Source organism: Clostridium zeae (assembly GCF_017312485.1).
Lineage (GTDB): Bacteria > Bacillota > Clostridia > Clostridiales > Clostridiaceae > Clostridium_AR > Clostridium_AR zeae.
Window position 1 is genome coordinate 1 of sequence record NZ_BMBA01000006.1, and the last position, 57,671, is coordinate 57,671.

At 30.8% G+C, this 57,671-nt stretch carries 48 protein-coding genes, 1 rRNA gene and 1 riboswitch (1 of these 50 running past the window's edge); of the genes, 15 read left to right on the forward strand and 34 right to left on the reverse strand.

Annotated elements, in window-relative coordinates; translation table 11 throughout:
* Positions 1-185, reverse strand: a 16S ribosomal RNA gene (locus J3477_RS20315); the annotation flags it as partial.
* 749 nt (positions 186-934) lie between these two features.
* Here J3477_RS20315 and J3477_RS20320 point away from each other — a divergent pair.
* The 4 genes from J3477_RS20320 to J3477_RS20335 all read left to right on the forward strand — a co-directional run bounded on the left by J3477_RS20320 (position 935) and on the right by J3477_RS20335 (position 4,506).
* Positions 935-1,273, forward strand: a complete 339-nt coding sequence (locus J3477_RS20320) for a PadR family transcriptional regulator (RefSeq protein WP_206871868.1) — start codon at positions 935-937, stop codon at positions 1,271-1,273.
* Entirely contained in the window at positions 1,251-1,856 is a 606-nt protein-coding gene (locus tag J3477_RS20325) for a DUF1700 domain-containing protein (RefSeq protein WP_206871870.1), read from the forward strand. The genes J3477_RS20320 and J3477_RS20325 overlap by 23 nt, the downstream gene beginning before the upstream one ends.
* A 13-nt stretch (positions 1,857-1,869) precedes the next feature.
* On the forward strand, positions 1,870-2,844 hold the full coding sequence (locus tag J3477_RS20330) for a DUF4097 family beta strand repeat-containing protein (protein WP_206871872.1): 975 nt from the start codon (positions 1,870-1,872) through the stop codon (positions 2,842-2,844).
* 333 nt (positions 2,845-3,177) lie between these two features.
* Positions 3,178-4,506, forward strand: coding sequence for an FAD-dependent oxidoreductase (locus J3477_RS20335; protein ID WP_206871874.1), 1,329 nt, complete (start codon positions 3,178-3,180; stop codon positions 4,504-4,506).
* A 154-nt stretch (positions 4,507-4,660) separates the two neighbouring features.
* On the opposite strand, the gene J3477_RS20340 is transcribed toward J3477_RS20335, so the two are convergent.
* Entirely contained in the window at positions 4,661-9,811 is a 5,151-nt protein-coding gene (locus tag J3477_RS20340) for a S8 family serine peptidase (RefSeq protein WP_206871875.1), read from the reverse strand.
* 331 nt (positions 9,812-10,142) lie between these two features.
* A complete protein-coding gene (locus tag J3477_RS20345) occupies positions 10,143-11,099 on the reverse strand; it encodes a carbohydrate kinase family protein (protein WP_206871877.1) in 957 nt (318 codons plus the stop codon).
* Positions 11,100-11,683: 584 nt separating this feature from the next.
* Between J3477_RS20345 and J3477_RS20350 the strand changes: the two genes are divergently transcribed.
* Positions 11,684-12,970, forward strand: coding sequence for an alkaline phosphatase family protein (locus J3477_RS20350; protein WP_206871879.1), 1,287 nt, complete (start codon positions 11,684-11,686; stop codon positions 12,968-12,970).
* Positions 12,971-13,298: 328 nt separating this feature from the next.
* Here J3477_RS20350 and J3477_RS20355 read toward each other — a convergent pair whose 3' ends face one another.
* The 12 genes from J3477_RS20355 to J3477_RS20410 all read right to left on the reverse strand — a co-directional run bounded on the left by J3477_RS20355 (position 13,299) and on the right by J3477_RS20410 (position 23,828).
* Positions 13,299-14,069 (reverse strand): ABC transporter ATP-binding protein, encoded by a 771-nt coding sequence (locus J3477_RS20355; protein ID WP_206871881.1) that lies wholly within the window; start codon positions 14,067-14,069, stop codon positions 13,299-13,301.
* A gap of 2 nt (positions 14,070-14,071) precedes the next feature.
* Complete coding sequence (locus J3477_RS20360) at positions 14,072-15,070, reverse strand: FecCD family ABC transporter permease (RefSeq protein WP_206871884.1); 999 nt, start codon at positions 15,068-15,070, stop codon at positions 14,072-14,074.
* An 11-nt stretch (positions 15,071-15,081) separates the two neighbouring features.
* Positions 15,082-15,990, reverse strand: a complete 909-nt coding sequence (locus J3477_RS20365) for an ABC transporter substrate-binding protein (protein WP_206871887.1) — start codon at positions 15,988-15,990, stop codon at positions 15,082-15,084.
* 35 nt (positions 15,991-16,025) lie between these two features.
* Positions 16,026-16,622 (reverse strand): alpha-ribazole phosphatase, encoded by a 597-nt coding sequence (cobC, locus tag J3477_RS20370; protein ID WP_206871889.1) that lies wholly within the window; start codon positions 16,620-16,622, stop codon positions 16,026-16,028.
* 166 nt (positions 16,623-16,788) lie between these two features.
* On the reverse strand, positions 16,789-17,535 hold the full coding sequence (cobS, locus tag J3477_RS20375) for an adenosylcobinamide-GDP ribazoletransferase (RefSeq protein WP_206871891.1): 747 nt from the start codon (positions 17,533-17,535) through the stop codon (positions 16,789-16,791).
* A gap of 1 nt (position 17,536) precedes the next feature.
* A complete protein-coding gene (cobU, locus tag J3477_RS20380; protein ID WP_206871893.1) occupies positions 17,537-18,091 on the reverse strand; it encodes a bifunctional adenosylcobinamide kinase/adenosylcobinamide-phosphate guanylyltransferase in 555 nt (184 codons plus the stop codon).
* A complete protein-coding gene (cobT, locus tag J3477_RS20385) occupies positions 18,088-19,164 on the reverse strand; it encodes a nicotinate-nucleotide--dimethylbenzimidazole phosphoribosyltransferase (RefSeq protein ID WP_206871895.1) in 1,077 nt (358 codons plus the stop codon). The genes cobU and cobT overlap by 4 nt, the downstream gene beginning before the upstream one ends.
* Before the next feature lie 285 nt (positions 19,165-19,449).
* Positions 19,450-19,764: riboswitch (cobalamin riboswitch) on the reverse strand.
* A gap of 41 nt (positions 19,765-19,805) precedes the next feature.
* On the reverse strand, positions 19,806-20,213 hold the full coding sequence (locus J3477_RS20390; protein WP_206871896.1) for a hypothetical protein: 408 nt from the start codon (positions 20,211-20,213) through the stop codon (positions 19,806-19,808).
* Positions 20,214-20,295: 82 nt separating this feature from the next.
* Complete coding sequence (locus J3477_RS20395) at positions 20,296-21,144, reverse strand: GNAT family N-acetyltransferase (protein WP_206871898.1); 849 nt, start codon at positions 21,142-21,144, stop codon at positions 20,296-20,298.
* A gap of 210 nt (positions 21,145-21,354) precedes the next feature.
* A complete protein-coding gene (locus J3477_RS20400; protein WP_206871900.1) occupies positions 21,355-22,152 on the reverse strand; it encodes a Cof-type HAD-IIB family hydrolase in 798 nt (265 codons plus the stop codon).
* Between the two features lie 306 nt (positions 22,153-22,458).
* Entirely contained in the window at positions 22,459-23,079 is a 621-nt protein-coding gene (locus J3477_RS20405) for a TetR/AcrR family transcriptional regulator (protein ID WP_206871902.1), read from the reverse strand.
* Positions 23,076-23,828 carry a 4Fe-4S binding protein gene (locus J3477_RS20410; RefSeq protein WP_206871904.1) on the reverse strand — a complete coding sequence of 251 codons (753 nt, stop codon included), beginning with the start codon at positions 23,826-23,828 and terminating at the stop codon, positions 23,076-23,078. Before J3477_RS20410 ends, J3477_RS20405 begins: the two co-directional genes overlap by 4 nt.
* Positions 23,829-24,027: 199 nt before the next feature.
* On the opposite strand from J3477_RS20410, the gene J3477_RS20415 reads away from it, so the two are divergent.
* On the forward strand, positions 24,028-24,417 hold the full coding sequence (locus tag J3477_RS20415; protein WP_206871906.1) for a VOC family protein: 390 nt from the start codon (positions 24,028-24,030) through the stop codon (positions 24,415-24,417).
* Between the two features lie 358 nt (positions 24,418-24,775).
* On the opposite strand, the gene J3477_RS20420 is transcribed toward J3477_RS20415, so the two are convergent.
* Positions 24,776-26,554, reverse strand: a complete 1,779-nt coding sequence (locus J3477_RS20420; protein WP_206871908.1) for a M3 family oligoendopeptidase — start codon at positions 26,552-26,554, stop codon at positions 24,776-24,778.
* Between the two features lie 421 nt (positions 26,555-26,975).
* On the opposite strand from J3477_RS20420, the gene J3477_RS20425 reads away from it, so the two are divergent.
* From J3477_RS20425 to J3477_RS20435, 3 genes are all read left to right on the forward strand, one after another.
* On the forward strand, positions 26,976-27,353 hold the full coding sequence (locus J3477_RS20425; protein WP_206871910.1) for a GntR family transcriptional regulator: 378 nt from the start codon (positions 26,976-26,978) through the stop codon (positions 27,351-27,353).
* Between the two features lie 126 nt (positions 27,354-27,479).
* The gene (locus tag J3477_RS20430) at positions 27,480-28,346 is read left to right on the forward strand and encodes an ABC transporter ATP-binding protein (protein ID WP_206871912.1); all 867 of its coding nucleotides are present in this window, start codon (positions 27,480-27,482) and stop codon (positions 28,344-28,346) included.
* Positions 28,339-28,992, forward strand: a complete 654-nt coding sequence (locus tag J3477_RS20435) for an ABC-2 transporter permease (RefSeq protein ID WP_206871914.1) — start codon at positions 28,339-28,341, stop codon at positions 28,990-28,992. The genes J3477_RS20430 and J3477_RS20435 overlap by 8 nt, the downstream gene beginning before the upstream one ends.
* A 79-nt stretch (positions 28,993-29,071) precedes the next feature.
* Here the strand turns inward: J3477_RS20435 and J3477_RS20440 are convergent, their stop codons facing one another.
* The 5 genes from J3477_RS20440 to J3477_RS20460 form a co-directional block, all read right to left on the reverse strand.
* Positions 29,072-29,746: an HAD family hydrolase gene (locus J3477_RS20440; protein WP_206871916.1), complete on the reverse strand. Its 675-nt coding sequence runs from the start codon at positions 29,744-29,746 to the stop codon at positions 29,072-29,074.
* Between the two features lie 539 nt (positions 29,747-30,285).
* Complete coding sequence (ilvA, locus tag J3477_RS20445; RefSeq protein ID WP_206871918.1) at positions 30,286-31,503, reverse strand: threonine ammonia-lyase; 1,218 nt, start codon at positions 31,501-31,503, stop codon at positions 30,286-30,288.
* Positions 31,504-31,895: 392 nt separating this feature from the next.
* Positions 31,896-32,462 (reverse strand): AAA family ATPase, encoded by a 567-nt coding sequence (locus tag J3477_RS20450; RefSeq protein ID WP_206871919.1) that lies wholly within the window; start codon positions 32,460-32,462, stop codon positions 31,896-31,898.
* 192 nt (positions 32,463-32,654) lie between these two features.
* Entirely contained in the window at positions 32,655-33,239 is a 585-nt protein-coding gene (locus J3477_RS20455; protein WP_206871921.1) for a hypothetical protein, read from the reverse strand.
* A gap of 176 nt (positions 33,240-33,415) precedes the next feature.
* On the reverse strand, positions 33,416-34,426 hold the full coding sequence (locus tag J3477_RS20460; RefSeq protein WP_371876611.1) for a C1 family peptidase: 1,011 nt from the start codon (positions 34,424-34,426) through the stop codon (positions 33,416-33,418).
* 348 nt (positions 34,427-34,774) lie between these two features.
* On the opposite strand from J3477_RS20460, the gene J3477_RS20470 reads away from it, so the two are divergent.
* Positions 34,775-34,969, forward strand: coding sequence for an alpha/beta-type small acid-soluble spore protein (locus tag J3477_RS20470; RefSeq protein WP_206871923.1), 195 nt, complete (start codon positions 34,775-34,777; stop codon positions 34,967-34,969).
* A 152-nt stretch (positions 34,970-35,121) separates the two neighbouring features.
* Here the strand turns inward: J3477_RS20470 and J3477_RS20475 are convergent, their stop codons facing one another.
* From J3477_RS20475 to J3477_RS20485, 3 genes are all read right to left on the reverse strand, one after another.
* Entirely contained in the window at positions 35,122-37,368 is a 2,247-nt protein-coding gene (locus J3477_RS20475; protein ID WP_206871925.1) for an MASE3 domain-containing protein, read from the reverse strand.
* 93 nt (positions 37,369-37,461) lie between these two features.
* Positions 37,462-37,614 carry a hypothetical protein gene (locus tag J3477_RS20480; RefSeq protein WP_206871926.1) on the reverse strand — a complete coding sequence of 51 codons (153 nt, stop codon included), beginning with the start codon at positions 37,612-37,614 and terminating at the stop codon, positions 37,462-37,464.
* Between the two features lie 103 nt (positions 37,615-37,717).
* Positions 37,718-40,150 (reverse strand): HD domain-containing phosphohydrolase, encoded by a 2,433-nt coding sequence (locus J3477_RS20485; RefSeq protein ID WP_228731330.1) that lies wholly within the window; start codon positions 40,148-40,150, stop codon positions 37,718-37,720.
* Between the two features lie 315 nt (positions 40,151-40,465).
* Here J3477_RS20485 and J3477_RS20490 point away from each other — a divergent pair, with 315 nt between their 5' ends.
* Complete coding sequence (locus J3477_RS20490) at positions 40,466-40,870, forward strand: DUF1284 domain-containing protein (protein WP_206871928.1); 405 nt, start codon at positions 40,466-40,468, stop codon at positions 40,868-40,870.
* A gap of 135 nt (positions 40,871-41,005) precedes the next feature.
* Here the strand turns inward: J3477_RS20490 and J3477_RS20495 are convergent, their stop codons facing one another.
* Complete coding sequence (locus J3477_RS20495) at positions 41,006-41,929, reverse strand: DMT family transporter (protein WP_206871929.1); 924 nt, start codon at positions 41,927-41,929, stop codon at positions 41,006-41,008.
* 260 nt (positions 41,930-42,189) lie between these two features.
* Here J3477_RS20495 and dhaS point away from each other — a divergent pair, with 260 nt between their 5' ends.
* Positions 42,190-42,744, forward strand: a complete 555-nt coding sequence (gene dhaS, locus J3477_RS20500; protein WP_206871931.1) for a dihydroxyacetone kinase transcriptional activator DhaS — start codon at positions 42,190-42,192, stop codon at positions 42,742-42,744.
* 138 nt (positions 42,745-42,882) lie between these two features.
* Here the strand turns inward: dhaS and J3477_RS20505 are convergent, their stop codons facing one another.
* Positions 42,883-44,541 (reverse strand): oleate hydratase, encoded by a 1,659-nt coding sequence (locus J3477_RS20505; protein ID WP_206871933.1) that lies wholly within the window; start codon positions 44,539-44,541, stop codon positions 42,883-42,885.
* A 485-nt stretch (positions 44,542-45,026) separates the two neighbouring features.
* Here J3477_RS20505 and J3477_RS20510 point away from each other — a divergent pair, with 485 nt between their 5' ends.
* Positions 45,027-45,446, forward strand: a complete 420-nt coding sequence (locus J3477_RS20510; protein ID WP_206871935.1) for a hypothetical protein — start codon at positions 45,027-45,029, stop codon at positions 45,444-45,446.
* A gap of 258 nt (positions 45,447-45,704) precedes the next feature.
* On the opposite strand, the gene J3477_RS20515 is transcribed toward J3477_RS20510, so the two are convergent.
* From J3477_RS20515 to J3477_RS20525, 3 genes are all read right to left on the reverse strand, one after another.
* Complete coding sequence (locus tag J3477_RS20515; RefSeq protein ID WP_206871936.1) at positions 45,705-46,622, reverse strand: CPBP family intramembrane glutamic endopeptidase; 918 nt, start codon at positions 46,620-46,622, stop codon at positions 45,705-45,707.
* Positions 46,623-46,707: 85 nt separating this feature from the next.
* Entirely contained in the window at positions 46,708-47,352 is a 645-nt protein-coding gene (locus J3477_RS20520; RefSeq protein WP_206871937.1) for a response regulator, read from the reverse strand.
* Positions 47,352-48,524 carry a sensor histidine kinase gene (locus J3477_RS20525; RefSeq protein WP_206871939.1) on the reverse strand — a complete coding sequence of 391 codons (1,173 nt, stop codon included), beginning with the start codon at positions 48,522-48,524 and terminating at the stop codon, positions 47,352-47,354. The genes J3477_RS20520 and J3477_RS20525 overlap by 1 nt, the downstream gene beginning before the upstream one ends.
* Positions 48,525-48,788: 264 nt before the next feature.
* On the opposite strand from J3477_RS20525, the gene J3477_RS20530 reads away from it, so the two are divergent.
* On the forward strand, positions 48,789-49,394 hold the full coding sequence (locus tag J3477_RS20530; RefSeq protein WP_206871940.1) for an HAD family hydrolase: 606 nt from the start codon (positions 48,789-48,791) through the stop codon (positions 49,392-49,394).
* 190 nt (positions 49,395-49,584) lie between these two features.
* Here the strand turns inward: J3477_RS20530 and J3477_RS20535 are convergent, their stop codons facing one another.
* Complete coding sequence (locus tag J3477_RS20535; RefSeq protein WP_206871942.1) at positions 49,585-50,055, reverse strand: metal-dependent transcriptional regulator; 471 nt, start codon at positions 50,053-50,055, stop codon at positions 49,585-49,587.
* Between the two features lie 202 nt (positions 50,056-50,257).
* Between J3477_RS20535 and J3477_RS20540 the strand changes: the two genes are divergently transcribed.
* Complete coding sequence (locus J3477_RS20540; RefSeq protein ID WP_206871944.1) at positions 50,258-51,541, forward strand: Nramp family divalent metal transporter; 1,284 nt, start codon at positions 50,258-50,260, stop codon at positions 51,539-51,541.
* A gap of 74 nt (positions 51,542-51,615) precedes the next feature.
* Here J3477_RS20540 and J3477_RS20545 read toward each other — a convergent pair whose 3' ends face one another.
* From J3477_RS20545 to J3477_RS20560, 4 genes are all read right to left on the reverse strand, one after another.
* Positions 51,616-53,037, reverse strand: coding sequence for a glycoside hydrolase family 1 protein (locus J3477_RS20545; protein WP_206871945.1), 1,422 nt, complete (start codon positions 53,035-53,037; stop codon positions 51,616-51,618).
* A gap of 341 nt (positions 53,038-53,378) precedes the next feature.
* Positions 53,379-54,359: an alpha/beta hydrolase gene (locus J3477_RS20550; protein WP_206871947.1), complete on the reverse strand. Its 981-nt coding sequence runs from the start codon at positions 54,357-54,359 to the stop codon at positions 53,379-53,381.
* Positions 54,360-54,973: 614 nt separating this feature from the next.
* A complete protein-coding gene (locus J3477_RS20555; protein ID WP_206871949.1) occupies positions 54,974-56,839 on the reverse strand; it encodes an ABC transporter ATP-binding protein in 1,866 nt (621 codons plus the stop codon).
* 3 nt (positions 56,840-56,842) lie between these two features.
* On the reverse strand, positions 56,843-57,671 hold the end of the coding sequence (locus J3477_RS20560) for an ABC transporter ATP-binding protein (RefSeq protein WP_206871950.1). It continues 890 nt past the right edge of the window; only the last 829 of its 1,719 coding nucleotides appear in the window; the start codon falls outside the window, past its right edge — the gene reads right to left on this strand; it ends in the stop codon at positions 56,843-56,845.

Below are 57,671 nucleotides of genomic sequence, written 5' to 3' on the forward strand. Positions count from 1 at the left end.
AACGAAAATGTTATGCGGTATTAATCTTCCTTTCGGAAGGCTATCCCCCTCTATAAGGCAGGTTACCCACGTGTTACTCACCCGTCCGCCGCTGAGAAAGTTCCGAAGAACTTTCTCCGCTCGACTTGCATGTGTTAGGCACGCCGCCAGCGTTCGTCCTGAGCCAGGATCAAACTCTCAATTTAAAGTTTAATCATAGCTTACTTACTTAGTAAGTCTTTTTTTCAAAAAAATTGCTGGTTTAGTTTAAGTCTAGTTTTAGACTTTGTTTATCTTCTCTGTTTAATTTTCAAAGACCAAGTTTGTTTCGCTGTTTTTCTGACAGCTTTTATATCTTACCATCGTAAGATTTCTTTGTCAACACTTTTTTTGAACTTTTTTAATTTACTTAAAATTCTTTGTTCAAAACTTTGTGTTCATCACTACAACCTTGTCGCAGCGACGTGTTTTATAATATCATGTGTCTTATATTGTTCTAATCTCAATTTTAGTGAAATAGATAAATTAGGTTTAATTTTCTATATAATACTTTAAATTAATAAGTATTTATTATATTGATACACCAGGAACTGTTTCTAGATACATATAATAAATTTCAGCCAATGTACTGACAGTTCATGTAAATACTCCATAATAATTTGTACTAAAGCTTTACTTTAAGCATTTAATATATTTCATATTTGAAGAATCATCTATAGAAAAACTACTTCATATTAGAATTTATATTTTTGACTGCTTATCCAATTCTTAAGATTTTCTTAAACATTGTTTAGTACCTTGCATTATATAATACCGTTTCATATACTATAGATATAGAGAAGCTATCCAGTAATTAGAAAATAAACTTCTTAATGAATATAGACTCTTCAATAAAGACATTAGATAAAAAAAAAGTCGTTTTTAAGATATTTAAAATTAATAAAGAGGTGATTTAGTGAATATACAGTTAAAGAAAGGTGTTTTAGAACTATGCGTGCTTTCTGTATTGGCTAGAAAAGATTGTTATGGATATGAGTTAGTAAACGAAATATCAAAAAACATCCAAATTTCGGATGGAACCATATATCCAATATTAAGAAGACTTACTGAAGAAGGTTACTTTACAACCTATCTACAAGAATCTCAAGAAGGTCCGCCAAGAAAATACTATAGACTAACAGAACTCGGATACAAAACAAAGTTAGAATTAGAAACAGAATGGTTTAGCTTCTCAAAAAATGTAAATATGATTATTAAGGGGGAAAATCCTGATGAACAAACATCAATTTCTTAATATACTTTCAAATGGATTACTTGATTTTCCTGATAAGGAACGCAAGGACATACTTTATGACTACGAAGAACATTTTGACGTAGGCTTAGCACAAGGAAAAACTGAAGAGCAAATAATAAACGAATTAGGAGATCCTCATGTTATTGTAAACCAGTATAGAAATAGTGCAAACAGAATCTATTACAACGATGCTCCAAGCAGTCAACCTTACAATAGCAACAATGTTAATTCTAATAACAAAGCCTTAGCTATAATATTGATAGTATTATTATTACTTTTTAGTCCAGGAATACTAGGATTAATAATTGGGATCCTTGGAGGTATGATTGGTTTAGTAGCTGGAGCTTTTGGCATAGCTATAGCTGGTCTTGCTGTAGCACTCGGCACTACATTTGGTTCAGTTTTCGGTATATTTACCATTCCTACAGGTATTGCAGCTTTACCTGCAACTGCCTCTCTGTTAATCGGTATAGGAACTTTAGCTCTAGGCATATTGTGCTCTATAGGATGCTTCTACATGATCAAAGCATTTGTAATGCTCATAATTAAATTTGTAAAATGGATAATATCCGTTTTCAGATAGGGATGGTGATAAAATGAAAAACACATTTATGAAAAGATTTTGTATAATCCTAGCAGCTATAATATTAATATGCTACGGTTCTGCAGCTATAATACTGAAGTTATCTAATTTTAGTTTTTCACAATTTATTAATAGCAATAATGACTTTTCATTTAATATAAACAAAGATTTCAACTTTAATACTGGTTTCAATAAATATAATTATGATCTTAATGACGAAATCAGCGAAAGTTTAGATGGCGTAGACAACATCCAATTATCTTTTGTAAGTGGTGACATAGTATTTCATGAAAATAATGAAAATAAGATTAAAGTTACTTTATCAGGTAGTCTAAGAAGTAGTTCTGAATTAACTGCCCCAAAACTTCAATATTCTAAAAATGGATCTACTATGAAAGTTTATATTCAAAAAAATTCTTTCTTTGGAAGCTACTCACTGAATTCAAAGGTAGATATATATCTTCCTAAAGATTACTCAAAAAATCTGTCTGTATCATCAGTATCTGCAGATATACTTCTGTCTGATAAAAAATTTATCAATCTCGAAGCTGTTACTACATCAGGAGATGTTAAACTTTCGAATATTACAGCAGATTCTCTTAATATAAAAACTGTTTCTGGTGATATGTCAGGATCTAGTATAACGAGCAACAAGTTTGTAGCAGATGCTGTTTCAGGAAAAATCGATTTTGATAATTTTGAGGGAGTTACTAAAGCTACAACTATATCAGGTGATATATCTATGAAATATACTAATTTAATTGGTGACATAGATGTTCATTCAACCTCTGGAGATGTAAAATTAGGTTTACCAAATAACTGCTCGTTTACTCTTGAGTCCTCTTCTACTTCAGGTGATATAAATAGCAGATTCTCTCTAAACAATACCTCTTCCGGTAAGAGAAGCCTGAGCGGTTCCTACGGAAATGGAACTAATAAGCTATCTATTCATACAACTTCTGGAGATATAACCTTAAACAAAAATTAATATTTATATAAGTTTTAAAGATTGCCTATATGGATGTACCATTTCGGATCGAAGTGGTACATCTTTATTTATGCAGTCTTTTTTATTGTCTAGAAAAGCATAAAAGTTTCAAGCTAGTTAAACCTACATACTTAAATGATTTTAGAAGTTTTTTATATCTATACAATAAAAAAACAAAACTTGTTCGCCAGTTAGAATTTCCTTGCATATAATTATTTTTTTAGAAGAAAAATAAAAAATATATAGATTTTTTAACAAACTCTTGTTAAAATATACACAAACAACAATTATTATTTGTAGATAATTTATATTTATTATATGGAGGAAAATTAAATGAAGGTTGCAGTTATAGGTTGTACTCATGCAGGTACCGCAGCAATAGTAAATACAGCAAAGAAATACCCTGATGCACAAATAACAGTATATGAAAGAAATGATAATATATCATTCTTATCTTGCGGAATTGCATTGTATGTTGGAGGAGTAGTTAAAGATCCTCAAGGATTATTCTATAGTTCTCCTGAAGCATTAGCAGAATTGGGAGTAAAAACAAAGATGTCCCATGATGTTTTAGATATTGATTTTGATGCTAAGATATTAAAAGTTAAAGATTTAAATTCCAATGAAGAATTTGAAGATTCTTTTGATAAACTAATCATTACTTCTGGTTCATGGCCAATAGTTCCTAAAATTGAAGGCATTAACTTAGATAATATACTTCTTTCAAAAAACTTCTATCATTCAAATACAATTATAGAGAAAGCTAAGGAAGCGAATAAAATCGTAGTTGTTGGAGCTGGTTACATAGGTGTTGAACTTGTTGAAGCTTTTGAAGCTAATGGAAAGAAAGTTACTTTAATAGATAGTATGGATAGAATTTTAAGTAAATATTTAGATAAAGAATTTACTGATACCGCTGAGATGGCTTTTGCAAATCGTGGAGTTAAGCTTGCTTTAGGTGAAACTGTAAGTAAATTTGAAGGTAAAGATAGAAAAGTTACTAAGGTTGTAACAAATAAGGGTGAATATGAAGCCGATCTTGTTATTTTATGCATAGGCTTTAGACCAAGTACTGATTTATTCAAAGGAAAATTAGATATGCTTCCAAATGGAGCAATTATAGTAGACGAATATATGAGAACAAGCAAAGAAGATGTTTTTGCTGCTGGTGACTGCTGCTCAGTAATCTATAATCCAACTGGTAAAAAAGAATATATCCCTCTAGCTACAAATGCAGTTAGAATGGGTACATTAATTGGAAGAAACTTAGTTAAGCCAACAACTAAATACCTTGGAACTCAAGGAACTTCAGGTATAAAAATTTATGAATACAATATTGCCTCAACTGGTCTTACAGAAGAATCTGCCAAGGCTGCAGGCTTTAATATAAAAACAACATCAGTTACTGATAATTACAGACCTGAATTTATGCCAACCTTTGATTCTGTAACTATAAAGGTTGTTTATGAAGCTGATTCAGAAGTAATACTCGGAGCTCAACTTATTTCAAAAACAGACTTAACTCAACTAATGAATACTATGTCTGTTGTAATTCAAAATAAAATGACTATTGATGAACTTGCATTCGTAGATTTCTTCTTCCAACCACACTTTAACAAGCCTTGGAGTTTATTAAACATAGTAGCATTAAATGCTAAATAACCATTAAATACTTTTGCCTAATTAATAAGTTGAAATTAAGTGGTCACGCATCTCCTGCATAACCACTTAATTTCATCAATATTTAAAAATATAACCTAATTTAATACTAAGAACAGGAAAACAGGTATCTCATTTCTGAGATACCTGCTTTTTATTAGTTTAATCTTTTTCTTCTTATTATTACAGCACCACCAGCTATTGCTAAAATTCCAAATACTATAAGTATATTAGAATCAATAACGGAACCAGTCTTTACTATTGTTGCTGGTGTACTGGTTGAAGTTGTTGTACTTCCACTATTAGTAGTTGAACCACTTGTAGTTCCAGTATTAGTTGACCCTGTATTGGTATTTCCAGTGTTTGAAGCTACTTGTTTCTCTGCTAATATATACTCACTAAAATGAGGAGTCTTAAAGGTGACTTTGTTTCCATCTACCTTTGTGTCCATTTCTTCAAACTTCTTAGTTTCTTCATTATAGTAGAATATTGCAAGCTTACTCTTATCTAAGCCTTTTAATTCTTCATCAGATAATGTTATTGTTATTGTTGCTTCTGCCTCGTTACTAAATTTGTGAACAGCAGTTTTATTTCCATTACCCTCTACTATAGCTTCAAATTTAAATATTTTACTAACGGCCTTTAAGCCTTTAGTTAAAGAACTTCCATCTTCAATAGTCGCATTAATAGTAACCTTTGAACTATTTTTTATAAGTGTAGGATCAAAAGCTGAAAATGGTAAATTAATAGTGTTTGCACCAACATTTAATATTAATGATCCTTTACCTTCTTTCATAGCTTCTGTGTTTTCAATTACAATGCTTGCAGCGTTAGATGCATCAGTAGTAATTACATTATTACCATCCTTATCAAGAGGCTTTCTTACTGAAACATTTACTGATCCATCATCATTCTTATCAATTTTAACAGATTTCTTTATTGTAAATTTGATTTCTAAACTTGCTTTATTACCTGCTTTATCTAAGGAAGTACCAGCTATAACATGGTCACCTTCAACATCAATAGCAGTTTTTCCATCATAAGCTTTTCCATCTAATAATAGATTAACTGTTGCATCTTTATCATCCACTGTTATTTTTGGATTAACAGTATCAAAATAGATCTTTCCAGACTCTACATCTTTTACTGTAAATATTGGTGCTGTTTTATCAATTTCAAAACTTACCTTTGCAATTGATTGATTTCCAGCCTTATCTACTGAAGTTACCTCAAGAACATGTTTGCCTTCAGTTGTAACTGGCTTAAAGTCATAGTCTTTTCCATCTAATAATGCTTTTACAGTTGTTCCCTCTTCAGTATCAAGAGTTGGAGTAACATCTACATTATATAGCTTTCCATCTTCTAATCCCTTAATGTTTAACTTTGGAGCTGTTTTATCAATTTCAAACGAAATTGCAGCTTCAGAAACATTTCCAGCTTCATCAACAGCCTTAACCTTAAGAACATGTTTTCCTTCAGCTTCAATTGCTGCTCCGTTATATTCTTTATCATCTAAAAGAACTGTTAGATTAACTTTCTTATCTGAATTTACTTTTGGTGTTACTGCTTTATTGTACAATCCGCCATCAGTTACCCCTGATATAGTTAAGCTAGGAGCTACTTTATCTAGCTTTACTGTTATCTTATTTTCAGTTACATTGCCTAAGGTATCTGTTGCTTTAAGTGATATGATATCACCATCTTTCACTGCAAGATCCTTCGTGAATTCTTTTTTATTAACTTCTGGACCTGTTGCACCATCAACATTAACATTTAAAACAGGTTCTCCATTAATTTGGAATTTATATCCCCAGCCATTATCCTCAACAGTACCCTTTAATGCTATTGAATCTTGATTAGTAATAATTACCCCATCACCATTTACAGCTGGGCTTTGAAGATTGATTACTGGAGCCACTGAATCACAATTTATCTTAGTAGAGTAATTTATTATTACTTTTCCACTTCCATCTTCCGCGTATATAGGAATAACATTAACACCTTGATTTAGCTTAAGATCTATAGCAAAAGATCCATCTTCTGCTTTTTGAACATCCTTGCCAGCTATCTTAAAGCTCTTAAGTTCTGCATTAACTTGACCAGTTACTGTATATGTGTTTAAGTTAGTATCAAAGCCTTTAGTAAATCTATTATCATAGAAGGTTACTGGTCCTGCATCACCAACTGTAACTTTAAACTCATTCATTCCAACATTATAAACAAAGTCAGGAATAGCAACAAAAATATCATTCACATTATTAGTATTAAGCGAAATATCAAAATCATATTTTCCATCTTTAATTTGAAGATTTCCTGCATCAACTAACTTTCCATTTACAACAAGAGCTGGTGCCTCAGAAGATAATAACATATCCTGAACATTTAAAGTTATATGATATGGAACTTTACCATCTTTGGCCTCTCCATTTTGCTTAGCTGAAGAAAGCTCTATAACTGGAGCAGTGGTATCAACTTTTATAGGCACCTTATAATCTTGTGGTTTAGCACCTTCAAAATCAACCACTGATTTTATATTTAAATAATATTGTCCATCTGGAGCTGCTTTCCTTTCACCAGATGTAGCATCATAAAGCTTTCCATCCCAAGACAACTGATCGTATATCTCTCCCATTTGTCCAACAGGTTGGTTCTTAGCATCTGTTTCATTGAATACTTTCCTAGTTATATCCTTTTGATTTGCAAGTTTACCTAAGGTATCCCCACTGGCATTCTCTAACTCAACATCTACATTTTTGGCATTTCTTAAGAAATATAAATATGGTACAAAATTATCAAACTTCATATCATCATTAGGAGATATTGCGATAAAATTCTTGTCAAATATAGGATTTTTATCCTCATCTATTCCCACTTGTCCTAAAATGCCATAATCAGCTCCTATATTAGTAAGTGGATATGATTGTTCTGATGGAAGTTGAGAAGCTTTAGTGTCGTAGATCATATTTTCTATAATCTTCTCTGCGCCCCAATCTCCGTAATATCCCATGAATGGTATAACTAGTGCTGGAACATCGGAGGAATTTAGTTTTATAAAACCTTCAACAAATCTGTTAGTTGAAATTGCTTTAGGTATAGAAAGCTTTGCTTTAACCACTGCAGTCCCATTTGCTGGCACAGTTACTGAATTCTTATCAAAAGTTACTGCTGCACCATCCACTTTTACATCATAAGACATACTAGTAGTTAATTTACCTTGTTCAGTTAAAACTCCACCATAGTTCTCTAAGTTATACGTAGTTTCTTTATCTCCATAGTTTTTAAGAGTTAATTCAAATTCTACTTCATTTCCTATTTGCTTTAAAGCTACATAAGAATTACCTTCATTTGTAACTGTAACCTTATTATTTATAGCTTTTTCTGTTTGAATCATACCTGCACCCTGTCTTCTTGGTGAATACGGTATTGTAGGATGCTGTTTGTCCATTTCAATAGTGGCTGTATTTACTGCAGTATTTTTAGCTAAATCGACTAAATCCCTGCCTTTTAAATTAGGATTAGCTTTCTTAAGCGCTTCCACAATTAGCGCTTCACTACCAGCTACATGAGGTGACGCCATTGAAGTACCACTCATAACTTCATAATCATTGTTATTTACTGTTGAAAATATATTCCCACCTGGTGCAGAAATCTGAGGTTTAAAATCTAAATTTGGTGTTGGTCCCCAGGATGTAAAATCTGAGAAATCTCCTGAATTTACATTTGAAGTTATAATTCTGTCATTACCAAATTTAATTTTTCCACCACTTTTAGCTAGATCCGCAAGTTTTTTGCCATCTGTTAAAGTTACAAATACACCTGGTATTGTAATGGATGGATCCGTTGCCATATTTATATATGAATCACCACCAGCCACACTATTATAGACTATAGCTGCTATTGCTCCATTTTTTTGTGCATTCAATTTCTTATCAACAAAAGAAATACTTCCTCTTTGTATAAGAGCAACTTTTCCTTTTACATCTTTGCCTTGGAAATCGCTTTCTTGCCCAAGTCCACAATCTACTAATTCAAATTGCTTTGTTGAATCTAACGCTTTACTTGGAATCACATCTGAAGTTGTATATCCAGCCTTCGAATCACTTCTATCCAGCAAGCTTATAGCCGAAAGTGTTACAGTTGTATTTTCATAACTAGCAACCTGAAGTGCATCTTTTGCAAGTCCAGGTGAGCCTACAAGTCCTGTATCTGTCATTTCAGGCACTTTATATGGAGCAGTTGAATACTGTGAGTTACCTGCAGATACCACTACTACTGTTCCTGCATCAACAGCTTTTTTTATAGCTACTTGCTCTGGATCATCATCTTCTTGGAAGCTTGCAGTTGATCCTAAGCTCATGTTTATTACATCTGCACCTTGATTAACTGATTCTTCTATTGCTGCTACTATATCATCTGAGTAGGCTCCTTTTATTTCTGAGTTATTTGAAAACACCTTCATTGCTAGAAGCTGTGCTTCTGGCGCTACTCCTTTTACACCATTATTAACTTTTATGTCTTCATCACTACCATTAGCTCCTACTATTCCCGCAACATGCATTCCATGCATGCTAGATGTAGTATCCCTAACTTCATCATTCTTATCTGCAAAATTATATCCATATGGAACCTTATCAGTATAGAATTTACCTATACCTGGTTTTATACTATTCTTTGTAAGTTTCTCCTTGCTTGTATCCGTAAGCTTCATATCTTTATGATTATAATCTATACCAGTATCAATAATTGATACTACCATACCTTCGCCTTTTAACCCCAAATCCTGCCAAACCTTAGTTGCTTCAGTTAATTCCTTAGCTGAATTCATATCAGGGTAATAAATATTTACTACCTTTACGTCCTTAACACCTTTTAATTTTTTAATAGTGTCGATATCTTTAACCTTAGTATCGATACTAAATCCATTTACTACTGTACCAAATGTATTTCTTATCTTATTACCTGTAATTGCTTTCACTTTGTCTTGAACGGTTTTTTGCTCATCTTTAACAGCTTGTATGTCTGATTTGACCGCTGTCTTTAAACCTTTCTTCTGAGCTTTGTCTAATGCAGGTTCACCAGTAAGCTCAACTACAACTCTTACTGATTCATCTGTTTTTTTATTTTTTAGCTTGTCCACCCTCTCTGAAAGTTTCTTTTCTAATGCTTCTGTTGCAATTGCTTTGGCATCTTTAGTTCCAGTATTCTTGCTATCTAATGCTTTGGCTTCTCGAGAAAACCCACTGGGAACTACTAAAGCTAGTGCAACAAGCATGCTTATGGTTTTAGATAAAACTTTTCTCCTTATCAAATAATTACCCCCTTTTATAAATAAACTTTACTTTTATGGTACATTATAACATTTTATTCCATGTTATACCAATTATCAATAGTTATTTTATTCCCTATGTATTTTTATGACCTTATTAAAAAATCTATGTATTTTTTGAACAAATATTACAAATATTCTATTTTTATTAAAACAGCTGGTATTAATCCTGTAAATTATTCAAAAAAAAATCCTATAAAGTAACCATTCCTGGTTAACTCTATAGGATAAATATTAATTAATCATTTCTTAATGATTAATTTAATTCTAACTAAAAATTAATTCTTTACACTAATATTATATATAACCTACATTACTTAAAACTATTGACTTCCTCTAAAGTAGGAAGTGCTGCAATTGCTCCCATTTTAGTGCAGACTATTGCTCCCACTTTATTAGCAAAGGCTACTATAGCTTTCATTGAGTCCATATCTCTTACATTTAGCTTAGGTGATTCACTCTTAGCTAAATCATAGAGAACCGCACCAACAAAGGCATCACCTGCACCAGTTGAATCTATAGATGTAATACTTATACTTTTTACCACTTCAACGGATTTTCCATCAGTTATCATTGTGCCCTCTTTGCCAAGGGTTACTGCAACTATGCTTCCTCCTCTTTCAGCGATATATTTTGCTGCAGACTCAATATTTTCTTTTCCTGATATTAAAAGAGCTTCCTCATCACTAACCTTCACAAAGTCACAATGCTTTAAGCATAATCTAGAAACTTCTATAAATTCTTCTTTTCTTCCTTTCCAAAGATCTTCTCTATAGTTTGGATCGAAAGATATAAATATGCCAGCATTTCTTGCTTTATTTATTAAATCAAAATATGTTTTTCTTAAATTACCTCCAAGAAGTGCGGTAGCTGATCCAAAATGAATTATCTTACTTTTCTTTATATCTTCTATCTCTGCTTCTGATAGTTCATAATTTTCGTCTGCACCTCTATTGAATATAAAATCTCTTTCTCCATTGTCTTTTAAAGATACAAAAGCTAAAATAGTATTTTGTTTTTCAAGCAGCTTCATGTAAGTTGTATCTACTCCTACATCTTCTAAGGTCTTCTTTAAAAACAAACCAAAAGCATCCGCTCCTACACTTCCACCGAAGGAAGCATCTCCCCCTAACCTAGAGATTGCTGCTGTGACATTGGCCGGAGCACCTCCTGCTTTCTTTATGAAGTTGCTTCCTTCCACTAAACTGCTGTTAACATCTGAACATATAAAATCAATCAATAACTCTCCAACACAAAAAATTTTATCCATAAATCCTCTCTCCTTCCTCATTATAACTATAAATTTATAAATTCTTAAATTCTTAAATTCTTATATTCGTATATTGTTATATTTAAAAATTGTTTTATTTTTGTCTTTATTAAAGAATGTTGCTGAAATTAAGAGGTTGCACAAGATAGGCAATATGATTGAGTTATTATTATTACTTTATTTTTACACATTGTAACCCACATAATTCCAATTTTATATAGTTTTATTGTACTTTATGTAGACTTATCTCGCATTATAAATATTAAATATTAGTGAATGTAACACGCTAAGGGTTTAAATTTTTGTTGTACAAGCCTATACTGGAATTAGGAAACATATTATAAGATGTTAGTTATATAGTTCATAACTCTATCATTAAGTTACATATGTTCAATAATCACCAAGAGCCGTGATTATCGAGCAGGTATAACTTAAGTTAAAGCATAATGACTCTCTAAGCCTTAACTATATTCAAAATTAACAATAGTTTAAGACTACGCTAATGCATCTTTATATATAAAAAAACAATGTTACTAATAATTCTACCATTCACTGGTATAACAAGTAACGAGGAGGTCTATTAAATGAAATCTAATCCTATTATAATAATATCTTTAGATGGTCTTGGAAGAAAGGATTTTGAGTTTTTGAAAACTCTTCCGAACTTTAGCAAATTACTTAACACTAGTTCTTATTCCTATAAGGTTAATAGTATATATCCATCACTAACTTATCCAGCCCATGTGTCAATTGTAACAGGTAAAAAACCTGCTAATCATGGTGTAATTAACAATATATTATTACAACCCGGTGTGGATTCCCCTGATTGGTTTTGGTTTAAATCTCAGGTTAACTGTGACACAATTTATGATTTAGCTAAAAAGGAAGGCTATACTACTGGCGCAATTTTATGGCCTGTAACTGGTAAGGCTGCAATAGATTATAATATGCCTGAAATCTTTGCAAATCGTTGGTGGTTAACACAGCCTATGATATCCTTATACAGTGGAACGCCTTCTTATCAGCTTTTGATGAATTTTAAATATGGTTATCTCAGAGAAGGGAAGAAACAGCCTCACCTAGATAATTTCTCTACTGAGTGCGCACTTTACCTATTACAAAAAGAGAAAGTTGATTTTCTAATGCTTCATCTTACTGATGTTGATACTAATAAACATCAGTATGGTACAGAAAATGATGAGATTACTAATGCCTTAAGAAGACATGATGTAAGACTTGGAAAAATTATGGATGTCTTAAACAGCCATGTTTGCTATAAAGACTCTACTATCGTGGTATTAGGCGATCACTCTCTTATGGATACAAATAAGGTCATAAAGCTAAACACCTTATTTGTTAAAGAAGGTTATATAACTAAAGATGAAAAGGGAAAGCTTCAAGAGCCTAAAGTTTATCTAAATAACTGTGATGGTTCAGCCTATATCTATATAAAGGATAATGACGCAGAATTGAAGGATAAAGTAATTAAGTTACTAAAAGACTATTCAAATAACAACGATAATTGCTTGGAAGAAATTCTAAGCGGTGACGATTTGAAAAACTTAGGAATAGACCACAACTGTGCAATTATGTTAGAAGCTAAAAATGGATATTATTTTTCAAATGATTTAGATGGTGAAACTATAGAAGAAGTTGGAGAAAAGTACGACAAAGCAACTCACGGTTACTCACCATTTAAAGAGGATTATCAAACTTTCTTCCTAATAAGCGGAAATAATATTAAAAAGAATTTTGATATCGGAGAAATGAGCTTACTAGATGAGGCTCCAACTTTAGCAAAGATAATGGGCACCGAACTTCCTTCTCCTGACGGAAGGACTCTCAGTAACATTTTTAAGTCTAAAAAATAATTTAATTACACGATGTTAAAGCACTGTGCTAAAATTAAGTGGTTATTCATCCAATACTTTAATTTCAACAATATTGTTAAACATAGCTTTAAATTAAAAAGCACCACTGCAAAGCCTTCCGCTAAGTAGTGGTACCTTTTTTATAAATAATAATAATTCATGTGTGTCATAAAATTAAGTAAAATAACGATTTTATGACACGTATAAATTATTATAATCTCAAGTTTATCTAAAGATGAAACACTTCAATCTGAAAACTATTTTCAAAGCTCCTCTGGGTTCTGAGAGGAGATTTTGAAAATATAAATTTAATTAAGAAATGGTACATCTATATTCTAGTAAATATTATATGCCTTACCTCTTCAATTGATACTATTTTACAACTTACTCCATAAACTTCTTCTATATTCTTAACATTTATAACATCTTCCGTCTTTCCATAATCAAATACTTTTCCGTCTTTCATTATCACTGTGTTATCAGTGTAAGTCAAAGCCAAGTTTATATCATGAAGTACAGCAATTATAGTTTTTCCTAAATTCCTAAGCTTATTTAGAATATCAATAATCTCTAGTTGATATTTTATATCTAAATTAGATAGTGGCTCATCAAGTATTATGCATCTACTATCCTGTGCTATGGCTCTAGCAAGCAAAACCCTTTGTCTTTCTCCTCCACTTATTTCTGTAATCAGCTTATCTTTTAATTGAAGTATTTCAGTTGCTTTCATCGCCTCTTCAACCTTTTTTATATCCTCATTTGTCTCGACTCCAAGAAAGTTTATCTTATTGTTTCTTCCCATCATTACTACATCATAACAAGAAAACTCCATTTCAAGCGCTGTATCTTGAGGAACATAACTTATTATATTAGCAAATTCTTTAGCTCTTATCTTATTAATATCCTTGTTTTCAATAATAACCTTTCCTTCAGAAGGATTAAGATATTTTATAATATTTTTTATTAAGGTTGTTTTACCACTTCCATTTGGTCCAACAATGGAATAGAACTTTCCTGCTTCAAAGGTTAAATCTATATCTTTCAATATAGTCACCTTATTCACATCATATTGTAATTGTATGACATCTATTATAGACATATTTACGCCCTCTTTCTTTTCCAAAGAAGATATATAAAAAATGGAGCTCCAAAAAGGCTTGTTATTGCCCCAACAGGTAATTCTGTAGGAGATAGTAATATTCTAGCCAAAGTATCACACCCCAGTGAAAATATAGCTCCTAAAACAAAAGAAAAAGGAAACAGTTCTCTGTGATTTGCTCCAACAATAAGCCTTGCAACATGGGGTATTATAAGCCCTATAAAACCTATAACCCCACTTACAGAAACTATCACAGCAATCATGATTGAACTTACCATGATAATCAGCTTTTTAATCTTATCTACTTCCACTCCTAAAGAATATGCTCCTTCATCTCCAGAAGCTATTATATTAAATTGCCTATAAAGTAACTGAAAACTAATTGATATAATTATAACTATAGGTGCAACAATCAATATTTGCTTGTATGACGATTCATTAAAACTCCCCATAGTCCAATATATTATTCTTTCCATAGCTTCTCTATGTAAGATCATTGAAAGTGATATAATTGAAGAAAAGAGAAAATTTATAGCCACTCCTGCAAGTAATAGTGTTGTTGTTGGAAGCTTTCTTCCTACTCTTGCTATATTATAAACTAAAATTAGCGAAATAAATGCTCCTATAAAAGCAAGTACTGTAGTAAAAGCCATGCCATAAGTTTCTAACCTGAAAACAATAGAAATAGTAGCACCTAAGGCGGCTCCAGAAGATACGCCAAGAACATAAGGATCTGCCATTGGATTTTTAAATATCCCCTGAAAAGCTGCTCCACTTACTCCAAGTCCTGCACCTACTAAAGCTGCCAATATTATTCTTGGTAATCTTATGTTAAATATTATTTTGTCGTATATTGAATCTATATTTACACCAATTATTTTTAGCCATATTAATCTAACCGCATCAATGGATTTTAATGAAGCTGAACCTACTGTAATAGAAGCTATTACTAAAACTATCAGTAAGATAACAAGTACTGCTAGTAGTCTTTTTTTCTTCATTCAACTACCTCTTAAAAAGCTTCGGGATGTAATATCTTTGCAAGTGCCTCTAACCCGTCTGCTTGCCTTGGCCCTTGTCTAACCAGCATATTATCGTCTATTTCAAAAACCTTGTTAGCTTTAACTGCAGGAAGGTCCTTGTATCTATCTGCTTGTATGAATCTCTTTTTAGCATCATATTTATCAGATAATATTATAATCTCTGGATTATTCTCAACTATCTTTTCAAAGCTGTAGTTCCATCCCTTAACATCCTTAGCTATATTATCTCCTCCTGCTTTTTCTATAAGCTGGCCAACAAAGGTATCTCCCCCTGCAGTAAAGTCTTCTTTACCAAAATCAACAACATAATATAGTTTAACTTTCTTAGAAGCTTTTATTTTTTCTTCAACCTCTGCAACCTTTTTCTTCATTTCATCTACTATTTTTTGTCCATCATTCTTAACTCCTAGAACTTCTGCTGTATCTAGAATATTCTTATATGCTCCATCAAAATTATCCTCTCCATAAAGCACTGCAACCTTAATGCCAAGATCTTCAAGCTTTTTAAGCACTTCCTTAGAAAAATGTGCTCCTGCTATTACTAGGTCAGGCTTAAGCTCTGTTATTTTTTCAATATTAGGATTTTCTAATCCCCCAACCTTTTCTATCTTGGAAACTTCAGCTGGATAATCATCATAGTCTGATCTTCCTACTAAAATACTTTCCTTTTTTAAAGCAAATATAGTTTCTGTAGCACCTGGTGATAAAGTTACTACTCTTTGAGGTACCTTATCTAAAGAAACCTCTCTATTATATGAATCAGTTATTTTTATACCTTTAACTTCTTCTTTTTTTGTTTCACTCTTTGTGCATGCCATTAGTGATAAGGTAAATACTAATGTCATTATTATAATTGATAACCTTTTTATATTTTTCAAATTTTATTCCTCCTGAAATCCGATTTAAAACCAATTTATTTATTTAAAACTTCCAAAACAGCACTGTCTTTGTATAAAGTGAGCAAACTATAGCATCCATGATTAATATTAAATTTATAAAATCCTTCATAACTAAATCCTAATAGCTCACATAATATTGCTCTTATAGTACCCCCATGAGCTACTATTGCTATATTATCCTCTTCCTTTGATACTTTAATAATTTCCTTAATCCCTTCACTTACCCTATTATAAAAATCCTTAAAGCTTTCCCCTTCAGGAAATTTAAAAATCTTAAAATCATCTATAAAACATTGAAACTGTTCACTATAATTTGTACTTATATATTTATAATCTCTACCATCCCAAAGTCCAAAGTTTATCTCATTAAAACTTGAGTTTTCTTCAAAATAAATTTCACTACTTGAAAAATCAAAAATAGCATCTGCTGTTTTCTTTGCTCTTTCCATCTCAGAATAGTAAACCTTATTTAAATTTATATTATCTAATTTACTCTTTAGCTTTAGATTTTGTAGTTTTCCTTTTTCACTTAAGGGGTAATCCTTAACTCCTTGATACAAGCCTTTATGATTGCCCTCTGTCTCTCCATGTCTTATTAAGATAAGCTTCATAATATCTCCTCTTAAAGATGAATAACTTTAAAATATGCACAAATGGGTCATACATCCGATGCTTTAATGAGCCTACGCAAAGAATTAATATGATTTTGTCATATAGCATCTCCTTTATAACCACTTAACTTCAATGATACTCTTAAACATAAACTAAAATATATGTTTAAACTAAACTTTGTAATAAACAAAAAACTATTAATACAAGCACTTCATTTAACTCAACGCTGGCTCCTAATATATCTCCAGTTATACCATCTAACCTTTTTTCTATATAAGCTCTAAAGCATACTGTAAAAACAAAACCTACTATTATGACAATAAACCCATAAATTCTTCCTAAGACTAAAGTTATAATCAAACCTAAAACCAATGCGATACTAAATGTTACTAAAGAAATCTTACCAATAAACAGATCTCCTAAGCCCTCTTTTTCCCTTGCATATCTTCTTTTATACATCAAAAGTGTCATAAAGGTTCTACTAATCACTGGAGAAATTAAAAGGGCTGAGTATATGTTAACCTCTGAAAGATCTTGAATTGCTGAAAACTTTAAAAGCAACAATGCAACAAGCGCCAGTACTCCAAAGGTTCCAACTCTGCTATCTTTCATAATTTCAAGAATCTTATCCTTACTCCTACCTGAAAAAATTCCATCTGCAGTATCACTTAACCCATCTAGATGCAGGCCTCCAGTAACAATAATATGTGATATCATAGCAAATACCGCAGGCAGCATACCATGAAACAACTTACTTGTAATTATATATATAAGTAAATCTATTGCCCCTATTATAAGCCCTACTAAAGGAAAATATCTTACTGCATCAGCAAAATCTTCTCTCTTTACTTCTAAGCTTAAATTTATAGGTATTCTAGTCATAAACTGTATGATTAAAATAAGTTTTTTCAATTTATTCCCCCTTAATCCTTACAGGTATGCCTGACACAACTAAGTAAACTTCATCTACTTCTTTTGCTAATCTTTGATTTACTCGTCCCGCTATATCTCTAAATTCTCTCGACAACTTATTTTCTGGTACTATTCCACTTCCAACCTCATTAGTGACTATAACAGCTTTGCAATTAAAGTTTCTTAGACCTTTAATTAAATTATCAATCTCAAAGATAACCTTTTGTTCAATTAAATCATAGTTATCATTACCATCATCACTTAAATTTTCTAATAATATATTAGAAATCATTATAGTTATACAATCAACAATTACACCGTTATAGACTATATTTCCACCTAATATTTTTTCAAATTCAGCTTGAAAATCTTTATAGCTTTCTAAGGTATGCCAATGGTTTGGTCTTTGCTCTCTGTGCTTCCTGACTCTGTCTTTCATTTCTTGATCAAAAGGTATTGAAGTTGCAATGTACAAAACTTCTGCTTCATTTTTAAGTATTGACTCTCCAAAAGAAGACTTTCCACTTCTTGCACCACCAGTTACTAACGTAATCATATCTTTTCCTCCCAAAGCCCCTTATAATCATCTAAATCTACATTACCTTCTTCAAAGGTTGCCATTTCATTCATTATCTTTGTGGAAGCTTCTAATATATTGAAAGCTAATGGACATCCAGATCCTTCTCCGAGTCTCATGGCTAAATCTAATATAGGCTCTAGCCCTAGTTCTGATAAAACCAAGTTATATCCTTTTTCCATTGATATATGAGATGGAAACATAAAATCTTTAGTAACGTCATTTACCCTATAAGCTATTAGTGCTGCGATTGCAGAAATGAAGCCATCTATAACCACCGGTATCCTATACTTTGCTGCACCTAAATAGACACCTACAAGTCCAGCGATATCAAAGCCACCAACTTTATGCAATACTTCTATTGGATCCTTTATATTAGGCTGATTTACTTCTAAAACCTTTTTTATAACCTTCTTTTTCTTTTCAAAGGCTTCATCAGTAAGCCCTGCTCCTCTACCTACAGCTTCCTCAATAGAACAACCAGTTAAGGCAATTAATATTGAAGAACTAGAAGTAGTATTTCCTATTCCCATCTCTCCAGTGCCTATAAGGTTATAACCTTCTTTTTTAAGCTTTGAAACTAAATCAATTCCTACTCTAATAGCTGTAAGAGCTTCTTCTCTTGTCATTGCTTCACCTTTAGCAATGTTTGATGTGCCTTTCCTTACCTTACAGTTTATAAGTTCACTATGATTTATTTCTTCATTGATACCTATATCTACAACCTTTAAATCGCAATTGTTATGTCTTGCTAAAACACCTACTCCTGTTACTCCTTTTATGAAGTTTACTGTTTGAGTTGCAGTAACTACTTGTGGAGCTGAAGCAACCCCTTCTTCACATACTCCATTATCAGAACACATTATAATCACTGCTTTTTTTGTAATATTATTATATAATTCACCTGTTATTCCAGATAACTTTATGGCCATCTTTTCAAGTTTTCCAAGACTGCCTATAGGCTTTACCAAGTTATCCATTCTTTCTTTAGCTTCAGCCATAGATCTTTCATATAGAGGTTTTATATCTTCTACTAAACATGATTCCTTCATTTCAATCCTCCCCCTAATTAAACAGAAAAAGACCTCCCTAAGGAGGCCTTTATAATTACTATTCGAATCAATATATCTATATTAAAACATATAAAATAGATAAAACTTACTCTCAACATTAATAAAGCTATATTTACATATCTGCACACAAAATACTCTTATCTTGTTAATACTATAAATATTATTAGCGTTGTATTGAAGTTTAAATACATATAAACTTCCTCAACGAAATAATTTTATATAAGTAACAGCTTGCTTTATTAACAGTAATTCTTCCACCCCGGAAAATTAGCTTTTCTTATGGCAGGTTTTCTGGCTTTGAATCATCCTACTTTCTGCTCCTTCCCAAGCTTCTTATAGACATCTAACCTTTAATTACAAACTATACCTGCTAAATGTATAAGCACAGGTATACTTTGAATCTAATGATAAACATCCTTAACCCAGTGGATTAAAACTTAAATAACATAAGTTTTAGTGCAAATTTCGTCATCATCACAGTAACGGGGGCTGCAAAGGTCTTTCACCTTTTTCCCTTTTAACTTCTATAGAACAAATATATATTTGCCCCACTGAAGCACCAATAAGAACTTATTAAATTGTCAACTAAATTATAGTATTCATATTTATTATAGTCAAGATTACTGCTTCTTAACTTTTCTTTTCTTTGTATATTGTTTTATTAGATATGCAGCTATTCTTATTATCACGTAAATTATAAATATATATAAGAATCCCCATATCCCGGCTACTATATCTGCAAACTCCATATTTCCTCGTTTAGTTATTTTTTGTTCTATTTCAATACCAAAAACTATTACCAGTAGTACTGTAAAAGTATATATGAAGGATATAGCTGTAATGCTATATTTTGCGAGCCATTTAAACAGCATTTGAGTTCCTGCAAAAATTAAGATACCTATGATTCCTATTATTATAAAATGAAGTTGTTTGTCTGTAAGGCTATATCCAGACCCCTGAGCTTTTTGTATAAAAACATCATGAATATCATTCACTGCTCTCATTAGTGCTTTTATTATTGCCACCATTGATTAACACCCCCTATGTTTAGTCTTATGTTATAGCTAATCCTTAAAATGTTCAAGTAAAAAGTTATTTATAAATCCTATACTACAAAATCTTATACATCTCATATTGTGATATAGGCATTTTTTTAAATCCATTCTTAACTAAAAACCCAAAAGCTTGACTGTTATTAACAAAACTAGTGCTAATCATATTTATTCCTAATTCTTTAACAGCATAATTAATTAGTGATGAACCAATTCCACTGAATCTATAATTCTTATCTACATACATAAAACTTATTTTTCCTGTTTTATTTATACTTAGACCACTAATAAGAACCTCATCAATAAATCCTCCTAAATAATATGTATCCTTTGATAAACTTAGATATTCAAAATCATTTTGCCAACTAACATGACCATCATATCTATCGCATATCTCTCTATACTGACCTAATGTTATATCTTTAATAACCAGCTTTTTATTATGGTATCTTTTCAAATTGCTTATATTATCATTAGAGTAATAGGATATATCATAAATTTTGCTATATCCCATCTTATTATAAAAAGATATTGCTCTATCATTTCCAACAATGACTTCCAAAAACAATTGACTACACCCTTTACTCTTTGCAATTTCTTGATGTAATTGAAAAAGTCTTTTACTTATCCAACCACCTCTATAACTTGGATGAATTGCTAATCCTCCACATCTTAAAGTTTTTATTCCATCATATACTTTTATCCCGCCTAACATTAATCCTACAGGCTTATTACTATCATATACTACAAAAGAATATTCTTTGCAGTTCCCTTCAGCGCCAAAGAATCTTCCTTCAAAATCTTCCTTATTTACACTAAGCTTTATTATATAATCTGAGAATCCATCCTGAAATGCCTGAAATATATCATCAATAGTTACATCTAAACAATTTTTATATTTTATCATATAATCCCCCCTTAAGCCGCAAACAAAACTGTATATATATTATAATCCAAATACTTCTTATAATATTACTACCTAACCCCAACTTATTACAAGTAATAGTTAAAAATTTAAAATTATGTTAATATAAAACAACAAAAAACCTACTTAAGTGACATTGATTATTTGTAATAATCTCCATCACATTTAAGTAGGTTTTAAATTTAGTGCTAATTAAGCATCCTTTTTAAGAACTTCTCTTTCAATTACTTCTATTACTCCATTATCATCATTACTTCTAGCCATAAATCTTCCATACTTCTTTAGCTCATCAGGTGCATTTACCATAACGTAGCTATGATAAGCATTTTGAAGCATTTGGATATCATTAAAATAGTCTCCAAATACCATTGTTTCCTCATGGGTTATGTTGAACTTTTCTTGAAGATAATTAATTGCAATTCCCTTATTTATATCTTTTCTGAAGATATCAACCCAGTCTTGTCCTGAAACGGTAACTTGAAGTTCTTCCTTCAACTTCTTATCAATCTTTTTGTATGAGTTCTCGCTTGATCCTTCTAAATCAAATATTGCTACCTTTAAGAAATCATCTTCTATATCCTCAAGATTATCTACTTGCTTTCTATTATAGTAATATTTTTCTAATTCCTTTAAGAATCTAGGATTTGTGTCTTTATAATATCCGTATTTTTTCCCACATACTACTGGAAAACAGTTGGGTATTTTATTTACTTCTTTCAAAATTTCCATAATAGTTTCTTTAGGTAATGTCTTAGAAAATAATTCTTTTCCGTTATGAACAACAAAGGACCCATTTTCTGCAGCAAAAAGCATCTTATCCTTAGCCTTTGCAAAGTTATTCGCTAATGTATAATACTGTCTCCCACTGGCTGCTACAAATATTACACCTCTGTCTATCAATTCATCTAAAGTATCAAAGAACCCCTCTGGAAGTTCCCCCTTGCTATTTAGTAATGTTCCATCCATATCTGTTGCGATTAATTTTATCATTAAACAACCTCCATCTGTAAACTCATATATATAGACGCTGTTAAAGCACAGTGTTGAAATTAATTGGTTAGCCATATGAAAAAATCATTTAATTATAATAACTAGCCAATATAGCATCTACTGCATAAACATAGAATTTCAACAAAATTCTTAAACATAAGCAAAATCTAAATCATATTATTATAAATATGTATTTATAATACAATTTGAAACATCTAATAATTATTATTTATGAGTATATTTTATCACATATTGAAGGATAAATCTATGGAGGTCCATAAATGCTACTTCTTATTCCATTAAAATTTAGTATTTAGGAATTAATTCTATTTTTCCATTTGTAACCTTTATCAATTTATTAAAAATATCTTCAAGTGATTTAAGTATGTGGATAGCAGAATTTTTATCTAATAGTTCATGGAAATGCTTATTTATAAATTTCTGTATTCCTCTTAAAAGTATTTCAACAACTTCTTCTGGAAAGTCCACTTGAAGGCTTTCTTGTTCAATTCCCTCTTTTACCACACCTAAAATAAGAGGATAACATCTATTAAAAAACTCTTCTTCTAAAGCATTATTTAGCTTTAAATTGCTACTATCTCTCTCAGCATTTGCAAACATAAGGTTACTATTAGTGCCTAAAAACATTGCTTTTAAAATTGCTTCGAGTTTAGAATTAGGATCTAAATTTGAATTATATATATCTGTTAAAGGTAATATATATTCATCTAACCGCCTTTTCAATAGCTCACCTAGTATTTCTTCTTTTGAAGTAAAATAGTGGTAGAAGGTTCCTTTTGCTATAGATAAGCTATTAACTATTTCATTAATTGAGGTATTGTCATACCCCTTCTCAATAAACAATTCTAGAGACCTATCCATTATTTCGTTTTTTCTTTCCAAAGGATCTTTTACAATTCTTTTCATTTTATTTCTAAGACCTTTCTATCAACTTTATATTTTCCGCAAGCTCTATTTACAGCGCCAAACTTACATGCTTTACTACATTCACCACAAAGTATACAATCAGAAGATTCCATATTATTATGCTGAACCTTTTCCATAACATTAATACTCATAGGACAACTCTTATTGCAAGCACTACATTTTTTACAATTGTTTGGCTCTGCCTCTAATTTCAATGAAGGAATATTAAGTTTATTTTTAACTTTACTTCCTGTTATATTCAAAATGGACATTGGACATAAGTAATGACAAGTAGCTCTCTTACCTAAAATAACTGGTAAAACCGCCAGTGATGTTAATATGATGAAATACCCAACAAGATTAGATATCTTATCTACACTAACATAACCTTCTGTAAGATAGAACAAATTCAACTTGTACCCCCTATTAGAAATTAAAGCAAAAGCTATTATTAAAACCCAAGTAGCTCCCAGTATATATTTCAAAATCTTTAAGCCTTTGATTTTCTTAAGAGGCTTTTCAATACATCTATCTATTATCATCTGCCAAGCGCCATATGGACACACATAAGCACAAAAGGCTCTACCTATAAAAAGTGATGATATAGCCATAATTGTCCACACTAAAAATGCTGCAGATATAAACTTGTTAAATAGCCCATCAATTATGATGTATGGAGAAAAAAAGTTAAGCGTAATTGGTAATGTAAAGAACATTATTAATAAAAATAGCCTTCTTTTATTTTTCATGATTAATTCTCCTTATATTTGTTATCATATAATTTATTATAATTCATTGACCGACCGTCGGTCAATAGAATATGTATTTTTTATTATCACTGAAAATTTTGAAAATTGTTAGAATTAAACTAGTTTATATTTACTTAACTATGATACAATATTGTTAATTAAAGGATAACTCATATAAAATTAAAGAAAGGTTGATTCAATGAAAATTGCACATTTAGCACTATGGACTAGAGACTTGGAGAGGACAAAAAATTTCTACACAAAGTATTTCAATGCTGTCCCTAACGAAAAGTATCATAATGAAAAAACAAAATTCAGCTCATATTTTCTATCTTTTGATGATGGCTCTAAGCTAGAAATTATGGAGAAACCTACTGTTCTTTCAATAAATGTTTCTAAAGATTATGAGTGCTTTGGTTATGCTCACGTAGCCTTTTCTGTTGGAAGTGTAGAGAAGGTAGATGAATTAACAAAATTACTAGTAGATGACGGATTTACTGTAGTCAGTGGACCAAGGACTACTGGAGACGGCTATTATGAAAGTTGTATACTAGATCATGAAGGTAATAGAATCGAGATAACCGTATAATAAATCATCAAATAGTTATACAATATTTCTCTCTATTTATGACAATAATTTATCATACGAAAAATAAGGTTAAAATATAGAAAGCTTCTATATTTTAACCTTTTACTTTATGGTTGGTATTTTTAAAATTCAGAGGCCGCTACCTCCGATACTTTAATGATCTTCATAAAGAATTAATATGATTTTCTACAATTCCATAGCTAAAACTGTATAACTCACTACGTTCGGACAATACAGTTTTTTAACGCTATTCCATTTACGAAAATCATTTAATTCTAATTATTTGATCATATAGTATCTCCGTATCGCCCTCTGAATTTTAATTTCAATACAAACCATAAACTATATACGTATTAAATTACTTTTCATTACTAAGTTCGATAAATCTTTCTATATCTTCTTCTATTATCTTTAAGGAGCTTCTCCAGAAATCAACTGAGTGTATATCCACTCCTATAATCTTAGTAACATCAGCTATTTTTCTATCACCTGTAGATGCTAATAGATCATCATATACCTTAACAAATTCTTCGCCTCTCTTTAGATACTCTGCATAAAGACCTTTTGCGAATAGTAATCCGAAAGCATATGGGAAGTTATAGAAATTATATTCTGCATCATAGTAATGTGGCTTGCAGGCCCACATATAAGGATGTAAGTATTCAGGGTCTAAGCCATCTCCATAAGAATCCTTTTGTGCCTTAAGCATTATTTCATTTAAGTCTTCTGCACTTAATGCACTTTCTTCTCTTCTATTAAAAAGCTCACTTTCAAATAAAAATCTTGAGTATATATCTACTATTACTTGAGTGCAATCCCCTATCTCTGATTCTAAAATTGAAAACGCTTCTTCTTTTGTCGCAGTCTTAACCGCTGCTTTTTTAACAATAGTTTCACAGAAAGTTGATGCAGTCTCTGCTATAGGCATTGGATAATCGGAGCTTAATACGCTCTTATCTTTAACACAGTCGTCATGATATCCATGACCTAATTCATGAGCTAAAGTTACTACATCTCCGAAGGCATTTCCATAATTTAAAAGGAATCTGCTTTGTTTTATAAAGTGAAGATTAGAGCAGAAGGCGCCTCCAACTTTTCCTTCCTTCGGCATAACATCAATCCAATCACTATCAAAAGCTCTCCTAGCAAAGTCAGCAAGATTATCACTAAAAGTTCTAAAGTTATCTTCAACAAACTTCTGTCCTTTTTCATATGGAAATTCCATATCTACATCTCCCATAGGTGCAAAAAGTTCATGGAATGGCAATCCATTTTTGTAGCCTAAAAGCTCAGCCTTTCTTCTTAAATACTTTCTGAACACAGGCAAACTTTCCTTCATAGCAGTAAGCATAGCTTCTAGGGAAGCCTCATCCATCCTTGACTTAATTAAAGTTTCTTCTAATGGAGATTTATATCCTCTTAGCTTAGCTAAGGTTATAACTTCTCCTTTTATGCCATTTAATGCTGCTGCAATACCAGCATCTACCTTTTTATAGGCTTTTAACTCTGCTTCATATGCATTTTTTCTTACTTTTGAATCTTTATCATATGCCATATTTCTAACAACAGTAAGAGGTAGTTCCTTTACTTCGCCATCTGTTTCAATATCTACAAGTACAGTTGAAGTTAAAAGATCTCTTAGTTTTGACCATGAATTTGACCCAGTATTTCTAAGTTTAGCTATAAGCGATTCTTCTTTATCACTTAATAAATATTTACTTCCTGCTACTATTTCTTTTAAGAAAAACTCATGTTCCTTCAAAAGGCCTGAGGAATTAATTAATTTATCAATCTCATTGACCTCACCTATCCACTTTTCTATCTTAGCACTTGGTTCTGCAAATCTGCTGTTTTTTTCTTGTAAAATGTCTGAGTACTTAAGCGCCTCTTTATTTTTCGTATCAACACTCAATGTAAGATTAACAAAAGAAAATAATCTACTAAATAAACTTTCAATTTCACTAGACTTATTTATAAACTCTTCAAGTTTATTTTTCTCATCATCATGTGACCCGCATATACTTTCAGCTAGTTTTTCATATAATCCAGATAATTCATCAGCTCTTTTTAAATCATTTAAAAAATCTTCGCCTTCAAAAGAACTATAAATTTCCTTTAAACTCCAATTTAACCCCATAATAATCCTCCATTCATATATCTACATAAGGTTATTTTATGGATGTACCGCTTGGTAATAAAATTTATATTTTAAATTTTCTCACTAGAACCCGTAAGAATTTTAAAAATAAATTTCTGATCTAAGTTGTGCATCTCTAGTAACCCTTTCTTTAATAGACAGAATTTTCTTATATAAATTATAGCATTTCTCTTATATTAATCTAGAGTTTTCTTAAATATAATAAACTTTTTTTATCGTTAATATTATATTTTTGATAGCGACTGCTATAATTTATGAAATAAGAATAACCTAGTTTCAACATCAATTAAAAAATTTATGAATATATAATTTTTTATATTGACTATTTGCAAACATACTGTATATACTGTTTATATACAGTATAAATAATATACACACACTTTGCAAAGGAGCTTACTAAATGAGGATAATTATCTCAAATACATCTGGTGAACCAATATATGAACAAATATCAAGCCAGATTAAGAGTCATATATTTACCGGCGAGTTATCTGAGGGAGATGCGCTTCCGTCTATAAGGAGCTTAGCTCAAGAATTAAAGATAAGCGTTATCACCACAAAAAGAGCATATGAAGAACTTGAGGATGAAGGTTTTATTCAAACAGTCCCTAGCAAGGGTTCTTATGTGGCAAGTAAAAACAAGGAACTTATAAGAGAAAAACAACTTAAGCTTATAGAGGATAAGTTAACGGAAGTACTAGAAGAAGGTAGAATGCTAAATTTATCTGTTGACGAATTAAAAGATATGCTTCAAGTTCTATATGACAGTAATAAATAGGTTTGGCTTTAAGCTTTACTTTGGAAATAATATACTACTTCTTCAAGAATTCAATGATTTCGCAGCAAAGCATTATTTTCAGCAGTAATATTAAACAAAATTTAATAAAGAATAAGGAGTTCTTTTATGAATGATATTTTAGAAGTAACCAATCTTTCAAAATCTTATAAGGATTTTACTTTAGATAATATAAGCTTCAGCCTTAAAAGAGGTTTTATAATGGGTTTTATAGGTCCCAATGGAGCTGGAAAAAGTACTACTATAAAATTAATTATGAATCTTATAAGAAGAGACTCAGGGAATATAAAAATTTTTAATCAAGATAATATTTCTAATGAAAAAGCTATCAAACAAAAAATTGGATTTGTGTATGATGAAAATTATTTTTATGAAGATCTAACAACTGAAGAGATGAAGGATATTATATCTCCATTTTATAAAGAATGGGATAATAGCACTTTTAATAAATATATGAATGAATTTTCTCTCCCTAAAAATAAAAAAATTAAGGATTTATCTAAAGGTATGAAAATGAAATATTCACTAGCAATTTCCCTCTCTCATAATGCAGAATTCATAATAATGGACGAACCTACTTCCGGGCTAGATCCAATATTCAGAAGTGAAATGCTAGATATACTATGTTCAATAATCCAAGATGAAAATAAATCTATATTCTTTTCTACTCATATAACCACTGACCTAGAAAAAATAGCTGATTATATAACTTTTTTAAATAACGGAAGGATAGTATTTTCCAAGGATAAAGACGAAATACTTAAAAGCTACAGGATTGTAAAAGGTGATAGCTCTCTATTAGATAAAGAGACTAGAAAAAAATTTATAAGCGTAAAAGAAAACTCTTTTGGTTTTGAAGCGCTAACAGATAATGCAGGCTCCATAAAAAAAACTTTTGGAGATAAGATTCTTTTAGAAAAAGCTAGCCTTGAAGATATAATGGTCTATTCAATAAGGGGGAATAGAAATGTTTAATTTAGTATATAAAGATATTTTAGTACAAAAAAGAACCGTCTTAATAGCACTTTTATATGGTGCGGTTTTTACACTTACTTTCTCAAGAACAGATAAACCAGAAACTATATTTATTGCAGTCCCTTCAGTTATAGGCTACCTTTTCGTCACTTATGCTTGTGCATATGATGATAAAAACAAATCTGATATAATGCTCAACAGTCTCCCTATAAGTAGAAAAGATATAGTTATATCTAAATATCTATCTATAATTTTATATCTAGTTATTGGAGTTTGTATTGCATTTATATTTACCACAGCAGTTAAATATTTAAAACTTGGCAATATAACTAGGCTTATGAATTTAGAAGATGTTCTAGGCTGTTTTATAAGTATTTCATTTTTATGTTCTATTTATTACCCTATTTACTTTAAATTCGGCTACTTAAAATCAAGATATATCAGCATGTTTATGTTATTAGTGGCATTTTTCGTTCCTACAGCAATAATTGAGTTTATCGGTAAAGCCACTAATAGTAATATTCTACAATATTTAAGTACAGTTCCTGAAGGAGTATTTGAATTTTTCATAATATTAGTGTTGCTCTTTATGTTATTAATCTCAGTATTTTCTTCTTTAAAGATTTATCTAAATAGAGATTTATAATTCATCTAAAGGCAACTAAAGTGAGGGAGGTGATTTACATATCATCCTCCCCCTCTTAATCTATATCATTAAAATATTATTAATTAGTTTCTATTTCTTCAAATAATTCTTTTAAATTAATTACCTCTATTAAATCAGCAACCTTTGCATATGCTTGTTTTACATGTTCTTCTGATGGCTCTACTAAATCAGGAACTAATATGCACCTCATGCCTCCAGCTACTGCCGCCTCTAATCCTCTTTCTGAATCTTCGAGTACTATAGCATTTTCAGGAGAAACGTCTAGCTTTTTGCAAACTGTTAAGAATATCTCTGGATCTGGCTTACCTTTTGTTACTTCATCGCCACAAATGACTCTATCAAATTTATCAAAAACACCTGCTATTTTTAAAAGTCTAGAAGCTCTTTCTCTACTACTTGAAGTAGCTACTGCTTTTTTTATGTTATTTGCTTGTAGATATTCTAAAAGTTCTGTAAGTCCTTTTTTGATTCCAAGACCTTCTTCCTCAATTATCCTAGCTACGCACTTACCTTGCTCTGCATACATATTATCAAAAGGAAAATCTTGTCCAAATACTGTTTTAAATTGATTGCATATAGAAGCACTGTTCATTCCTAGTAATCCTAAAAGAAATTGCATTGGAATATCATAATTATGTAATTTACCTACTTCTTGCCACGCTCTCTTAGTAAGTGCCTCTGTATCAAACATTAATCCATCCATATCGAAGATAACTAGTTCTATTCTACCCATGATAAATCCTCCAACTAAATAGCATAGTTTTTCTTAAATTATATCATTATTTATTAATATAAGTTTTTCTTATTTTGAAAGTGTTATGAGTATATATCCCTTATAGTTAAATTTGTATCTTTATCTGAGTCTCTATTTAATAGTATCATTGAAATTAAGTGTTTATTCGGGAGATGCTATATGATCGAGCTATTAGAATTAAATGATTTTTCCAGATGGAATGGCTCTAAAAAATCTCTAATCGTTCTTTATTAGTGATTTTTTTACGCATCTGCCTTTTCTGAACGTATGTGAAGAAATTCTGGCAGGCGACATATTTTCACTTTTTACTTTTTAATCATATAGCCTTTTTATTTTCTTAAATTTAAGATATGAAAGATTTATAAAAAGTATGGATTATTAAAAAGTAAAGCTGTACTGTTCGAACGTAGTGAGTTTACAGTTTTAGCCATGGAATATGATAAAATCATATTAATTCTTTGCGTAAGCTCATTAAAGCATTGGATGACTAAACACTTAATTTCAACAACACCTTATCTTTAATAGACCTTAACTATCTTAAAGCCTTTTCTTTCTAATTCATCAGTAATTAACTGAACATGTTCGTGACCGTTTGTTTCAACTGTTACTTCTAATTGAACCTGCATAAAAGCATCGAAGGTTTTAAACTTATTGTGATCAAGTTTTATTATATTAGCGTTTAAATCACCCAGTATCTGAGATACTTTTTGTAATTGCCCTGGCTTGTCTAAAAGTTCAACAGTGAAGCAAAACTTTCTTCCACGAGATACAAGTCCACGATCTATCATTGATGCAATTGTTAAAACATCTATGTTTCCGCCACTGATTACACATGCTATCTTTTTGTTTTTTTCATTTATCTTTCTTAAAGCTGCTAAAGGTAACACCCCTGAAGTTTCTCCTATAAGCTTATGCTTTTCAAGAAGTATCAGGAAAGCCTCCATAACCTCTAAATCAGAAACTGTTACTATCTCATCTACATACTTTTTAATTATTTTGAAATTTAAATCGCCGGGAGTTTTTACTGCTACACCATCAGCAATTGTCTTTAGATTATCTAAAGACATAACTTTATTGTTCTCGATTGATATCTTTACTGCATTTGCACCTTCTGGTTCTACTCCTATTATTTTAATCTTAGGATTAATTAATTTTGCTGCAACAGCTATTCCACTAATAAGCCCGCCACCGCCAACTGGCACTATTATACAATCTACGTCTTTTAGTTCATTCAAAATTTCAATTGCAATAGTTCCCTGACCTTCTATAACATCTATATCATTAAAAGGATGCACAAATGTATATCCATTTTTTTCTTCTAATCTCTTAGCTTCTTCATAAGCTTCATCATAGCAGTCCCCATGAAGCACAACATTTGCTCCAAAGTTTTTTGTAGCTTCAACCTTGATTAGAGGAGTAGCTTTAGGCATAACTATAGTTGCTTTTACTCCTAATCTTTGAGCTGCTAGAGCCACTCCTTGAGCATGATTTCCTGCAGAAGATGTTATTAACCCTTTTTTCTTTTCTTCTTCAGTAAGCTTACTTATTTTGTTATAAGCTCCTCTTATCTTAAATGCTCCTGTCACTTGAAGATTTTCTGGCTTTATATATATATCGTTTCCTGATTCTTTACTAAAAATATTACTATAAACAAGTTTTGTCTCTTTTAATACATCTTTTATCCTATTCGTTGCCTCTAAAAATTGCTCTTTAGTAAATTCATTACACTCCACCATTATTTATTTGCCCCCTATTTTGTCTTGTTAATAACTCTAAATTGTTAGCAGTAATCCTTATATTTATTAGCCCAATTATATGTATAGAAAACTGCCTAAAAAATCGCTGAAGCGACTTTCTTCAGTGATTTTTTTGCGCATCTGCCTTTCCGAATATATATGAGGAAAATTTGGCAGGCGACATAATTTTATTTTTACTGTTTACTCTAAATAGCTGTTCTAACCCATTGATATTGCTAAGTTTAGTTACCCAAAAATTTTATACTTGCCTAGACAGTGAATAAGCTCGCTTCAATATTTATTGAAGACGAGCTTTGTCTAAACTATATAAATATTCTATCAAACTTAGAATATTTTGTGAAGTAGCGGATAAAATAATCACCTATCATATTTTAAGTATTCATTTTGTCCATATTTGCAATTATTGCTTCTACATCAGATAATATTTCTGCTAACTCTCTGTTAGAATCAACTACATAATCGCATCTTATCACTTTAAATGCATTTTTATCATGTTTTATTCTCATATATATTTCTTCATCGTACAGATTATCCTCATTATACTTTCTTCTACACATCCTGTTATAACGAATCTTTTCATCTGCATTCAAATATATAACTATTATTTCTGCATCCTTTACTTCTTCCTTCAATTCATAAACACCAACTGGATCAACAATATAAATTGATGCACCTTTACCCCTATATTGCTGCCTGTTTGCCCAGTAATGGTTCCCATCAAAATATGTATAGGCAATTATATTAGATTTCTGCTCGCTAGTTATAGTACTTTCTATATAAGCCTCATAGTCAACAAATATATGCCCTTTTTCTCCTTCATGTCTCTGTTTTCTTGTTGTATAACTTTGTATATAATTATAGTTCTTTTTTGAAAGCTCTTCTGCTATAGTTGATTTTCCACTTCCACTTTCACCAACTATACAAATTATCCTATCCATAACTTCCCCCACTTTTCTTCTTAACAAGCATTTTATATTCAACCTTACGGTAAATTTCTTATTGTTAAGGTACTTTATAGAAGTAGACCCTTGAATTATATTTTACCTTAACTAATATTAAGTTTCGATATAGGAATCCTTTAATAAAACTTATATATATATTATCACGAAAAAATCACTGGCGCGACATTCTTATTTTTTTACTCTTATACCTTCGCTATCTTTTTCTATTATTATCTTGTTAATAAAGTCATCTATCTTATTAGTAAAATCATTTTCTAAAATAAAATCAGCCTTATTCATCACTTCAGCTGCTGATTTTTTAATCGAATCATTACATATATTTTTTATCATAACAAAGCTTCCTGGCAAAACTACATTTCTTAGACTATTAGATTCACATATAATTAATGTATTTTTAGATATTTTTGACATAAAACATTCTATGCCTTCTTCTAAATGATCATTTAGACATTTTAGCCAGTATACTCTATCAGCCCCTGCAGAAAGTAATAAAGAAGTATCTTTATTCTTGTTAGGGTTGATTTCTTCTACCAGTTCAAAGTTATCCTCTATATTAGTACATATCCCACAGCCTTCTCCACCTCTTGGACATTTGCCATTTTTATGTTCTATGGTAGTTACTTTTAATGCTATTACAGATAACTCACCTTTCCACTTTCTTATCAAGGAAGCTGCAAGTGTTGTTTTTCCACTATTCCTACCTGTTGATCCAATTAAAATCATATGCTCAATACTCATCAGTTCTTTTTTCACTTGTTACACTTCCTTTAAACTGATATTTTACTAATAAATTTTATCTTCTCTCTATATAAAAATCAAATTAAACACTGCTTATTACTACTTGATTATGTAAAAAATAATCCTGCACAATAGCATTTTTAATGTCATTCTACTGTACAGGAAACAACTTAATCTAGATGTTAATTAACTCACTGTATTATTACCCATATATCATTTTTAACTTTTTCGAAAACCTCGTAAGGTAAATACATATAACCTTTATCAGCAAAATCAGTTCCCCAAGAATTTCTTAGAATAAAATATCCTTGTGAGGTTGTTTTCTTTTTTATTAAGGAACATAATTTTTGTGATGCATTGTTTACTGTTGTTGCTCCGTCAACGTATCCTACTAGAAGTACAGCATGCCCTCCTAGAACTGATTCTGAACTTCCAGGCATTGGCACTAATCCACTCTTCCCCACTTTTTCAAAGCTTTCATAAACATTTATTCCAAGCAATACTGGAAGTAAATTAGCTAAAGCTTGCTTAACTTCTTCCACTGAAGTAATTCTATGATATGAGTTTATAGTATATTGAAGTGCATTTTTATCAGCTAGTACTGAAGGAGTCTCTGTAAATTTTGTAATATTATAAGGGAATAGGCTTTCCTCACATACACCGTATTTTGTTAAAGCTGCACATATATCTCTTATTGAAGCCCCACTATCCTCATATACAGTCCCTTCAATCAATCTTTCTTTATAATAAAGAAAAAGCCTTGAAGGCTGCACTCTGTTATTTATAAAATATGATTTGTTCGCACATCCTGCATTTGCAGTACAAGATCCAAGCTCTCCTTGATCATATATAGGAGGCATCTTATCTCTTAAATCTATTGATTTAGGCAATTGTACAGACTTTGAAAGAGAGTGATTTTTAAAATAGTAGTCTCTTTCATCAACTTTATCTTCTTCTAAATTATACTTTCTAATAGGTTTACTTTTCTTATTCTTATTTACTTTATCATCTTTAAATCCATTAGTTTCAGTAGTAGGATTATTCAATATACCTAGAAGTACAAGGATACCTAAAATTGCAGTTGCAATTTCATTATAATTGTCAGGCAATATATTTAATCCAAAGCCTTTACAAACCATAGGAATTAATGCTATTACTGAAACCCATAATCCATAATTTTTCAATCTCGACTTAATATCCATATTTATCCTCCGTTTTCCGATAATGCAGATAACTAATAAGCTATTTATTTACAAACAATATAAATCCCCTAACAAAACTTATATTTATAAACTTTATCTGCATTAATATTTACCTAAGCTTGTACAAAATATATTATTGCCCCTCTATATATAATAGTTTTTATAATCTATTTTGCTACAATTTATCTTAATGATTTTATAATCTTACATTGTATAAAATATCAAATTTATTAGAAATCTTTCAAAAGAATAAAAAAATTGATTAGGGAAATCAATAAGTGTGTAAGCAAAGATTAATTAAAATAATTTCTCAACAGGATTATTAATCAATTTAAAGGAGATATTTTTATGAGAGAAAAAGTAAATAAATTAGATACGAAGTCAGAACAAGCTAACGAATTGGGAATAGAGTTACCTAAGGATGACTATTGGGGCAATACTAGTTCTAAAGTATGTGGCATGATAGGCGGAGCTGAAGGAGGAAACTTCACTAAAAATGCAGTTCAATCCTTTGAAGAAATGTTGACCAAAAAGAATAAATAATAATAGACTCCACTCATATAAAAGCAAGCACAAATAAAAATAAGCTGTGCACTAATTATTTAGTGCACAGCTTTTTCTCTTATCCATTGACCTCATATTATTACCGCCCTTATAGTTTGAAAAAATATATCCCAAAAGCCAAATTTAAATCACTATATTATATCTTCTAAAGCTTCATCTATATAAGGCAAAACAATAGTAAATGTTGTTCCTTCTCCTAGCACACTTTGAATTTCTATTTTCCCACGATGCTCTTTTATAATGTTGAAGCATGCATTAAGACCTAATCCAGTGCCATTTTTCTTTGTAGAATAAAAAGGTGTGCCTATCTTTTTAACCATGTCTTTTGGTATTCCATTACCATTATCAGATATTTTTATAAATATCTCATTTGAACCTATCCTAAGCCCACTACTGATACGTAAAACTGGGCAATTAACTTCTACCATAGCTTCTACTGCATTTTTGCATATATTAAGTATTACTTGTCTAATTTGAGTTTCATCACAAAGTATATACCTTTCATCGTAATCAAGATCAAGTACCAAATCTATTCCTTCTAATAAAGATGAAGTTTCAATTATACCTTTCATTGATAGTATCAGGTCATTAAAAGAGACTTCTAAAAGGTCTGTTTCTCTTGGCTTAGATAAACTTAAAAAATCAGTTATTATTCTATTCACTTCATCGGTACTAGTATTTATCCTTTTGGCGTATTCTTTTATTCTTAAATCTTCTGAATAAAGGTTAATCAATTGGCTGTTACCTTTTATAGTAGTTAAAAAATTTCTAGTTTCGTGAACTATAGTAGCTCCCAGTTGTCCTAAAAGTGCTAGTTTTTCTTGATTAATTAATTTTTGTTGTTTTTCTTTTTTCTCGGTTAAATCATGTACAATTGAAATTGCACCAATTTTCTCGTTATCAATATTAAGTATGGGTGAACATGTTCCTGATAATTGCTTACTTAAACCATCTGCAGTTGTTAAATAGCCTTCATAATCTTTATTAACATCTTTTTCTTGATTTAGTACTAAGGAACCTTTAGATTCTATAAAACCTATATCTTTCCTTAATTCATCATAGCTCATTCCAATTAAATCTATATCGCATCTATCTATAATTTCTAAATAAGAATTGTTGCAAGCAGTAATTTTATTATCTCCATCTAAAATTATTATTGGAACCGCTATAGAATTTAATATTGTCTTAGTTTGTAAATGCAAATTATCTATTTCTTGTTCCTTTTTTATATCATTAATTAAAGCAAGCGCACCATTTCTTATCTTATAAACATTTACAAGTACTTTTACAGGCTTTCCCTCTCCATCTATATAAGTCCTTACTATATTTTGAGTTTTTCCATCTTTCTTGTATACCTTATCAAGCAGCGTATCTTCGTCTTCATTACCAAGTCTAGGTATAACATTCAATAATTCCTTATTATTTAACCCTATTATTGAACTTTTTGCATGCCTAGATAATTCTTCAAACTTGTCATTTGCAAAGTCTACCTTATTGCTACTATCATATGTATATATAGCAATAGGAATATCATTAAGAATATCTTCTAAACGTTGCTTGCTCTCTATAAGCTTAGCATATGGGTATCTTATCATACTGGCAAAAACCGCCTTATATAGGAAGTAATAACTTCCTATTTTAAACAAGTATGCTAGCACTAGATAAAATGAATTCTTATTATTAAATGATATATAACAAAGTTCTGAAGGAATTAACATAATAACAGAAAGAAAGATATACATAAACCTCACAAAATGAGCTTCTTCAATTCGAGATCTTAATTTATTCAATGTAATAATAACTATGGTTATTATTAAGAATTCCAACATAATTCTAAAATCAGTATTTCCTTTTTCATTATATAGCTGTGGAATCCACTTATATGTTAATTTTGATAAATAGCATATAATCACTATTATAATACCAGTTAAACTAAGCATCTTATACTTACTATTCTTTAAAGAAAAGGGTTTAAAGGAAAATATCATTAATGTTACAACTTGAATTAATCGTGCCAATAGCCCAAGTAGTATAGGTAACTGCCCATTAGCTATATCATTTAAAAGTATGTATTTATAGTAGTGTACATGTAATAAATCCAAAATAGATACAGTTAAAAAACCAAAACCTAAAACTTTATTTACTTCATTATCTACTTCACTTTGATACCAAACAATTAAAAATGTAGTAACTCCGATGATAATACTTATTAACTCCAATACTGTGTGTATTAATTCTTCATTAGCGTCCCAATACCATCTGCATATTATAAAAGCTACAAGTAGTGCAGATAATATTGAATATATACATGTAAAAAATATCTTCTTATATGGCAAATAATTTTTAGTGTCATATGTTTTTTCCATGTTAGCTTCCATAATCAATACCCCTTTAAATCCCGCGGATTAATATCAATTTATATGAATCTATTGAAAATTATACCATATTTTTCATCATAATATATGTGATTTTTATAAAAATGTTAATTTTGTAACATAATTTTTTAGTGCTTTTTCTTCATTATTTGCTATTATTTTTATAAGTTCTTTAATCTGTAGAGAAGATAACTTTGTTACATGTAAAAAGCTCACTAAAGCAACTATCTTCAGTGAACTTTTTTTCAAATCTGCCTTTCCAAATGTATATGAGGAAACTTACGGGCAGACAAGTTTTACTTTTTACTGTATTCCCAAGAAGCTATGCTAAGCACTTAATTTACTAGATTTATTACTGTCCATCCTTATCATCTTCTTGTAGCAATTTAAGAAATTCTTCAACAATATACGGATCAAACTGAGTAGAAGAACATCTTTTAAGTTCCTCAATTGCATAGCTCATGTCTTTGGCCGATTTATACTCTCTCTTATGTGTCATAACATCAAAGGAATCAACCACATTAATAATCCTAGCAAGTAATGGTATCTCTTGCCCCTTCAAGCCATTAGGATAGCCAGTTCCATCATATCTTTCATGATGGGATAAAACCTCATCAGCTATATGAGATAGTTCTGGAGTTGACTTGGCTATTCTATATCCAATCTCTGTATGAGATTTCATAACCACCCACTCTTCAGCTGTAAGCTTTGCTGGTTTTAACAAAATTTGTTCTGGTATACCTATCTTTCCGATATCATGTAACAGTCCTAAAAGCTCTAATTCATCTAGCTTATCTTGAGGCAATCCCATTCTTCTACCTAGCCTAAAACTCATGTTCTTAATTCTCATAGTATGCTCTTCTGTTTCACTATGCTTTTCATGCAAGGTTCTAAGCAGAGAACTAGTAATGGCATTTCTTGTACTTTTCTTTTCTATAAGCTTATTTCTATACATTCTTTTTTCTGCTATACTCATTACAGTTTCTGAATCTCGATTTTCATTATCCTTTTCAGCATAGCCTAAGGCAATACTAATACTTATAGGAAAATCTTTTATACTATCACATGCGTCCTTAATCTTTGTAATCAGATTCTCTACGTAGTCTTTTTCTCTATCTTTGATTAATATTATAAATTCATCTCCACTCCACCTGGAAACTATATCTTTATTATCACAAATCTTCTTCATCTCATTACTTACATTATATATCAGTTTGTCTCCCATCTTATGGCCTAAAGCATCATTGATTAGCTTTAATCCATTTACATCTCCCATAATTATAAAATATGAGCTAGACATATCTTTATCAAGTATTTGGAATTGCTTTTCCATGTATGCTCTATTATTTAAACCAGTTAATCTATCAGAATAACTCAAGAACAAAATTTCTTCTTCATATCTTTTTCTCTCTGTTATGTCCATTGCTACACTTAAAATTCTAGTTGGTTTTCCACTATCATCTCTGCTTACTATTCTGCCTCTTTCTGAAACCCATATTATTTCTCCTGTAGCTTTAATCATCTTGTAGGTTATCTCAAAAACCTCAGCATTATTATTAAGTATGTTTGTATAGTTATTACTGAAGTATTCAATAAATTCTGGATGAATTTTTGAAAAATGCTCATAAAACAATCCACTTTCATCCTTTGAAGTATACCCTAACTCTTGTTTCCATTCTTTATTTATATACAATCTATTAGCTCCTAAATCTAAATCCAAATATCCATCTTTGGTAGCCGCCATTATAAGTCTAAATCTTTCATCCATCTCCTTGACATCATTATTAGCAACTGCTAATTCAGCTACCATATTACTAGTAGACTCAGCTATTTTACTTAATTCATCATTACCTGCCAATATAAGTCTTAAGCTTACGTCTTTCGTCTTTCTGACTTTTTCAATAAAATCATCTAGTAATTTTAATCTTTTTAAGACATATTTATCTAGAATGAGGTTATTTAGAACTAAAATCATGAACAAGGCTACTATATATAGTGATCCAAATATCTTAAGATATTTTATTGCAAGAATATGAGCCTCTCTTTCAATAGACATTGATATGAGTATGCTGCTTTCTTGATTTATATCTTTTGTATTTCTAGAGGCATTTATATTGTCATAGCTTCTACTAATTGAAATTTCACTTAATGAATGGCTATTTCCAGGCAAGCCTTCAAATGTTACATTAGCTTTGCTAGTTTCATTTATATAGTTCATCAAATCTTTGTCAACGTATCGTCCCATTACTAATGTTCCATTACTTCTAGCTTTCTCATCAGATGTAGTAATTTGAGCTTCTGATATTATAAATAACTTATCATATGCATAGATTGTCCCAGTATCAGCATCTATCTTATCCGGATTAAAAAACTTCTTGTATCTTATATTAGTTATTTTATCTATTAAGATATTTTTTTCTCTATCCTTAACATCACCATCTATTTCATAGAAAATTTTATTGTTTTTATCAAGAAATATTATAAAACTCAAATTAAGCTGTTGAAGGGTCTGATTTACCAAATTACTTTTAATATATTCTTCATTCTTATCAAACATAAAATTATATGTATCATCCCAGTGCGACCAGTCTAAAGACGTTCTCTTGAGCCCTTGCTCTTCTCTATCAATTATTGAGTCAAAAGTTCGAAAAGAGTTATTAACACCTGTATCTTCTATATTAGCTATAAATCTAAAAAAAACTAAATAGGATATGAAAATTGTAATAGCAACAAAAAGTAAAAAACTCACTGTAGATATAAATAACGTTTTCAATTTTACACTCATATGTATCTTCTCCTATTACAGCCTATAATTATGGCAACTTCATCTGTTATCGAAACAAGTATTATATTAACATTATATATCATTTATTAAATGAAGTCTTTTATTATAGTAAATAATAAACCAAATTAATATCACATAAATTATTTAATAATAACTTTTCATAAAATAATTGCATAAAATTTCCTTTGAGTATATGAGACGGCTTAATAAATTAATATTATTTAAACAATCTCAAAGGGTATCTAGTTATAATAAATTTATATTATAATGGATTTACTAAGAAGTTGTTACTGGAACATTGGAGGAAATGCAAAAATGATTTACCTTAGACCACACCACGGACTTTGTATACATCACTTTATAGGAAAAGGATATAGCGATGACTTTATCTATAATATGAAGAATATAATAAATATACTCGAAGATAATAGTAATCCTAAGATCATGTTAGTATCTGGTGGAGATGAGATTTGTAGTTTTTGTCCTAATAATAGAAATGGTAGTTGTTTATCTGGTCAAAAACCTGATTACTATGACATTGTTTGCCTTGAATTATGTGATTTAAATTTTGGGGACACTCTATATTGGCAAGATTTTAAGAAAAGAATACAAACTTCAATATTGGAACCTAAAAAACTTAACCAAGTTTGCATAAATTGCGAATGGCTTTATATTTGCGAAAACCTTCATAATGAATCTGTAATTTTTCCTAAAGAGTAGAAAAGTCACTGAAGCTACCTTCAGTGACTTTTCTATGCATCTACCTTTCCGAATATTCACTAGGGAACTTATGGAATAATAAGCTCTATTACAAAGTGGCACCTATTTATATAAATATGCTTTCTATTAATATGCTTATTTTTTCACCTTATAAACTAAAAATATTCCATAGCATACTAATATCAACGCTATTAAAATTCTTAAATCGAAGATATTTTCACCTAAGAACAATGCTGATAGTAATGTTCCAAATACAGGTATTAAAAAATTAAAAACGGATATTAAACCGACTTTATTATATGTTAGTAGTTGAGTCCATAATGCGAAAGCTACAGAAGATAATAAGGCCATATATATTAGAAGCGAAGTAGATTGAATAGTAAATCCTTGTAGCTTCCCTCCTAAAGTAAATCCTAATGCTGTTAATATAACTCCACCTATGAACAACTGATAACCTGTGACTATGGATGGATCTGATTTTTGCGTTATTTTCTTTCCGTATATTGCAGATATTGCAAAAATAAATGTAGAAATCAGTATAAACCCTTCTCCTTTAAAAGAAAAAGCAGCTCCGTTACTTGATTGTCCATTGAGATTTACAATTATAACTCCAGCAAACCCAACAATACAACCAACTACCTTATTAAAATTTAATCTATCATTCTTATAAATAAAATGAGCCAATAAAATACTTATAAAGGTACCTGTCCCATTTATAATAGCTCCTCTGACCCCTGTAGTATATGACATGCCAATATAGAAAAATATATATTGAAGAGCTGTTTGTAAAAAACCAAGAGAGGCAACTTGTCCAAATTGTTTTTTACTAAAGTCAAATATATTTTTCTTCATTATTATGCTTAATATCAAAACAAAAGCTCCTGCCATTGTAAATCTATATCCTGCAAATGTTAGCTTTGAACCAACATCATTTGCTCCTACATTAAATAAACTATACCCAATCTTTATGGATGGATATGCACTTCCCCATAAAATACAGCATAGAGTCGCTAGTAATATTATGTTTCTTCTATTTGTATAAAACCTACTTTTATCCATTTAAATTCTCCTATTAATTAGATTCCTTGCATTATTCATGTACATTCATCACTTAAATCTTTCGATAAAAGTACTAAAAAGACTCCATTAACTATATTATTAAATGTTTGAGGAAAAAACAATGATAATTGTACTTTTAATATCATTACATAAAAGTATAGAATTGAATCATTAACTATAGTTTATTATAATATTATCTATAATCAGTCCATATTGATACACTACCTTGTTATGTATAACAACAGTTATAGGAGATTGATATGTCAGAATCATTAATAACCAAAAAAGCTCTTGCTGTTTCTATTAAAGAATTAATGAAGACTATTCCACTATCTAAAATATCCATACAAGAAATTGCAGACAACTGCGGGTTAAATAGACAAACCTTCTATTATCATTTTAGAGATAAATTCGATCTTGTAAATTGGATTTATTATACTGAAGTCACAGAAAGTATAGCAAACTATAGACATTACGATAACTGGACTGACGGTATGTATAGAACTTTATGCTATCTATCTAAAAATAAGTCCTTTTATATTAATGCACTTAATACTCCTGGACAAAATGCTTTCGATAGTTATTTCTTCGAATTTAGTTATGAATTAATCATGGGGGTTGTTAATGATATATCCCTAGGGATGGAAGTGTCTGATACCAACAAAAAATTTATCTGTGATTTTTATACCCATGCTTTTGTCGGCATAATAGTTCAATGGATTAAAGCTGGAATGAAGGAATCCTGCCAAACCTTAGTAGATCAAATTAAAAATATCGTCGAAGGTAGTATGCTTGGAGCATTATCTAGATATTAAAGCACCGTGTTGAAATTAAGTGGTTATACATCCGATGGTTTATAACCCCTTAACTTCAACAATACTCTTAAGCATAGTCTAATAATAAAGGTTTCCAAACTTTCTTTTTACAGACCGCTTGGAAACCTTAAAATTAAACTATTTCATAATCATTGATTTAAGTGCCATAATCTCTTCACGCAAATTATCGTCTCTCATCATAACCATAGCTGAATTAAGAAGTACTCTAGCATCGTATTGCCCTTTATATATAGGAGTAACTTCCTTCTCTAAGTCTAGAAAACTATAAACAGCCATTTGTGCAGATCTTGCTGAGTAATCTACTGTAAATACAACATCGTCTGGTATTTCAGCAAATTGGCCAAGAAAAGCTAAGTTAGTTGAACATTCTGGCACTACTTGTGGTCTATCCCCTTTTGATCTTGTTAAAAACTGACTAGTTATAAATGGCATTATACAAGGGATACAGATGGATGTGCTCATAATTTTTTCCATATCTTCTTTAAAATTAAGATGATATAAAAGTTCAGTTAATATTTCTTCCCCAGTACAGTCTATCATTCTCTTCTTTACAAAATCCCCTTCATTATATGGGAATAAAGCATAACCCCAAAAAGCTTGCACATTATCTGGCTGATTTAGAAAATGAGGTTGATTGTGTAATACTATTGACATAAACCAACCTGAGTCTTTAAAAGTCATAAGAGCACCTGTTCCTGGTTGATTTCCTGTATACTCTACTATTTTATTCACCATTGTAGGATCTTTAAGGGTAACTGTGAAGGATTCCCACATTGATTCTTCTACTCTTTGGTTGAAGACCTGCGGTCTTCCGAACTCTGGTGATTCCTTAGCAATCTTTTCCCAAAGCTCCCAGTCACCACCGACAGTTTTGTCATTTAATGTTGGAGCATTTGTCATAGAACCAAGACTAGCTCCTGCTGTTAAAGAACCAATTGTTACAAAAACAAAGTCTCCATCTTCAACTATTATCCTGTCTTCTTTATTACCTTTTTTACAATCAATCCCTACAACAGTTTTTTTATCTTCTTCTGTTTTAAAATCTAAATTAGTAACTAAGCACTCATACTGAAAATCTACGCCTTGAGCCTTTAGCCACTGAGTCATAGGTAGTATTATCGAATCATATTGATTGTATGGTGTACGTCTTACTCCAGATAAATCACTAATCCTTGGCAGCTCATGGAAAAATCTATGAAGATATCTCTTAAATTCTACTGCACTGTGCCAAGGTTCAAATGCAAAGGTTGTAGTCCATTGATACCAGAAATTAGTTTTGAAAAATGATTCTGGAAAACATGATGTGATATCTTTAGTCCCCAAGGAGTCTTCTGATTGCATTAATATATCTATTAATGCTAATCTATCCTCACGATTGAATCCAAGCTTTGATGATTCTAATATTTTCGCATCGTTATCTATTAGTCTAGCTTTTGATGATGTATGAATTTTTTTATTAAATGCTCTGAATTCATCCATTATTGAAACGTTAGGATCAGTTAGTGAAGGAATGCTTTCCATTATTCCAAAGATACATTCATATGCTTCTTCATCAAACATTCTTCCACCACGAATTATATAACCAGTTTCAGGATTGCCATTACCATCCATGCTCCCACCTGTTATACTGCTTTGTTCAAGTATATGGATATTCTTTGCTGGAACGTGTCCATCCCTAATTAGATATACCGCAGCAGAAAGAGATGCAATACCACCTCCAACTAAATAAGCCTGTACTTTATCTACCTCTAATTGCCTGTCAAAATTAAACCTCATCTTTTATCAACCTCTCTTTATACCATTTTTTATAAGTGTACTTAACTTACTTTTTAGGTGTATATATGTACCACTTCTCTTACAAGAATCTCTGAGAGTTTTGAAAACATACTTCAGACTTAATTGGTACATCTTTAATATAATTCTTATTAAAAAGATGTTGAATAATCAGTTTTCAAGGTTTGTCTAAAAAACATACACACTTTTAAAAGTGTCTGTTTTTTAGACACCAACCATAAAGTGTAAAACAAAATGTATTTTTATCTACTTTCTTTTAGTTAATTTTATTTTAATATATATAATGTTCTAAGCTATACTGAATAGTTTACTTTGTAAGATTATTGGTTTAGTGTTATAATTGCTTATTGTTATTAATGATCCATAAGTTCGGGCATAAATACCTAGAGTTTTAGTTCTAGAGTTGTTGCTTCTTATGTGAAAATCGAAATAACTTTCAAATAAAAAAGTAAAGTGAGAATACTAAAATGAGAAATGAAAAACTAGAAAAATCAATAACTAGAATAGACAGTGATATAGTGTCTATAAATGTAGCTAAAAAGTATCTATCAAATATAGATGAAATAAATGAAGTAATTGCTACCTTAAATAATAAGAGACAATTATTAGCTAACGAAATATATTCTGAAGATCATCTATCATATTCAGAATGCCGTGAAATTATCAAAGAAATGTTAGGTAAGGAGTTAGCTCAAGAGGAGCAATCTGAATTACTTGAAATGATTAAAGAAAAGTTTGGAAGACAATCTCCAAATGTGAGTAAGAAAAGTAATGGACTTAATGCGTGGCTTAAGGAACTTAATATTGAGTTCAGATGGATTGACGATGAGGTAACTGGTTGGAACAAATTAATCATCACTGGATTTGGTGTATACAAGCAGAAATAACTTTCCAAAAAGCTTGGTTTAAATTAAGTGCTTATTCATCCGATGCTCTTTTGATTAACAACTCTATAATTGAATTTATATTTTTAAAAACTCTGCTCAAAACCTAGCAGAACTTTTAAAAATGGTTATAGGATTAGAGTTGTTAATCCTTAATGAGCTTACTCAAAGAATTAATATGATTTTGTCATATTCCATGGCTTAAACATAGCCTACAAAAAAAGATTAAGCCATATTGTAGCTTAATCTTTTTTATTATAATTATATCGCGTTTTTTTCTAGTGAATCCTTAGTATTGTACTTCTTATATATAAACTTAATTACAATAAATAATCCTATGAATAAAACTATAGTCATCAGATTTGCAATAAAGTCTCCATTTTTAATGTTTTCGAAATTTATCAATAGATTCGTATTAAACATGGACTTACCCACACCAATTATTGATCCAAGGAAATCCCATGCAAAATGTATTCCTATAGACAAATATAAAGATTTAGTTTTTGCAAATATATATCCTAAAGTAATGCCTATTATAACTATAGTGAATAATGACATTAAATCACTATACCTTCCAACATGTAATATAGAAAAACATAATGAACTTACTATAATAGCTACTGTAGTACTGTATTTTTTCATTAAATAATTTTGTATAACTCCTCTAAATACTATCTCTTCACAAAATCCAGGGAAAGCCGTGGTAATCAGCACCAATAGAACTGTTCCAACCATATATAGAGGTGATTGATTGCTAAATCCATACCCTTTATAATCTACAATCCTAAACAGAAGCATTGATGAATAAAGTAAAATGTACATAATTGAAACTATTGCAAAGCCACTTAAGATATTTTTAATACTATTTTTACTAAACTTCATTCCTATATGCTCTAACTTAAAGCTCTCTTTATTAAATCTTTTAACCATGAAAACAGCAATCAAAACAATTATAATCTCCATAACAACATAAGATACAATAGCTAAGGTTGTATTATTATTAAAAAGCTGATCACTAACTGTTTTTCCTAGCTCTCTGCTTCCAAGCTTTTTACTTTCGTATACCTGAACACCTACATGAAGTAATATCATCCAAGCATATATTCCTATAAATGAAGTAACCATAACTGAAAGTGCTAATTTTATTGGATTCTTAACCTTGTTATCCTTTATTTTCATGACCATATCTCCCTTACTCTTTTCTATGTTTTAATAATATACTATGAGAAGGTAATATGAACATTCACTAAGGTCATATTTTGGGTCATATAATTTTCTTCAAAAATAAAATCGCAGCTGTACGGTTGGTAACACCTAATTTACTGTATATATTAGTAATATAATTTTTTACTGTCCCCAAGGTTAAAAAAAGCTTGTCACATATCTGTTTGTTTGAATATCCTTCACAAAGTAGCATGCAAATCTCTTTTTCTCTTTCTGTTATTTTTAATGCATCAAAATCCACTGTATTTTCTTTATCCTCATTCTTTGTCTTTAAAACTCTATTAACCAGTTTTGCCGCTACTTTAGCAGGCAATAACATATCTCCATTAGCTGCCTCTTTTATTGATTGAATCAATCTATCTGCATCAATATCCTTTAGTAAATAACCATCGGCGCCACACTCTAAAGCTTCAATTATCAAATCATCTGTATCAAAGGTTGTTAGCATGATTATGGAAACATCACTAAATTCAGCTTTAATTATTTTTGTTGCCTCCACTCCATTAAGTACAGGCATCCTTATATCCATTAAGATAACGTCAGGTTTTAACTTTCCTACTAGATCGTAAGCTTCTTTACCGTTGCTTGCAGTACCTATTACTTCTAAGTCGTCCTCTAAATCTAAAATTGTTTTTAAGCCATCTCTCATTAAAGTTTGATCATCTACAATTAGAATTCTCAGCATTAATTTTCCTCCACTATAGGTATTTCAATTTTTATGGTAACTCCAGTATTAATTTTAGATTCAATATTAAACTTTCCTCCTACACCCTCTACCTTTGATTTCATATTATTTATTCCAAAGCCTGGTTTAAACTTGTCAAAACCTTGTCCCCAATCTTGTAAAGTAAATTGTATTGTATTGTTTTCATGGTTTAAATTAATCTTGAACCTATTGCTTTTCCCATGCCTAATTCCATTAGTTATACCTTCTTGAAGTGCTCTGTAAATTATATTCTCTATTTTTTTATCAAGCTTAGGCATAGCTGCTAAATCATATTCTATGTCCAACTCGTTGTTTTTCTTAACTTCTTCTACAAAAGTCTTCAATATATCTGCAAAATCTAGTAGGTGTTCTCCATCTTTCAAGGATCTTACTGATTTACGAATATCGCTAAGACCTGTCTTAACCTGCTGTTGAGCTGAGTTTAATTTTTCTAAAGCTAAGTCTGGATCCTTTTTTATTAATCTTTTACTAGCTTCTAATTGTATAGTGACAGTAGTTAGAATATGGCCTACTGTATCATGAATCTCCCCAGCTATCCTATTTCTTTCTTTAAGTACTATTATTTCTTCTTTATCTTCATATAAATCCTGAAGCCTTTCATAAGCCCTCTCTAATTCACTAGTTCTTTCTTCTAATTCTTTAGAGATTAATTGAGCCTTTGTTTTTTCATTTAGCTCATACTTAACTGCTATTGTTAAAACACATGCAAAAGTAAAATTTATAGTAATTATAGATATATTGTACAAATTTAAGGCTTCATGTTTTAAAATCAGTACAAGCATATATACTATATAATTGGTTAAAGCCAAACTTAACCCTACCTTAGTAGACTTATTAAGAATAGATGTACCAACGCTAACTAATATCAATACAATTGAGACTCCTGTGCTATCTAAAAACACTATAAATAAAATAATTAAAGTGTTTATAACTCCAAGTATATTTCCTTCTTTAGACGGCTTTTTACTAAACTTTTTGATGTTAATAAAATAAATAATTATCAACGCACTAAAAGCAACCAAAAACATTGTTCTATTTTCTATGATGTTATTGTTTAAGATTACTACAGCAACTATTAGATTTATTACATTCATTACCACAGAAAATATTCTTATATTTTTATCCTCCAAGCACCTATCCCCCCAATTTAAAAATAGTTTTCAGACTGAAGTGTTACATCTTTAGATGTGTCACTTCATTTTAAAATTTATATTGTCAAACTCTCCTCTCAGAACCCAGAGGAGTTTTGAAAATGGTTTTTAGACTGAAGTGCCACATCTTTATTTACACTTTCCTTTTAAAAATATATAATTATGTCATCATCTATTAATTCCCATAAAAACAACTAGCTTCAATTAATTATAATCTATAACATTAATAAGGTGGTATTAATAATGTATAAAAATATTATATTTGACATAGGAAATGTACTACTTAGCTTTAATCCTATTGAGTATCTAAGTTCAAAAATCCAGCAGCCTGAAAAAGTTTTAGAGGTTCATAAAGAATTATTTCAGAGCGAAGAATGGCTAATGCTTGATAGAGGTACCATTACAGAGGAAGAAGCAAAAAACGCTATAGCAAACAGAAGCGTTGCTAATGGTGATTTAATAAGGCTTTCCTTCGAAAATTGGTATGACCTTCTTACTCCTATTGAACCATCAGTGGAAGTATTAAAATTACTAAAGGATTCAAATTACAAGATTTACTTCTTATCTAATTTTCATTTACTTGCCTTTGATCATATACTTGAAAAATATGATTTTTTCAAGTTATTTGATGGTGGAATTGTATCTTATAAAGAAAAACTTATAAAACCTGAGGAAGCTATCTACAGGAGATTAATAGAAAAATATGACCTTAACCCTAAAGAATCAATTTTTATAGATGATGTTGAAGAAAATATTGAAGGGGCTAAAAATCTAGGTATCAATACCATCCTACTTAAAGATCCAGCTCTTCTAAAAGAACATTTAAAAACCTATAATATCTATCTATAAATATATTAAAATGGTTCTGTTAAAGCACTACATTGAAACTAACTTCAACAATATTCTTAAGCATAGCCATAAAAAGCTTCTAAAACTATTGTAATATTATAAATTCCTAAAGAATAAAAAAGATACTTAATAAGCTAGGATATATCTTAACTTATTAAGTATCTTTTTTTGGCTTAATATTAACTGATGTCTATGACTTTGAATTTTTGTAGTCATCAAATCTGATAATCACATCTGGATTATCCTTTATAAAACAAATATATTTTTCAAAACACTTAGTGGTTTCATCGCTTAATGTGTGTTCAACCTTTTCAGTCTCTTTCAATATCTTTTCTTCAGCTATACCAAGTACTCTTAAAAAGGCCTCTATGGTTTTATGCCTTTTCAATAAAAACTCTCCTAATTTCTTACCTTCATCCTTTAGTATTATTACTCCATACTTCTCATATAATAACAAATTCAATTCACCTAACCTCTGAACCATTCTAGTAGCAGAGGGTGGGTGTACATTTAGAGCTTCAGATAATTCATTTATTCTAGTAAAACCCTTATCTATGGATAATCTATATATCATTTCTAAGTAATCTTCCATAGAAGCTGTAAGCAAATTTTCCTCATTCTTCATATATTCACTAAAGGTATGAAAAGAGTTATTGTCCAAAATTACTCACCTACTTTTAAGGTTCAAAAAGCCTTAGTAAATTATATGCACAAGAGGGTAAAAAAATTACCCTAGAGTAACATTTTTATATAATTCTTCATAACTTAAATTAGGTTAAAAATTTTAGCATAGGCTAATTTTTATAATCAATACATTTTTTAAATCATTATATATCTTATTTCATACAGAAGGTGAATTAAATATGAATAAAGAATATTTCGTAAAAAAGCCTAGTAGCATAGAAACTACAAAGCCTACAATAAATAATTCCTTGAGCATACTAAAAAAACTTAAAGGAGTCTTAAAGTTTTTTGGCCCTGCTTTTATTGTCAGTGTTGCATATGTTGATCCTGGTAACTTTGCTACAAATATCAGCGGAGGATCAATCTTTAATTACAACCTTTTATGGGTTATTCTATGGAGTAACTTAATGGCAATATTCCTTCAAATCATGTCTGCAAAGCTGGGCATTGCCACTGGTAAAAACCTAACAGAAATGTGCAGAGAGGTCTTTTCAAAAAAAATGAATTGGTTCTTCTATATAGTGTCAACTCTCGCTGCAATAGCTACAACCATGGCTGAGTTCATCGGTGGTGTGCTAGGCCTATATCTATTATTTGGCCTTTCCGTAAACTATTCAGTACTATTGACTGCATTAATCACCTTATTGATAGCTTATCTCCAAAAATACGGTCAGAGAGTTGTTGAGATTGTAATAACAATACTTGTAGCTATTATTTGCATTTCATACACCATTGAATTATTCCTTGCAAAACCTGAATGGAATCAGGTAGCAATCCATACTTTACTTCCTTCTATTCCAAATAGCCAAGCACTTTTAATTGCAGTAGGCATGTTAGGGGCTACTGTTATGCCACATGTTATATATCTTCATTCTGAATTAGTTCAAAGTCGTAATAGGGAAACATTTGAAGAAAAAAAGAAGCATTTAAAAATGGAAAAAATTGATGTTTTTGTTGCAATGAACATTGCCTTCATTGTAAATGCAGCGATGGTTATAGTATCTGCTTCGGTTTTCTATAGTAGAGGTATAACTGTTGATTCTATAGAGCAAGCTCATAGGTCTTTAGAACCACTTTTAGGTACGCTTTCAAGTGGAGCCTTTGGTGCAGCATTACTTGCTTCTGGTTTTTCATCATCTTCTGTAGGAGCAATGGCAGGTGAAACAATCATGGATGGCTTTGTAGACGTTAAAATGCCTGCAATCATGCGTAGAATAATTACAATGCTTCCAGGTATGCTTGTGATTTTAATTGGAATAAACCCTATGAAAGCCTTATTAATGAGTCAGGTGTGCCTAAGTTTTGTACTACCAGTAACAATCATCTGTATGCTAATAATCACTAGCAGAAAAGACTTAATGGGTGCCTTTGTTAATAAACCTATTGTTAAATATCTAGGATGGCTAATTGCAGCAGTTATTATAGCACTAAATGTTGTTTTAATATATTCTTCACTTATATGATATTAATTAAGAAAAAAGAGCTCATAACTACACTAAGTTATAAGCTCTTTCACTACTAATTATATTTACGTGCTCTATCTCTTTAAGCTTGTTCCATTAGTAGCTATAACTTCTTTATACCAATCGAAACTCTTTTTCTTGTATCTTTCTAGAGTACCACTTCCGTCATCATGTCTGTCTACATATATAAAACCATATCTCTTTTTAAGCTGAGCAGTTGATGCACTTACTAAATCTATACATCCCCAAGTAGTGTATCCCATAAGTTCAACACCATCTTCGATTGCTTCTGCTACTTGAACTAAATGATCATTTAAGTAATTGATTCTATAATCATCATTTACAGTCTTATTTCCATTTTCATCAGTTATTAATTCATCCACTGCACCTAAGCCGTTTTCAACTATGAATAATGGTTTTTGATATCTATCATATAATTGATTTAAGATGTATCTTAATCCTTCAGGATCTATCTGCCATCCCCATTCTGAAGCTTTTAGATATGGATTTGGAACTCCTGAAAGGATATTTCCTTCTCCCTTTTTGTTCTTTTCTGGGTCTGCAGTTGCACAAGAACTCATGTAATAGCTGAAAGAAATAAAGTCTACTGTATTCTTTAATATCTCTTTATCGCCTGGTTCCATCTTAATTTCTATGTTGTTTTCCTTGAATATTCTATTCATGTATCTTGGATATTCTCCTCTTACATGTATATCTGCAAAGAAAAGATTTTCTCTATCTTGTTCCATAGCCTTAAGCACATCACTTGGCTTTGAAGTCAATGGATAGTTAGGAACTCCAAGAATCATACATCCGATCTTAAATTCTGGGTTTATCTCATGGCCTACCTTTACTGCTAACGCACTAGCAACTAACTCATGATGCATTGCTTGATATAAGTCTTGCTTACTTAACTCTTCCTTTGGTGTCCATACTCCAGCACTCATGTAAGGTGCATGTAAAGCTGAATTTATTTCATTGAAAGTAAGCCAATACTTTACCTTATCTTTATATCTTGTGAAGATAGTTCTTACATAATTTTCGAAAAAGCCTATAAGCTTTCTGTTAACCCATCCATTATAGTTTTTAGCTAGCGCTAGTGGAGTTTCATAATGAGAAATTGTAACAAGAGGTTCAATTTCATACTTAGCTAATTCATCAAAAACATTATCATAAAATTGAAGTCCTTTTTCATTAGGTTCTTTATCGTCACCATTTGGGAATATTCTTGACCATGCAATGGATAATCTAAAAGTCTTAAAGCCCATCTCAGCAAATAACTTGATATCTTCTTTATATCTATGGTAGAAGTCAATACCAATAAGCTTCATGTTATCTTCTGTCGGTTCTTCAGTAAGAGGCCCCATAATTCCTCTTGGTGCTATATCTTGTGTTGATAAACCTTTACCGTCTTCAATGTATGCGCCTTCAAATTGGTTTGCAGCAGTAGCTCCGCCCCATAAAAATCCTTCTGGGAACTTAATTTTGTTTTCCATATTATATTCCTCCTGTTTTTAAGTATGAGTTTTATATTAAAACTCTATATCGGTTGCAAATAGCTTTATTATTAATTTATACTCTGTTACTGTTAATATAAAAATTGCTTTCATATTTATAGGATTGTGTCATATTAATTTAGGATAATAAAAATTTCGCTAAAGCGATCTTAAAATAAAAAACCTAAACTAATATCAGATCTCTTAATAAGACATCTCATATCAATTTAGGTTTTGCCTGCTTACCAGTTACAATCCTATAACAATATTGTATTTGTATTTATGCTATCACAGTTGTCCAAATGTGGTCAATGGATTTTCAAATTGAGAAAATTTAAATATCATAGCTCTCTTTCATGTATGAATCTTAATACATCATTTCTGATTCTACTTTTATTTAGTACAATGCCAGAATGACCGCACTTGTATACATATCTCTTTGGTTTACCCCAACTAGTCCATAGTATATCACTATCTTTATTCATTATGTATTTATCATAGTAGCCTGATACAAGAAGTATTTTATCTTTATCAATCAAAGGTTTCTTCAAGCTTGGATTGATAATGCTCCAACTTCTTTTCAAACTCTCTCTATCGAAACCATTTTTTATAAAATCTTCTTTCACAAACTTACCTACTATAGTTTCATAGGCAGTAAAATGTAAGTCATTGGCATAAAACAATGAAATTAATAGATCAATGTTTTCTTCTACTTCGCATAGTAGATTAGATACCATCCCACCTAAACTTAAGCCAATTACAATGACTTTGCCGCCTCTTTCTTCTTTTATATTTCTTATTAAAGCTCTAATATCACTAATGGACTGCTGTACTGATTTAAGCGTTCTATTGACATTAGCACTAAAAAAGTATTCTCCGCTATACAAAGCTTCAGCAGGGCATCTTTCCATATGGAAAGGCAATATATAACTATAAACATCATAGCTTTCTTCAATAAAACTACTTAGAAACACATTTTCTAATCTATTTAGTTCTTCAGATCTCCAACCATGTATCAATATAACACTTGTATTTTTAGGTTCATCTTTACATAAGTTATAATAAAAGATAGAATCAGCATTACTATCTCCATTATCTATTTCACTTGAAAACTTTAATCTTCCCTTTGAATATCCGCTTTCAATTTTATTTTCTTCAAAATGAATTTTTGGTAAATTGGGTTTAGTATAAAATTTCTTATAATCACCATAAATCAACGAAACCTCTTCTTCATCAAAATAAAACTGATCTGTTTTACTGTACTCTTTATGCAAGCCACTTAATCCATAGCTATCTGCTATCTTTGCTATTATACCCTTCAATATTCACTTCCCCTTTATTGTTATCTTAATGCATTATGTAATATATAGTATAATATTATCATAAAAAGCCAATTGAAGTGACCTCTTCAGTGAGTTTTTTTACTCATCTGACTCTCCTAATTTATATGAGTATAACTTGCATGAGAACAAATTTTATTTTTTACTGTATTCCCTAAAAAACCATGCTAACCACTTGGATTTCATAGCTTTAGATTGAAAAAAATTCATACTTTTCTATACAGCAAAAAGTGGTTGCATCTTTTTATACAACCACTTAATGTTATTAATTTCTTCTATATAACTTTATTATCATGATATTTCTTAAACTTAACAGTAATTTATCAACTTAAATATTAGGCTATGTTTAAGAATAATGTTGAAATTAATTGGTTATACAGGAGACGCTATATGAGTGAGCTATTAGAATTAAATGATTTTTTTAGATGGAATGGCGTGAAAAAACTGTACTGTTCGAACGTAGTGAGTTTACAGTTTTAGCCATGGAATATGAAAAAATCATATTAATTCTTTGCGTAAGCTCATTAAAGCGTCGGATGATTAACCAATTAATTTCAACACGGTGCTTTAACATTGTAAAATATTAAAAAAGAATTTTATTCTACAGAAACCTGTCCTTTAGGCAATTTTCCCATCTGACTAATAACCATATCATAATATCTTCCTTTTTTCTCCATAAGGCTTTTGTGATCGCCTTTCTCAAGTATAGTTCCACCACCAATAACCATTATATGATCTGCATCTCTAATAGTCGATAGACGATGGGCTATTAAAAAGCTAGTACGGTTTTTCATAAGCTTCGTTAAAGCTCTTTGAATATCTTTTTCCGTCTTTGTATCAACACTACTTGTTGCTTCATCAAGTATAAGTATAGGACTGTCACATAACACTGCCCTTGCAATTGAGATAAGCTGTCTTTGACCTTGACTTAGGTTATCTGTAGCACCAGACACCATAGTTTGATAGCCTTTTGGAAGCTTATCAATAAAATTATGAGCATGAGCTATTTTTGCTGCTTCTATAACTTGTTCATCAGTTGCGTCCTTTTGCGAATATCTTATGTTATCCATTATAGTACCAGTAAACAAACAAGTATCTTGAAGTACTACTGAAAAACAGTTTCTTAGACTGTCTCTTTTTAAATTAGTTATAGCTTCACCATCAATTAAAATTTTTCCACTATCTGCATCGTAAAAACGAGTAAGAAGGTTAACAATTGTGGTCTTACCAGCTCCGGTTTCACCAACTAGTGCTACTGTCTCTCCAGCCTTCACGTTAAAGCTAATGTCTTTTAAAATAGGAGTATTTTCGTTGTATGAAAAGCATACATTTTCAAACGCAACTTCCCCTTTTGGATTTGCTATTTCAATAGCATTTTCTATATCTGCTGTTTCTTCTTCATGATCCAAAATCTCAAAAACACGTTCTGCTCCTGCAAGCGCTGATTGAATTGTGTTAAACATACCCGCTACAGAGTTAAGCGGCTGAGCGAATTGTTTTGAATAACTTAAAAAGCTAACAACAGTACCAACAGCTAAGCCATACCCTACTGACAATATTCCTCCGGCGATAGCTACTAATGCAAAAATAAAGTTGTTGATAACATTCATAAGAGGCATCATATAACCAGCCCAGGTTTGAGCTTTACTGCTGCTTTCAAATAACTTTTCATTTATTTCTTTAAACTGTTCCAATACGTCTTGCTGCTTGCCAAAGGCTTTTACCATCTTTAGCCCAAGTATATTTTCTTCAATAACTCCATTAAGTGATCCAAGACTTCTCTGCTGAGCTAAGAAGTATGAACGGCTTCTCGATGCAATTAAGCGAGTTAAAAGAACTACTAGCGGAATACATAACAAAACTACAAAGGTCAGTGGAACATTTAGTGTAATCATAACCACAAAGGAACCTGTAAGGGTTAAAACACTTGAGATTAGCTGAGTGGTTGTCTGCGCTATGGTGGAACTGATATTATCCACATCATTTGTAATTCTACTCATCGTATCACCATGGGAACGTGTATCATAAAATTTAAGTGGAAGTTTTTGCATCTTCTCAAAAAATTCTGTACGTAGCACAAGCACCAATCTTTGTGAAACCTTAAGCATTATAACTCCATTGACCCAAGATATAATACAATTGGTTATATACAAAGCTATAATTATCCATAAAAATCCTACAAGTGTTTTTGTATCTACTGTTCTATTAGAAATCTTGAAGGTATTAAAGGTTTTACCTATAAAATATGGTATGGATACTGAAATTACTGATGAGAATACAGTAAGTACCATAGCTACAAATATTGTCTTAGCCCATCTCATATATATCTTTATGATTCTACTTAGGGTACCTTTTGCATTTTTAGGCTTTGCAGTAGGTGCAAATCTATTAGGTCCACCACCGCCTGGTCTTCCTCCAATAGATGGAGCCTTTACTTCTGGTCTAGAAACTTGTTGTGCCATAGCTTACACCTCCTTGCTACTTTCTATTTGTGTCTTATAAATATCCTGATATATCTCACAAGTCTGCATAAGTTCAACATGAGTTCCATATCCAACTTTAACACCATTATCCATAACTAAAATCTTATCTGCAAACATAGCTGTTCCACAGCGTTGAGTGATAGTAATCACAGTCTTTTTAGTTATCTTAGGGTTAAGATTTTCTCTAACCTTGGCTTCAGTTACTGCATCTAAGGCACTAGTAGCATCATCTAATATAATTACTGAAGAGTTTTTAAGTATTCCACGAGCTATTGAAAGACGCTGCTTTTGTCCACCTGAAATATTAACACCAGCGCTTCCTAAAATACTTTCATAACCATTTTGCATATTTTCAATAAAGTTGGCCTGTGCCTTATCTACAGACTCATATATTAATTCATCACTGGCTTCTTTATTTCCCCATCTGATATTTTCAGTTACAGAGCCCGAGAAAAGCATTGGCTTCTGAGGAACTATAGAAATATTGTTTCTAACGGAAGAAATATCTAAGTTCTTTATATCATTACAATTAACCAGTATAGATCCACTATTTATATCATAGAATCTTAAAAGTAACCAAGCTATAGTAGACTTACCACTACCAGTTGGACCAATTATAGCTAAACTTTGTCCATCTTTAATTGAGAAGGATAAATCCTTTATAGCTGGTACCCCACTACCACTAGGATACGCAAAAGTAACATTTTTAAACTCTATATCACCATTTAGTTCTTTCTTTTCACCACTATGATTGAAATCCTCCTCACTATCAAGCACTTCTTTTATACGTACAGTGGATGCTTTTGTTCTT

Excerpts from the sequence above, each read along its gene's own strand:
- cobC (WP_206871889.1), bottom strand. The coding sequence starts at position 16,622 with ATGAAGCTTATCTTAATAAGACATGGAGAGACAGAGGGCAATCATAAA.
- J3477_RS20350 (WP_206871879.1), top strand. The coding sequence starts at position 11,684 with ATGAAATCTAATCCTATTATAATAATATCTTTAGATGGTCTTGGAAGA.
- J3477_RS20485 (WP_228731330.1), bottom strand. The coding sequence starts at position 40,150 with ATGAGTGTAAAATTGAAAACGTTATTTATATCTACAGTGAGTTTTTTA.
- J3477_RS20345 (WP_206871877.1), bottom strand. The coding sequence starts at position 11,099 with ATGGATAAAATTTTTTGTGTTGGAGAGTTATTGATTGATTTTATATGT.
- J3477_RS20330 (WP_206871872.1), top strand. The coding sequence starts at position 1,870 with ATGAAAAACACATTTATGAAAAGATTTTGTATAATCCTAGCAGCTATA.
- J3477_RS20520 (WP_206871937.1), bottom strand. The coding sequence starts at position 47,352 with ATGCTGAGAATTCTAATTGTAGATGATCAAACTTTAATGAGAGATGGC.
- J3477_RS20430 (WP_206871912.1), top strand. The coding sequence starts at position 27,480 with ATGAATGATATTTTAGAAGTAACCAATCTTTCAAAATCTTATAAGGAT.
- J3477_RS20495 (WP_206871929.1), bottom strand. The coding sequence starts at position 41,929 with ATGGATAAAAGTAGGTTTTATACAAATAGAAGAAACATAATATTACTA.
- J3477_RS20475 (WP_206871925.1), bottom strand. The coding sequence starts at position 37,368 with ATGGAAGCTAACATGGAAAAAACATATGACACTAAAAATTATTTGCCA.
- ilvA (WP_206871918.1), bottom strand. The coding sequence starts at position 31,503 with ATGGTGGAGTGTAATGAATTTACTAAAGAGCAATTTTTAGAGGCAACG.
- J3477_RS20435 (WP_206871914.1), top strand. The coding sequence starts at position 28,339 with ATGTTTAATTTAGTATATAAAGATATTTTAGTACAAAAAAGAACCGTC.
- J3477_RS20415 (WP_206871906.1), top strand. The coding sequence starts at position 24,028 with ATGAAAATTGCACATTTAGCACTATGGACTAGAGACTTGGAGAGGACA.
- cobT (WP_206871895.1), bottom strand. The coding sequence starts at position 19,164 with ATGAAGGAATCATGTTTAGTAGAAGATATAAAACCTCTATATGAAAGA.
- J3477_RS20470 (WP_206871923.1), top strand. The coding sequence starts at position 34,775 with ATGAGAGAAAAAGTAAATAAATTAGATACGAAGTCAGAACAAGCTAAC.
- J3477_RS20515 (WP_206871936.1), bottom strand. The coding sequence starts at position 46,622 with ATGAAAATAAAGGATAACAAGGTTAAGAATCCAATAAAATTAGCACTT.
- J3477_RS20395 (WP_206871898.1), bottom strand. The coding sequence starts at position 21,144 with ATGATAAAATATAAAAATTGTTTAGATGTAACTATTGATGATATATTT.
- J3477_RS20325 (WP_206871870.1), top strand. The coding sequence starts at position 1,251 with ATGAACAAACATCAATTTCTTAATATACTTTCAAATGGATTACTTGAT.
- J3477_RS20540 (WP_206871944.1), top strand. The coding sequence starts at position 50,258 with ATGAATAAAGAATATTTCGTAAAAAAGCCTAGTAGCATAGAAACTACA.
- J3477_RS20440 (WP_206871916.1), bottom strand. The coding sequence starts at position 29,746 with ATGGGTAGAATAGAACTAGTTATCTTCGATATGGATGGATTAATGTTT.
- dhaS (WP_206871931.1), top strand. The coding sequence starts at position 42,190 with ATGTCAGAATCATTAATAACCAAAAAAGCTCTTGCTGTTTCTATTAAA.
- cobU (WP_206871893.1), bottom strand. The coding sequence starts at position 18,091 with ATGATTACGTTAGTAACTGGTGGTGCAAGAAGTGGAAAGTCTTCTTTT.
- J3477_RS20450 (WP_206871919.1), bottom strand. The coding sequence starts at position 32,462 with ATGGATAGGATAATTTGTATAGTTGGTGAAAGTGGAAGTGGAAAATCA.
- J3477_RS20545 (WP_206871945.1), bottom strand. The coding sequence starts at position 53,037 with ATGGAAAACAAAATTAAGTTCCCAGAAGGATTTTTATGGGGCGGAGCT.
- J3477_RS20420 (WP_206871908.1), bottom strand. The coding sequence starts at position 26,554 with ATGGGGTTAAATTGGAGTTTAAAGGAAATTTATAGTTCTTTTGAAGGC.
- J3477_RS20425 (WP_206871910.1), top strand. The coding sequence starts at position 26,976 with ATGAGGATAATTATCTCAAATACATCTGGTGAACCAATATATGAACAA.
- J3477_RS20390 (WP_206871896.1), bottom strand. The coding sequence starts at position 20,213 with ATGGTGGCAATAATAAAAGCACTAATGAGAGCAGTGAATGATATTCAT.
- J3477_RS20505 (WP_206871933.1), bottom strand. The coding sequence starts at position 44,541 with ATGAGGTTTAATTTTGACAGGCAATTAGAGGTAGATAAAGTACAGGCT.
- J3477_RS20555 (WP_206871949.1), bottom strand. The coding sequence starts at position 56,839 with ATGGCACAACAAGTTTCTAGACCAGAAGTAAAGGCTCCATCTATTGGA.
- J3477_RS20335 (WP_206871874.1), top strand. The coding sequence starts at position 3,178 with ATGAAGGTTGCAGTTATAGGTTGTACTCATGCAGGTACCGCAGCAATA.
- J3477_RS20360 (WP_206871884.1), bottom strand. The coding sequence starts at position 15,070 with ATGAAGAAAAAAAGACTACTAGCAGTACTTGTTATCTTACTGATAGTT.
- J3477_RS20530 (WP_206871940.1), top strand. The coding sequence starts at position 48,789 with ATGTATAAAAATATTATATTTGACATAGGAAATGTACTACTTAGCTTT.
- J3477_RS20460 (WP_371876611.1), bottom strand. The coding sequence starts at position 34,426 with ATGGATATTAAGTCGAGATTGAAAAATTATGGATTATGGGTTTCAGTA.
- J3477_RS20490 (WP_206871928.1), top strand. The coding sequence starts at position 40,466 with ATGATTTACCTTAGACCACACCACGGACTTTGTATACATCACTTTATA.
- J3477_RS20400 (WP_206871900.1), bottom strand. The coding sequence starts at position 22,152 with ATGATAAAATTAATCGCAACAGATATGGATGGAACATTACTAAATAGC.
- J3477_RS20405 (WP_206871902.1), bottom strand. The coding sequence starts at position 23,079 with ATGAAAAGAATTGTAAAAGATCCTTTGGAAAGAAAAAACGAAATAATG.
- J3477_RS20355 (WP_206871881.1), bottom strand. The coding sequence starts at position 14,069 with ATGTCTATAATAGATGTCATACAATTACAATATGATGTGAATAAGGTG.
- J3477_RS20510 (WP_206871935.1), top strand. The coding sequence starts at position 45,027 with ATGAGAAATGAAAAACTAGAAAAATCAATAACTAGAATAGACAGTGAT.
- J3477_RS20410 (WP_206871904.1), bottom strand. The coding sequence starts at position 23,828 with ATGAAAAATAAAAGAAGGCTATTTTTATTAATAATGTTCTTTACATTA.